This window comes from Actinospica robiniae DSM 44927, assembly GCF_000504285.1.
Lineage (GTDB): Bacteria > Actinomycetota > Actinomycetes > Streptomycetales > Catenulisporaceae > Actinospica > Actinospica robiniae.
The window spans coordinates 6,150,865-6,206,346 of record NZ_KI632511.1 but is presented as its reverse complement, the minus strand read 5'-3'; the positions used below and the strand labels follow the sequence as shown (position 1 = coordinate 6,206,346).

General features: G+C 72.1%; 57 protein-coding genes and 1 tRNA gene (1 of these 58 only partly in view). 25 read left to right on the top strand and 33 right to left on the bottom strand.

What is annotated here, in order from left to right; all coding sequences use genetic code 11:
- Window positions 1-1,582, top strand: partial view of a hypothetical protein gene (locus tag ACTRO_RS26505; RefSeq protein ID WP_051451431.1) — the 3' portion only. Its footprint begins 182 nt before the window's first position; only the last 1,582 of its 1,764 coding nucleotides appear in the window; its start codon lies beyond the left edge, outside the window; the stop codon is at window positions 1,580-1,582.
- Here ACTRO_RS26505 and ACTRO_RS26500 read toward each other — a convergent pair.
- On the bottom strand, window positions 1,564-4,041 hold the full coding sequence (locus tag ACTRO_RS26500; protein WP_157436459.1) for a BACON domain-containing protein: 2,478 nt from the start codon (window positions 4,039-4,041) through the stop codon (window positions 1,564-1,566). The two genes, ACTRO_RS26505 and ACTRO_RS26500, sit on opposite strands and share 19 nt — an antisense overlap.
- A gap of 158 nt (window positions 4,042-4,199) precedes the next feature.
- Entirely contained in the window at window positions 4,200-5,471 is a 1,272-nt protein-coding gene (locus ACTRO_RS26495; RefSeq protein WP_034267310.1) for an RNA polymerase sigma factor, read from the bottom strand.
- Window positions 5,472-5,636: 165 nt separating this feature from the next.
- On the opposite strand from ACTRO_RS26495, the gene radA reads away from it, so the two are divergent.
- Window positions 5,637-7,100, top strand: coding sequence for a DNA repair protein RadA (gene radA, locus ACTRO_RS26490; protein ID WP_051452504.1), 1,464 nt, complete (start codon window positions 5,637-5,639; stop codon window positions 7,098-7,100).
- Between the two features lie 71 nt (window positions 7,101-7,171).
- A complete protein-coding gene (disA, locus tag ACTRO_RS26485) occupies window positions 7,172-8,263 on the top strand; it encodes a DNA integrity scanning diadenylate cyclase DisA (protein ID WP_051451430.1) in 1,092 nt (363 codons plus the stop codon).
- 89 nt (window positions 8,264-8,352) lie between these two features.
- On the opposite strand, the gene ACTRO_RS43945 is transcribed toward disA, so the two are convergent.
- Window positions 8,353-9,138, bottom strand: a complete 786-nt coding sequence (locus tag ACTRO_RS43945) for a hypothetical protein (RefSeq protein ID WP_157436458.1) — start codon at window positions 9,136-9,138, stop codon at window positions 8,353-8,355.
- A gap of 79 nt (window positions 9,139-9,217) precedes the next feature.
- Between ACTRO_RS43945 and ACTRO_RS26475 the strand changes: the two genes are divergently transcribed.
- Genes ACTRO_RS26475 through rlmB form a run of 3 tightly spaced genes read left to right on the top strand, consistent with a single transcriptional unit; the run spans window position 9,218 to window position 12,582 of the window.
- A complete protein-coding gene (locus ACTRO_RS26475; RefSeq protein WP_051451428.1) occupies window positions 9,218-10,081 on the top strand; it encodes an HhH-GPD family protein in 864 nt (287 codons plus the stop codon).
- A gap of 46 nt (window positions 10,082-10,127) precedes the next feature.
- A complete protein-coding gene (gene cysS / locus ACTRO_RS26470) occupies window positions 10,128-11,528 on the top strand; it encodes a cysteine--tRNA ligase (RefSeq protein ID WP_034267304.1) in 1,401 nt (466 codons plus the stop codon).
- Window positions 11,529-11,574: 46 nt separating this feature from the next.
- On the top strand, window positions 11,575-12,582 hold the full coding sequence (rlmB, locus tag ACTRO_RS26465; RefSeq protein WP_034267301.1) for a 23S rRNA (guanosine(2251)-2'-O)-methyltransferase RlmB: 1,008 nt from the start codon (window positions 11,575-11,577) through the stop codon (window positions 12,580-12,582).
- Between the two features lie 104 nt (window positions 12,583-12,686).
- On the opposite strand, the gene ACTRO_RS26460 is transcribed toward rlmB, so the two are convergent.
- Window positions 12,687-13,772 carry an ABC transporter ATP-binding protein gene (locus tag ACTRO_RS26460; protein ID WP_034267298.1) on the bottom strand — a complete coding sequence of 362 codons (1,086 nt, stop codon included), beginning with the start codon at window positions 13,770-13,772 and terminating at the stop codon, window positions 12,687-12,689.
- Window positions 13,773-14,013: 241 nt separating this feature from the next.
- Between ACTRO_RS26460 and ACTRO_RS26455 the strand changes: the two genes are divergently transcribed.
- Window positions 14,014-14,086: transfer RNA gene (locus tag ACTRO_RS26455), tRNA-Thr, on the top strand.
- 106 nt (window positions 14,087-14,192) lie between these two features.
- Window positions 14,193-14,396, top strand: coding sequence for a hypothetical protein (locus ACTRO_RS26450; RefSeq protein WP_034267295.1), 204 nt, complete (start codon window positions 14,193-14,195; stop codon window positions 14,394-14,396).
- Between the two features lie 417 nt (window positions 14,397-14,813).
- On the opposite strand, the gene ACTRO_RS26440 is transcribed toward ACTRO_RS26450, so the two are convergent.
- Together ACTRO_RS26440 and ACTRO_RS26435 are read right to left on the bottom strand one after the other, a co-directional pair.
- Complete coding sequence (locus ACTRO_RS26440; protein WP_034267289.1) at window positions 14,814-15,245, bottom strand: VOC family protein; 432 nt, start codon at window positions 15,243-15,245, stop codon at window positions 14,814-14,816.
- Complete coding sequence (locus tag ACTRO_RS26435; RefSeq protein ID WP_034267286.1) at window positions 15,229-15,414, bottom strand: hypothetical protein; 186 nt, start codon at window positions 15,412-15,414, stop codon at window positions 15,229-15,231. The genes ACTRO_RS26440 and ACTRO_RS26435 overlap by 17 nt, the downstream gene beginning before the upstream one ends.
- A gap of 191 nt (window positions 15,415-15,605) precedes the next feature.
- On the opposite strand from ACTRO_RS26435, the gene ACTRO_RS26430 reads away from it, so the two are divergent.
- Window positions 15,606-17,222, top strand: a complete 1,617-nt coding sequence (locus tag ACTRO_RS26430; RefSeq protein ID WP_051451427.1) for a phytoene desaturase family protein — start codon at window positions 15,606-15,608, stop codon at window positions 17,220-17,222.
- A gap of 30 nt (window positions 17,223-17,252) precedes the next feature.
- Here the strand turns inward: ACTRO_RS26430 and ACTRO_RS49875 are convergent, their stop codons facing one another.
- Window positions 17,253-18,518, bottom strand: coding sequence for a bifunctional 2-C-methyl-D-erythritol 4-phosphate cytidylyltransferase/2-C-methyl-D-erythritol 2,4-cyclodiphosphate synthase (locus ACTRO_RS49875; RefSeq protein WP_034267283.1), 1,266 nt, complete (start codon window positions 18,516-18,518; stop codon window positions 17,253-17,255).
- A gap of 40 nt (window positions 18,519-18,558) precedes the next feature.
- Window positions 18,559-19,065 (bottom strand): CarD family transcriptional regulator, encoded by a 507-nt coding sequence (locus ACTRO_RS26420; protein ID WP_034267279.1) that lies wholly within the window; start codon window positions 19,063-19,065, stop codon window positions 18,559-18,561.
- Window positions 19,066-19,377: 312 nt separating this feature from the next.
- Here ACTRO_RS26420 and ACTRO_RS26415 point away from each other — a divergent pair, with 312 nt between their 5' ends.
- Window positions 19,378-19,683, top strand: coding sequence for a hypothetical protein (locus tag ACTRO_RS26415; protein WP_034267276.1), 306 nt, complete (start codon window positions 19,378-19,380; stop codon window positions 19,681-19,683).
- 293 nt (window positions 19,684-19,976) lie between these two features.
- Window positions 19,977-20,723 carry a hypothetical protein gene (locus ACTRO_RS26410; RefSeq protein WP_034267273.1) on the top strand — a complete coding sequence of 249 codons (747 nt, stop codon included), beginning with the start codon at window positions 19,977-19,979 and terminating at the stop codon, window positions 20,721-20,723.
- Window positions 20,724-20,833: 110 nt separating this feature from the next.
- Here the strand turns inward: ACTRO_RS26410 and ACTRO_RS26405 are convergent, their stop codons facing one another.
- On the bottom strand, window positions 20,834-21,508 hold the full coding sequence (locus ACTRO_RS26405; RefSeq protein WP_483758847.1) for a response regulator: 675 nt from the start codon (window positions 21,506-21,508) through the stop codon (window positions 20,834-20,836).
- A gap of 5 nt (window positions 21,509-21,513) precedes the next feature.
- Window positions 21,514-22,728, bottom strand: a complete 1,215-nt coding sequence (locus ACTRO_RS26400) for a sensor histidine kinase (protein ID WP_245594493.1) — start codon at window positions 22,726-22,728, stop codon at window positions 21,514-21,516.
- Window positions 22,729-22,904: 176 nt separating this feature from the next.
- On the opposite strand from ACTRO_RS26400, the gene phoU reads away from it, so the two are divergent.
- Window positions 22,905-23,543 carry a phosphate signaling complex protein PhoU gene (gene phoU, locus ACTRO_RS26395; RefSeq protein ID WP_034267267.1) on the top strand — a complete coding sequence of 213 codons (639 nt, stop codon included), beginning with the start codon at window positions 22,905-22,907 and terminating at the stop codon, window positions 23,541-23,543.
- 104 nt (window positions 23,544-23,647) lie between these two features.
- Here the strand turns inward: phoU and ACTRO_RS26390 are convergent, their stop codons facing one another.
- The 3 genes from ACTRO_RS26390 to mshA are packed head-to-tail and all read right to left on the bottom strand — an operon-like array spanning window position 23,648 to window position 26,220.
- Entirely contained in the window at window positions 23,648-24,403 is a 756-nt protein-coding gene (locus ACTRO_RS26390) for a phosphoglyceromutase (protein WP_034267263.1), read from the bottom strand.
- Between the two features lie 42 nt (window positions 24,404-24,445).
- Window positions 24,446-24,970, bottom strand: a complete 525-nt coding sequence (locus tag ACTRO_RS26385; RefSeq protein ID WP_034267260.1) for a type III secretion system chaperone family protein — start codon at window positions 24,968-24,970, stop codon at window positions 24,446-24,448.
- Complete coding sequence (gene mshA / locus ACTRO_RS26380; RefSeq protein WP_034267257.1) at window positions 24,967-26,220, bottom strand: D-inositol-3-phosphate glycosyltransferase; 1,254 nt, start codon at window positions 26,218-26,220, stop codon at window positions 24,967-24,969. The genes ACTRO_RS26385 and mshA overlap by 4 nt, the downstream gene beginning before the upstream one ends.
- A gap of 156 nt (window positions 26,221-26,376) precedes the next feature.
- On the opposite strand from mshA, the gene ACTRO_RS26375 reads away from it, so the two are divergent.
- Both ACTRO_RS26375 and ACTRO_RS26370 read left to right on the top strand, forming a co-directional pair.
- Window positions 26,377-27,123, top strand: coding sequence for an SDR family NAD(P)-dependent oxidoreductase (locus tag ACTRO_RS26375; RefSeq protein WP_034267255.1), 747 nt, complete (start codon window positions 26,377-26,379; stop codon window positions 27,121-27,123).
- Between the two features lie 7 nt (window positions 27,124-27,130).
- The gene (locus ACTRO_RS26370; RefSeq protein ID WP_084316532.1) at window positions 27,131-27,922 is read left to right on the top strand and encodes a class I SAM-dependent methyltransferase; all 792 of its coding nucleotides are present in this window, start codon (window positions 27,131-27,133) and stop codon (window positions 27,920-27,922) included.
- A 310-nt stretch (window positions 27,923-28,232) separates the two neighbouring features.
- Here the strand turns inward: ACTRO_RS26370 and ACTRO_RS26365 are convergent, their stop codons facing one another.
- From ACTRO_RS26365 to ACTRO_RS26355, 3 genes are all read right to left on the bottom strand, one after another.
- The gene (locus ACTRO_RS26365) at window positions 28,233-28,586 is read right to left on the bottom strand and encodes a DUF2516 family protein (protein WP_034267250.1); all 354 of its coding nucleotides are present in this window, start codon (window positions 28,584-28,586) and stop codon (window positions 28,233-28,235) included.
- Window positions 28,587-28,752: 166 nt separating this feature from the next.
- Window positions 28,753-29,421, bottom strand: coding sequence for a hypothetical protein (locus tag ACTRO_RS26360; protein ID WP_157436457.1), 669 nt, complete (start codon window positions 29,419-29,421; stop codon window positions 28,753-28,755).
- Window positions 29,408-29,824 carry a helix-turn-helix domain-containing protein gene (locus ACTRO_RS26355; protein ID WP_245594492.1) on the bottom strand — a complete coding sequence of 139 codons (417 nt, stop codon included), beginning with the start codon at window positions 29,822-29,824 and terminating at the stop codon, window positions 29,408-29,410. Before ACTRO_RS26355 ends, ACTRO_RS26360 begins: the two co-directional genes overlap by 14 nt.
- Before the next feature lie 137 nt (window positions 29,825-29,961).
- Between ACTRO_RS26355 and ACTRO_RS26350 the strand changes: the two genes are divergently transcribed.
- Window positions 29,962-30,843, top strand: coding sequence for an amidohydrolase family protein (locus tag ACTRO_RS26350; RefSeq protein ID WP_211244416.1), 882 nt, complete (start codon window positions 29,962-29,964; stop codon window positions 30,841-30,843).
- Window positions 30,844-30,877: 34 nt separating this feature from the next.
- Here ACTRO_RS26350 and ACTRO_RS26345 read toward each other — a convergent pair whose 3' ends face one another.
- From ACTRO_RS26345 to ACTRO_RS26325, 5 genes are all read right to left on the bottom strand, one after another.
- Window positions 30,878-31,858, bottom strand: a complete 981-nt coding sequence (locus ACTRO_RS26345) for an asparaginase (RefSeq protein WP_051451425.1) — start codon at window positions 31,856-31,858, stop codon at window positions 30,878-30,880.
- Between the two features lie 25 nt (window positions 31,859-31,883).
- The gene (locus ACTRO_RS26340) at window positions 31,884-32,411 is read right to left on the bottom strand and encodes an RsiG family protein (RefSeq protein WP_034267247.1); all 528 of its coding nucleotides are present in this window, start codon (window positions 32,409-32,411) and stop codon (window positions 31,884-31,886) included.
- 161 nt (window positions 32,412-32,572) lie between these two features.
- Complete coding sequence (ygfZ, locus tag ACTRO_RS26335) at window positions 32,573-33,571, bottom strand: CAF17-like 4Fe-4S cluster assembly/insertion protein YgfZ (protein ID WP_034267244.1); 999 nt, start codon at window positions 33,569-33,571, stop codon at window positions 32,573-32,575.
- Between the two features lie 6 nt (window positions 33,572-33,577).
- Window positions 33,578-34,072, bottom strand: coding sequence for a Fur family transcriptional regulator (locus ACTRO_RS26330; protein ID WP_245594491.1), 495 nt, complete (start codon window positions 34,070-34,072; stop codon window positions 33,578-33,580).
- Between the two features lie 82 nt (window positions 34,073-34,154).
- Entirely contained in the window at window positions 34,155-34,655 is a 501-nt protein-coding gene (locus tag ACTRO_RS26325) for a heme-binding beta-barrel domain-containing protein (RefSeq protein ID WP_034267238.1), read from the bottom strand.
- A gap of 190 nt (window positions 34,656-34,845) precedes the next feature.
- Here ACTRO_RS26325 and ACTRO_RS26320 point away from each other — a divergent pair, with 190 nt between their 5' ends.
- Window positions 34,846-35,211 carry a DsrE family protein gene (locus tag ACTRO_RS26320; RefSeq protein WP_034267235.1) on the top strand — a complete coding sequence of 122 codons (366 nt, stop codon included), beginning with the start codon at window positions 34,846-34,848 and terminating at the stop codon, window positions 35,209-35,211.
- Window positions 35,212-35,299: 88 nt separating this feature from the next.
- On the opposite strand, the gene ACTRO_RS26315 is transcribed toward ACTRO_RS26320, so the two are convergent.
- The 6 genes from ACTRO_RS26315 to ACTRO_RS26295 all read right to left on the bottom strand — a co-directional run bounded on the left by ACTRO_RS26315 (window position 35,300) and on the right by ACTRO_RS26295 (window position 39,347).
- Window positions 35,300-35,590: a DUF1416 domain-containing protein gene (locus tag ACTRO_RS26315; protein WP_034267232.1), complete on the bottom strand. Its 291-nt coding sequence runs from the start codon at window positions 35,588-35,590 to the stop codon at window positions 35,300-35,302.
- A gap of 37 nt (window positions 35,591-35,627) precedes the next feature.
- On the bottom strand, window positions 35,628-36,461 hold the full coding sequence (locus ACTRO_RS26310; RefSeq protein ID WP_034267230.1) for a sulfurtransferase: 834 nt from the start codon (window positions 36,459-36,461) through the stop codon (window positions 35,628-35,630).
- 151 nt (window positions 36,462-36,612) lie between these two features.
- Window positions 36,613-36,693: an Ms5788A family Cys-rich leader peptide gene (locus tag ACTRO_RS51490; RefSeq protein WP_425394886.1), complete on the bottom strand. Its 81-nt coding sequence runs from the start codon at window positions 36,691-36,693 to the stop codon at window positions 36,613-36,615.
- A gap of 97 nt (window positions 36,694-36,790) precedes the next feature.
- Window positions 36,791-37,615: an LmeA family phospholipid-binding protein gene (locus ACTRO_RS43940; protein WP_157436456.1), complete on the bottom strand. Its 825-nt coding sequence runs from the start codon at window positions 37,613-37,615 to the stop codon at window positions 36,791-36,793.
- A 94-nt stretch (window positions 37,616-37,709) separates the two neighbouring features.
- The gene (locus ACTRO_RS26300) at window positions 37,710-39,074 is read right to left on the bottom strand and encodes a hypothetical protein (protein ID WP_034267228.1); all 1,365 of its coding nucleotides are present in this window, start codon (window positions 39,072-39,074) and stop codon (window positions 37,710-37,712) included.
- A gap of 3 nt (window positions 39,075-39,077) precedes the next feature.
- Window positions 39,078-39,347, bottom strand: coding sequence for a MoaD/ThiS family protein (locus ACTRO_RS26295; protein WP_034276834.1), 270 nt, complete (start codon window positions 39,345-39,347; stop codon window positions 39,078-39,080).
- A gap of 260 nt (window positions 39,348-39,607) precedes the next feature.
- On the opposite strand from ACTRO_RS26295, the gene ACTRO_RS26290 reads away from it, so the two are divergent.
- The 6 genes from ACTRO_RS26290 (at window position 39,608) to ACTRO_RS47520 (ending at window position 45,786) form a co-directional block, all read left to right on the top strand.
- Complete coding sequence (locus tag ACTRO_RS26290) at window positions 39,608-40,318, top strand: response regulator transcription factor (RefSeq protein WP_034267226.1); 711 nt, start codon at window positions 39,608-39,610, stop codon at window positions 40,316-40,318.
- Window positions 40,319-40,359: 41 nt separating this feature from the next.
- Window positions 40,360-41,289, top strand: a complete 930-nt coding sequence (gene mshD / locus ACTRO_RS26285) for a mycothiol synthase (protein WP_051451423.1) — start codon at window positions 40,360-40,362, stop codon at window positions 41,287-41,289.
- Window positions 41,290-41,375: 86 nt separating this feature from the next.
- Window positions 41,376-43,523, top strand: coding sequence for an RNA degradosome polyphosphate kinase (locus ACTRO_RS26280; RefSeq protein WP_051451422.1), 2,148 nt, complete (start codon window positions 41,376-41,378; stop codon window positions 43,521-43,523).
- Between the two features lie 91 nt (window positions 43,524-43,614).
- Complete coding sequence (locus ACTRO_RS26275; protein WP_034267223.1) at window positions 43,615-44,508, top strand: CHAD domain-containing protein; 894 nt, start codon at window positions 43,615-43,617, stop codon at window positions 44,506-44,508.
- 6 nt (window positions 44,509-44,514) lie between these two features.
- Window positions 44,515-45,489: an NUDIX hydrolase gene (locus ACTRO_RS26270; RefSeq protein WP_051451421.1), complete on the top strand. Its 975-nt coding sequence runs from the start codon at window positions 44,515-44,517 to the stop codon at window positions 45,487-45,489.
- Window positions 45,490-45,624: 135 nt separating this feature from the next.
- Window positions 45,625-45,786, top strand: a complete 162-nt coding sequence (locus ACTRO_RS47520) for a hypothetical protein (RefSeq protein ID WP_157436455.1) — start codon at window positions 45,625-45,627, stop codon at window positions 45,784-45,786.
- 55 nt (window positions 45,787-45,841) lie between these two features.
- Here ACTRO_RS47520 and ACTRO_RS26265 read toward each other — a convergent pair whose 3' ends face one another.
- From ACTRO_RS26265 to ACTRO_RS26245, 5 genes are all read right to left on the bottom strand, one after another.
- The gene (locus ACTRO_RS26265) at window positions 45,842-47,581 is read right to left on the bottom strand and encodes an ATP-binding protein (RefSeq protein WP_425394885.1); all 1,740 of its coding nucleotides are present in this window, start codon (window positions 47,579-47,581) and stop codon (window positions 45,842-45,844) included.
- Between the two features lie 31 nt (window positions 47,582-47,612).
- Window positions 47,613-49,133: an SCO6880 family protein gene (locus tag ACTRO_RS26260; protein WP_034267220.1), complete on the bottom strand. Its 1,521-nt coding sequence runs from the start codon at window positions 49,131-49,133 to the stop codon at window positions 47,613-47,615.
- A 12-nt stretch (window positions 49,134-49,145) separates the two neighbouring features.
- Window positions 49,146-50,453 carry a hypothetical protein gene (locus ACTRO_RS26255; protein WP_157436454.1) on the bottom strand — a complete coding sequence of 436 codons (1,308 nt, stop codon included), beginning with the start codon at window positions 50,451-50,453 and terminating at the stop codon, window positions 49,146-49,148.
- A complete protein-coding gene (locus tag ACTRO_RS26250; protein WP_051451419.1) occupies window positions 50,443-51,303 on the bottom strand; it encodes a hypothetical protein in 861 nt (286 codons plus the stop codon). The genes ACTRO_RS26255 and ACTRO_RS26250 overlap by 11 nt, the downstream gene beginning before the upstream one ends.
- Before the next feature lie 148 nt (window positions 51,304-51,451).
- Window positions 51,452-51,769, bottom strand: coding sequence for a hypothetical protein (locus ACTRO_RS26245; RefSeq protein WP_034276817.1), 318 nt, complete (start codon window positions 51,767-51,769; stop codon window positions 51,452-51,454).
- 248 nt (window positions 51,770-52,017) lie between these two features.
- Between ACTRO_RS26245 and ACTRO_RS26240 the strand changes: the two genes are divergently transcribed.
- On the top strand, window positions 52,018-53,082 hold the full coding sequence (locus tag ACTRO_RS26240) for a C40 family peptidase (RefSeq protein ID WP_063628077.1): 1,065 nt from the start codon (window positions 52,018-52,020) through the stop codon (window positions 53,080-53,082).
- Between the two features lie 38 nt (window positions 53,083-53,120).
- Here ACTRO_RS26240 and ACTRO_RS26235 read toward each other — a convergent pair whose 3' ends face one another.
- The gene (locus tag ACTRO_RS26235; RefSeq protein ID WP_034267217.1) at window positions 53,121-54,014 is read right to left on the bottom strand and encodes an NAD-dependent epimerase/dehydratase family protein; all 894 of its coding nucleotides are present in this window, start codon (window positions 54,012-54,014) and stop codon (window positions 53,121-53,123) included.
- 290 nt (window positions 54,015-54,304) lie between these two features.
- On the opposite strand from ACTRO_RS26235, the gene ACTRO_RS26230 reads away from it, so the two are divergent.
- Both ACTRO_RS26230 and ACTRO_RS26225 read left to right on the top strand, forming a co-directional pair.
- Window positions 54,305-55,093, top strand: a complete 789-nt coding sequence (locus ACTRO_RS26230) for an SCO4651 family lipoprotein (RefSeq protein WP_051451418.1) — start codon at window positions 54,305-54,307, stop codon at window positions 55,091-55,093.
- A 167-nt stretch (window positions 55,094-55,260) separates the two neighbouring features.
- A complete protein-coding gene (locus ACTRO_RS26225; RefSeq protein WP_157436453.1) occupies window positions 55,261-55,479 on the top strand; it encodes a hypothetical protein in 219 nt (72 codons plus the stop codon).
- Window positions 55,480-55,482 lie beyond the last annotated feature (3 nt).

The window sequence follows — 55,482 nt, the reverse complement described above, 5'->3', positions numbered from 1 at the left end:
GCTCCAGCCGCCCTCGGCCGAAGCCGCCGGCCGGGGCGGCGGGTCCGACGACGGCGGGGTACCTCGCAGGCCGCGAATAGCAGCTCGGGTCGCCGGTTTCTTCGCGCGGGAGCGGCCGTACGTCGTCGCCTGCGCGGTGCTGGTCGCCCTGCTGCTGGCCGTGATGCGGCCGATGCCGTGGGGCGACGACCTGACGCTGCACATCTCCGTGCTGCGGCGGCTGCTCGCGAACCCGCTGCACCCGGGCAATCCAGTGGTCGACGTGGGCGGCGGCAGTGCGTACTACAGCCCTTACACGGTCACACTGGCGTTGCTGGGCAAGCCTTTCGGCCTCAGCGCGATCTCGCTCTACCGCTTCGCCATGCTCGCCAACGGCCTGCTGCTGCTGTCGGGCCTCTACCGCTTCGTCCGTACCCTGACTCCGGCCGTGTGGGCGCCGCCGCTGGCGCTGATCGGTCTGCTGCTGTGGTGGGGCACGACGGCTTTCTGCTTCAGCGGCTTCCTGTCGCTGGACTCGCTGTGCGACTGCGTGGCGTATCCGTGCACGATCGGCACGGCGCTGGCGCTGCACCTGTGGGCCTGGCTCAACGGTTCCGAGCTGCGCTGGCGGCTGATGGCGGGCCTCGGCGCCCTTCTCGGCGCGCTTCTGTTGGTGCATCAGTTCACCGGACTGAGCGCATGCGTCGGCTGCGTGGCGATCCTTGCCGCGCGCCACCGCGACGTGCGCGACCGACGCGTTATCCGCGCACTGTTACTCGGCCTCGCCGTGTGCACGATCGTGATCCTGATCTGGCCGTACTACCACCTGTGGTCTGTCGGTCAGGGCCAGCTGCACCTGCTCGACCCGATCCATCATGTGCTCTACCAGCACATCGACACGTGGTATCTGCTGGCGTTGCCCGGCCTGCTGGCGCTCGCGCTGCGTTTGCGCCGGTCGCAGACGGACGTGCTGGTGCTGATGTTCGCCGGCATCGGCGCGGTGGTCGTGCTCGGCTGGCTGGGCGGCCACTGGTCCTTCGGCCGCAGCTGGCCGATGCTGATGTTCACCGTACAGGTGGCCCTCGCCGTGCACGTCGCGGAGCTGCCGCGCGGCGGCCGGCTGCGGTTCGCGTGGGGCGTGCCGGTGGCCCTGGCGACCGCTCTGGGCCTGTGGGCGCAGTCCGGGACGCTGCTGCTCGTGCTGCCGGCTCCGCTGAACACGGACGTCGCCGACGTGATAGGCGCGCATCCCGGCGTCGAGGCGATCCCGCACGAGGACTGGCTCGAGCACTACCTCAAGCCGACCGACGTGGCGCTAGCGGACGTGCAGCTGTCGCAGATGGAGATCGCGGCGCACGGCGCGTACAACGTGTCGAGCCCGTGGTACCTGCCGGAGCTCAGCGAGGCCGAGGACGACGTCCGTGCCGACGCCATGAAGACGATGCTCAGCGCGAACACCGCCCCGGCCGAGCGCGCGGCGTTGCTGACCCGCTATCACGTCGGCTGGGTGCTGCTGATCGCCGACGAAACTCTGCCGGCCGGGTTCCCGGCCGAGCAGGTGGCCAAGGGCGGCATCTTCGTGCTCTACCGGGTGGCCGCGTGACGTGAGGCCGTCCGCGACGGCGCCGGCCTGCGGATCCTCGTGGACGAGGCCGATGCGCTCGCCGTCGCACCGCCGCCGGTCTGACTCGGTGTCGCGGAATCGCCGGCTGCCGCCGTGGTGGACGAAGCCGGCGGCGCGCTGGGCGTCGACGGTGTCGTGCTCGCAGTGGAGGACGGCGACGTGGGGGCGGAGGACGGAGAGCTGCTGCTGGGGGCGACCGTCGGCGTGCTCGATGCGGACGCGGATGCGGGCGCGGATGCAGACGCCGCTGCGGACGACGCTGCGGACGACGGCGGGGCCGCGACCCCTCCGTGCACCGTGACGAGGATTCCGCCGGGCTGGAAGGTGATGTGCGCGACCCACTGCCCGCTCGGCGCGGCCGAGGTGGCCGTGGCCGTGACGGCGAGGCTCGCTCCCGGCGCGAGCGTGCCCGAGCGCTGACTGAGCGTCAGCCAGGACACGTCCGGCGAGGCCGACCACTTCAGCGGCGTGGTCCCGGCGTTGCGCAGCAGGATCTGCACGCTATACGGGTCGCCGTCGCGCTGGTTCACCGAGACGAAGAACCCGCCCGAGGCCGCGACGGTCGGCGAGCTCACGGCGGCCGAGGAACCCGTGCCGAGCGGCGAGCCGAGCCCGGTGGCTTGCGCCGCGGCGCCCCCGCCGGCCGTGGTGACGGTCACCGACAGCCGGTCCTGGGTCGGCTGCCGGCCCGCCGGGGTCTGCGCGCCGCCGACGACCTCGTTGGGCTGCGTGTTCTCGAGGGCGATGGTCTTCGCCTGCGGGTCCCCGCCGCTGCCGAGCAGCGCCGCGGCGGTGGCCGCGACGGCGCCGATCGCCCCGAGCGCCATGGCCGAGACGACGGCCTGGCGCATGGGCCTGGCCTTGTGCCGCGCCCGCGCACCGGCGGGCCGGCTGTTGCCGCGCGCGTAGCGCGGCAGCCGGCTCACCTCGGCCGCGGACGCGGCGTCACCGGGCACGGGTTGCGCGGGCCTCGAGGCGGACGAGGCCGGCGCGGACGACGCGGTCTGCGGCCGGGGCGGGCGCGGCGGCAGCGGCGTGCGCGTGGCGAAGCGCCCGGACGGGGTCTGGATGAACTCGGCCGCCGGCTCGGGCCGCCACAGCGAATCCTCCGCGGCCGCCGCTGCCGCGGCGATCTGCGGGGGCAGGACGCGCTCGGCCCAGCTGCCGCGGGCACGAAAGAGGTCTTCCGCCTCGGGCACGCGCGGAGGCACCCGCAGGACCGGGCGCTCGGTGCGCGCCGTCGGCCGGACGGCACTCGTCGGGCTCGGGGAGTTCGCGGCGGCCGGCCCGCTCGACGCGGTCGCGGCGCTGCGCGCGGCTTCCGGCTTGGCCTGCTGCTCGCTCCGGGCCGCCTCCGGCGCGGCGGCGGGACGAGCGGCGCCGGTCGGCACGCCCGCACCGCCCGCACGCGGGGTCCGGTGCAGGCGTGCCGACGCCTGCCGCCGTCGAGGCGGGCGCGCCGACCCGCCGCCCGTCCCCGCGGCGGCCGTCGTGGAGTTCTGCGAAAGGTCTACGCGGGCCGGGAAGCCCTCGGACCCGAACGACCCGCAGCGTCGGCCGAGCGCGATCAGATCCACGCCCGCCGTCTGCGCCGCGTCCGCGTCGGCGAGCTCGCCGAGCAGCAGATCCCGCAGCGCGCGCGGTGCGGCGACGAATGGCAGGATCGTCGGCGCGGACGGCGTGCCGATGACCGTGTGCAGGTAGTGCTGGCAGCGCGAGCAGCGGTCCACGTGCTCGGTCAGCGGGGCACGCAGCGTCGCGTTGAGCTTGCCGCTCCAGCCGAAGGTGAGCTCGGCGAGCTGGGCGCAGTTGTCCCGCCCGGACCCGGCCACGGCTGCCGCGGCCAGCGACCGCTCGAGCTCCCGCCAGGCGTCCGCCAGCAACCCGAACCCGCGGGTGGAGGCCAGGCCGGCCGCCCCCTCGCGCAGGCCGAGGACGAGCGCGAGCCCGCGGCTGTCGAGCCCGTGCCGGATGGTCAGCTCGAGCACCTCGCGGTGCGCCGGCGCCAGCCCTTCGGCTTCGGACCAGGCCAGGGAGTGGAACTCGGCCCGGCGCAGATTGCCCTCGAGCTGCAGCAGCGAAGCGCCCACGCCCGAGTCGCCGAGTCCGTCCGCCTTCGGCCGCAGCCGCCCGGAGACCGGCGTCGGCGCGTCGCCCTCCCCGGCGCGCAGCCGGCACTCCCGGCGCAGCAGCGCGTAGAGCCACGGCTGGATCTGCTCGGGCTGCTGGAGGGTGGTGTGGTTGCGGTCCGCCGCGGCGAAGGCGCAGTAGAGGGCGTCGGCAGCGGCGTCGTGGTCGCGCAGGTACCAGAGCGCGTAGGTGTGCAGTCCGTCGGCGTAGGCGTCGTAGGCGGCGGCGCGCCCCCACCCGTCGCCCGCCGTCCCGCCGAGCACGCCGCCGCGGAGGGCACGCCCCCCACCAGTAGTGTCAGCGTTCACCCGACCGACGCTAGGCGGAGGCGTGTGCATACGGGTACGTATTAACCGGCTATCACCCGCATGAGTGACCGGGGCCGCGGTGACGCCTCATCAGTTCGGGTGAAAGACCCGATGGAGGCGTCACCTCCGGCTTTTCCCCTATGTTCGGCAAATACGACTCACGGAGGTGACGCGGATGCGCTCCCTGAGGTACTCGGCGAAGCACTCGCCGAAGCCGAAGCGCTGCTCGATGACGGCGGCGCAGCAGGCGTACTCGTAGAGTGGGATGGCTTCGGAGTGGTCGGTTTCTGGCTCGGCGAAGTCTGCTTGACCGGCGGAGGCGAGCTCTGCTGCGTGCCCGGGTTCTGGTTCTGGTTCCCGGTCCCCGCCGCCGAGGTGGACGCGCTCGCGGACGGCGAGAGAGACGCGCTGGCACTGGCGCTGGCGCTGTCACTCGCGCCCGCCGACGCCGAGGCATCCGTGCTCTGCACACCCGCCGTCGCGCTGCTGGTCGTCGTGACCGTGTCCGCCGTAGCGGCCGGAGCGCTTCCGTGGGTCATCCACATGAAGACGCCCACACCGCAGACCACCGCTCCCACGATGACCGCGGGCATGATCCACTTGCGGCCGTTCGAGACCTTCGCGCTGCCGCCGGTCGGGAAGCCGGCCTCGTCGAAGCGGCCGGCGCGATCGGCGATCTGCTCGGCGAAGGCCGAGCCGGCCGGGTCGCGCAGCGCCTCGAGCACCCGGGAGCGCACGCCGGGCGGCATGAACGAGTGCGGCAGCTCCTCGAACAGGCGCAGCGGACGGCGGTTGCGCACCGCGTCGCCGCAGATGGCGCACCGCTCGACGTGGCGGCTCGCGGCCTGCAGCCAGTGCGTCACGCCCTTGCCGTCGATCTCGTCGAAGCGGCGGCCGAAGTCCGAGGCGTCGGGGCACTTCGGGTCGCCGGTGCGCGCGGCCAGCACCACCAGCAGCGCGGTCTCGAGATCGCCCTGGGCCTGCGTCACCCGGCTGGAGATCTGCGCCTCGCTCTGGCCGAGCACCAGCGCCAGGTCGGCGTCCACCAGGCGGTGCCGGAAGGCCAGGTCGAGCAGCTCGCGGTTCTCCGGCTCGAGCATCGAGTAGCAGTCCAGCGCGAGCCGGGCCAGCCGGTCGCCGCGGGCCGCGCCGGCGGCGTCGGCCGGGGCGTCGTCGCTCACCCCGACCCGGACGCACTCGTTGCGGGCGAGCGCGTAGAGCCAGGCGCCGAACTCCTCCGGGTCGGCCAGTCCGCGGACCCGGTTGACCGCCACGATGAAAGTGTCCCGAAGCGCGTCCGCGGACAGCTTCGGGTCGGCGAGCAGCTCATGGCAGTACGCGTATAGCCTCGTGCCGTATATGTCGTAGACCTGCCCGGCGGCAAGCCGGTCCCCCGCCCGCAGGGCGGCTACCAAATCCCGGTCGCTCACGGCACAGGACGCTAGGCCATCGGGAGTTTGGAAATCCACTGAGCGGTACGAACTGTTACGACCCTTCGCCGCGAAGATCCGCAAATGCCGGAAAAATTCGGCCTCGCCCCGCCACGTGCCGGGCCGTCCGGCGCCGTGTCGGCGGCTGCCGCTACCGTGTCGGCCATGGCCAACTCGACCAAATCCGCCCGTCCCGGCTACCGCTGCGCGGAATGCGGGGCCACCACGGTCAAATGGCTCGGCCGCTGCCCGGAGTGCCAGGCCTGGGGCACCTTGGAGGAGCTCGGCGTGCCCAAGCCGCGCACCGTCAAGGCCGGCCCGGTCAGCGCCCCCGCGCGTCCGATCGCGCAGGTGGACGCGACCATGGCCAAGGCCCGGCCGACCGGCGTGGACGAGCTCGACCGGGTGCTCGGCGGCGGCCTGGTGCCGGGCGCGGTGGTGCTGCTGGCCGGGGAGCCCGGCGTCGGCAAGTCCACGCTACTGCTCGAGGTGGCCGCCGCGTACGCCGCGCGCGGGCGGCCCGGCTCGGCCCGCCCGGCCCTCGTGATCACCGGCGAGGAGTCGACGGCCCAGGTGCGGGTGCGCGCGGACCGGATCGGCGCGCTGCACGAGGAGCTGTACCTGGCCGCGGAGACGGATCTGGCCGCCGTCCTCGGCCAGATCGAGACGGTCGACCCGGGCCTGCTGATCCTGGACTCGGTCCAGACGGTCGCCTCGGCCGAGGTGGACGGCGTGGCCGGCGGCATCACCCAGGTACGCGAGGTGTGCGCCGCGCTGATCCGGGTGGCCAAGGAGCGGGACCTGGCCACCATCCTGGTCGGGCACGTCACCAAGGACGGCAACATCGCCGGCCCGCGCGTGCTCGAGCACCTGGTGGACGTGGTGCTGCAGTTCGAGGGCGACCGCCACTCCACCCTGCGGATCGTGCGGGCGGTCAAGAACCGCTACGGCCCGACCGACGAGATCGGCTGCTTCGAGATGCGCGAGTCCGGCATCAAGGGCCTGCCCGACCCGTCAGGGCTCTTCCTCTCCCAGCGCAGCGAGGCGGTGCCGGGCACCTGCGTCACCGTCACGCTCGAGGGCCGCCGGCCGCTGGTGTGCGAGGTGCAGGCGCTGGTGGCGCCCTCGCCGCTGCCGCAGCCGCGCCGGGCCAATTCCGGCCTCGACGGCTCGCGGGTCTCGATGGTGATGGCCGTGCTGGAACGCCGCGGCCGGGTGCCGCTGGCCAAGAACGACGTGTTCGCCGCGACCGTGGGCGGGGTGCGGCTGGTGGATCCGGCGGCGGATTTGGCCGTGGCACTGGCCATGACCACGGCCGCGATCGACGCGCCGCTGCCGCCGACGGTGGCCGCGTTCGGCGAGCTGGGCCTGGCCGGCGAGGTGCGGCCGGTCTCCGGTCTCGGCCGCCGACTGTCCGAGGCGGCCCGGCTCGGCTTCCGCATCGGCCTGGTGCCGCGGCCGGCGCCGGGCGGCGAGGCGCCCAAGGCCCCGGAGGGGATGCGGGTGATCGAGGTCTCCGACATCGCCGACGCGCTCGTGGCCCTGCACGACCTGACCGCTCCGGCGGACGGGGCGCCGAGGGGGCGCGCAGCGGACTCCGGCCCGCGGAATCAGATGATCAGCCGGTAGAATCCACACAGGATCACCGATTCTCGCGGCACCTATCCGCACAAAAGCCCGAAAGCGACGGAGCGTCGAGCATGGCAGCCAACGACCCCGCGGGCCAGGACTCGCAGCGCATGACGCTGGCGGCACTGGCCCCCGGCACCGCGCTGCGCGAGGGCCTTGAGCGCATTCTGCGCGGGCGCACCGGAGCGCTGATCGTGCTCGGCTTCGACAAGATGGTGGAGTCGATCTGCACCGGCGGGTTCGTGCTGGACGTGGAGTTCTCGGCCACCCGGGTGCGCGAGCTGTCGAAGATGGACGGCGCGGTCGTGCTCACCAAGGACGGCTCCCGGATCCTGCGCGCCGGGGTGCAGCTGGTGCCGGACCCGGCGATCGCCACGGTGGAGACCGGAACCCGGCACCGTACGGCCGAACGGGTGAATAAGCAGACCGGGTACCCGGTGGTCTCGGTCAGCCAGTCGATGCAGCTGATCGCGCTCTACCACCAGGGCCGGCGCACCGTGCTGGAGGACTCCGGCACCATCCTGTCCAAGGCCAATCAGGCCCTGGCCACGCTCGAGCGCTACAAACTGCGCCTCGACGAGGTGGCCGGCACGCTCTCCGCGCTGGAGATCGAGGACCTGGTCACCGTCCGCGACGTCGCTCAGGTGGCGCAGCGGCTGGAGATGGTGCGGCGGATCGCGGTCGAGATCGAGGGCTACGTGGTCCAGCTCGGCGTGGACGGCCGGCTGCTCGAGCTGCAGCTCGACGAGCTGGTCGCGGGCGTGGACACGGACCGCGAGCTCGTCGCCCGGGACTACCTGATCGAGCGCAGCGGCCGCAAGTCGCGCACCGTGCCGGAGACCCTCGCCGACCTCGACGCGCTCGACCGCACCGAACTGCTGGAGCTCACCGCCGTGGCCCGCGCGCTGGGCTTCTCCGGCAGCGCCGAGTCCCTGGACTCCGCCGCCTCGCCGCGCGGCTTCCGGCTGCTGGCCAAGGTGCCGCGGCTGCCCAACACCGTCATCGACCGGCTGGTCGAGCACTTCGGCGGGCTGCAGAAGCTGCTGGCCGCCTCCGTGGCCGATCTGCAGGCGGTCGAAGGCGTCGGCGAGACCCGCGCCCGCACCGTGCGCGAGGGCCTGTCCCGGCTGGCCGAGTCCTCGATCCTCGAGCGCTACGTCTGATTCCGGTCGGCTGGTTCCGCCTGCTGATTCCGGTCGGCTGATCCAGGCCGGCTGGTTCCGGTCGGCCGATTCCGCTCTGCTCGCCGGGATCAGGCGAGCACGAACGAGACGGGCGTGGCCGAGACGCCGTCCACCGACACGCTCACCGTGTAACTGCCCGGCGGGACCGTCGGCAGCTTCGAGACCGGGCACGTCTGCCCCTGCGACTCCCAGCGCTTCCACTGCACCGGGAACGTCTGCGAGTCGGACGGGCCGAGCACGCGCAGATCGCCGGCGCCGGAACAGGTCGCCGAACTCCACTTCGGCGTACTCGAACCCTGAGCCGCGACCGTGATCACGAGCGAGCGCCCGGAGACGTCGACGGTGCAGTTGGCCGAGCCGGAGTCGGTGCCGGTGATCTTGAAGGTCGGGAACGTACCCGCCGGGTAGGTGACCGGCCCCGAGGCCGAGGTGCGGTCCAGCGCGAGGGTCAGCGTCAGTGCGCAGCCGCTGCCTCCGCCGCCGCCCGTGCCACCCGCGGCGCCGCCGACCGAACCGGCCGCGGCCGAGCCCGTCGCGCCGGCGGTTCCGGTCGCGCCGCCGGCCGCACCGTTGGACCCGCCATTGCCTCCGCCGGGGCCGCCGCCCGGATAAGAACCCTCGGGCGGGCCGGACTGCGTCTCGCCCGGGGCCGGGGTGATCACGGCGCCGCCGCTCGGGGTCGCGCTGGACTGTGCCCCTATGGCGCCGGACGTGCTCTGCGGGTTGCCGGAGGTTCCGCTGCAGGCATAGGCGATCAACAGGATGATGAAGAGCGGGACTCCGAGCACCACGAGACGCCGCCGCCAGTAAACAGAAGAAGGCAGCGGACCCACCGGGTTGCGGAAGGTACCCACGGGACGTCACCTTAAGGCATCGAGGACACACTACGAAGGATTGTTCAGCCAGCGTGTTCGACAATGGGACAATGTGGTCATGTCCGTGATCGAACTCACTGTCGGATGGTACCGGCAGAACCAGCGGGACCTGCCGTGGCGTCGGCCCGAAGCAGGTGCCTGGGGCGTGTTGGTCAGTGAATTCATGCTGCAGCAGACCCCGGTCTCGCGCGTCCTGCCGGTATACGAGGTCTGGCTCACCCGCTGGCCCGAGCCGGGCGACCTGGCCGCGGAGGCGAGCGGTGAGGCCGTGCGCGCCTGGGGGCGGCTCGGCTACCCGCGCCGCGCGCTGAGGCTGCACGGGGCCGCGACCGCGATCGCGCAGCGGCACGGCGGCGTCGTTCCGTCGGACTACGACGAACTACGGGCTCTGCCGGGCATCGGCGACTACACCGCGGCGGCGGTCGCCTCCTTCGCCTACGGCCGCAGGCACGCCGTCCTCGACACGAACGTGCGCCGGGTGCTGGCCCGCGCGTACTCCGGCGCCCAGTACCCGGCCACCGCGGTCAGCGCCGCCGAGCGCGAACTGGCCCGGCGGATACTGCCCGAGCAGGCCTCCGACGCCGCGGCCTGGGCGGCGGCCTCGATGGAGCTCGGCGCGCTGGTCTGCACCGCGAAGACCCCGCGATGCGAGCAGTGCCCGGTCGCCGAGCTGTGCAAATGGCGCGACTCCGGCTACCCCGAGCACGTCGGCCCGGCCCGTCGCGGCCAGACGTACACCGGCACCGACCGCCAGTGCCGCGGCGCGCTGCTCGCCGTACTCCGCGCGGCGCACGCCCCGGTGGAGGCGGACGCGCTGTTCACGGCCTGGCCCGACGAAGCCCAGCGCGGGCGCGCTCTGCAGGGCCTGATCGCCGACGGTCTGGCCGTGCGCACCGCGGACAACCAGTACCGGCTGCCTTAGCCATTTCGAGCGAGAGCAGCCGTGATCTCCCGGTAGCCTTGTCACTGTGACTCTCCGCCTTTATGACACCGCCACGCGCAGCGTTCGCGACTTCGTGCCCCTCACCCCGGGCAAGGTCTCGATCTACGGCTGCGGGCTGACTGTCCAGGGCGCGCCCCACATCGGGCACATCCGTTTCGGTGTCGCATTCGACGTGCTCGCGCGCTGGCTCACCTACCGCGGGTTCGAAGTCACCTACTGCCGCAACGTCACCGACATCGACGACAAGATCCTCAGGAAGGCCGCGGAGCAGGAGGTCGAGTACTGGCGGGTGGCCAGCAGGTACGAGCGGGAGGCCACCAAGGCCTACACCCTGCTCGGCTGCCTCCCGCCGAGCGTCGAGCCGCGCGCCACCGGCCACATCCCCGAGATGATCGCGATGACCGCGGACCTGATCGAACGCGGTCACGCCTACGCCGCCGGCGGCGACGTCTACTACGACGTGCGCTCGTTCCCCGAGTACGGCGCCCTGTCCAACCAGCGCCTCGGCGACATGCTCAGCGCCGACGACGCCGACCCGAAGAACGCCAAGCGGGACCCGCGCGACTTCACCCTGTGGAAGGGCGCGAAGCCGGGCGAGCCGTTCTGGGACAGCCCCTGGGGCCCGGGCCGGCCCGGCTGGCACCTCGAGTGCTCGGCGATGACGCACAAGTACCTCGGCACCGCCTTCGACATCCACGGCGGCGGCCTCGACCTGATCTTCCCGCACCACGAGAACGAGATCGCCCAGTCCAAGGGCGTCGGCGACGCGTTCGCCCAGTACTGGCTGCACAACGCCTGGGTGACGGTCAAGAACCTGAAGATGGGCAAGTCGCTCGGCAACGCGCTGCTCGTCGAAGAGGTGGCCAAGCGGCACCGGCCGGTCGTGCTGCGCTACTACCTGGTCAATCCGCACTACCGCTCCATGATCGAATACTCTGAGGAGGCGATCGAGGAGGCGGGCACGGCGTACGCTCGGATCGAGCAGTTCCTCACCCGCGCGGTGGAGCTGGCCGGCCCGGTCGCGGCGAACGACCAGGTGCTGGACGCGTTCGCCGAGGCCATGGACGACGACCTCGGCGTCCCGCAGGCGATAGCGGTGCTGCACCAGACCGTGCGAGCCGGGAATGTCGCGCTCGCCGACGGGGACAAGGAGACCGTCGCCGCGCGGCTGGCCGAGACGCTGGCGATGCTGCGCGTGCTCGGCCTCGACCCGTTCAGCGAGCCGTGGGCCGGCGAGGCCGACCAGGACGACGCGGCCGAGCTGCGCGAGACGATCGGCAAGCTGGTCGCCGTCGCGCTCGAGCAGCGGCAGGCGGCGCGCGCCCGCAAGGACTTCACGGCGGCCGACGAGATCCGGGCCTCGCTCGGCGCGGCCGGCGTGCAGATCGAGGACACCCCGGCCGGGCCGCGGTGGACCCTCACCTGATCAGACCATCCGAAAACGGAACACGAATAACAGAAAGGCCGCTGACATGGCAGGCGGTAAGGGCGGCGGCCTCGGTGGACGCGGCAACAAGGCAGGATCCTCGCGCAAGGGCGCGATGAAGGGCTCGGGCGGGCAGCGCAAGCAGGGCCTCGAGGGCAAGGGCCCGACGCCGAAGGCGGTGGACCGGGCCAAGCACCCCGCGGCCAAGCGGGCCGCCTCGGCGACCCGCCGCGCCCAGGGCACCGGCAGCGGTGGCCGCGGCCCCGCCCGCCCGAAGGTCCCGTACAAGGCGAACCGGCAGATCAGCGAGCTGATCGCGGGCCGCAACTCGGTGGTCGAGGCGCTGCGCGCGCAGATCCCGGCGACCACGCTGTACGTCGCCGCGATGATCGACATCGACGACCGGGTGCGCGAGTCGATCACCCTGGCCACCCAGCGCGGCCTGCCCGTGCTCGAGGTCTCCCGCCAGGAGGTGGACCGGCTCACCGACGGCGCCATCCACCAGGGCGTCGCGCTGCAGATCCCGCAGTACTCCTACGCGCACCCGGACGACCTGCTGCGGCAGGCCGAGGACGCCGCCGAGACCCCGCTGATCGTCGCCCTCGACGGCGTCACCGACCCGCGCAACCTCGGCGCCGTGATCCGTTCCGCCGCCGCGTTCGGCGCGCAGGGCGTCGTCATCCCGGAGCGTCGCAGCGCCGGAATGACCGCCGGTGCGTGGAAGACCTCCGCCGGTGCCGCCGCGCGCGTCCCGGTGGCCCAGGCCGGAAACCTGACCCGGACGCTCGAGTCGTACCAGAAGCAGGGCCTGGTCGTGGTCGGCCTGGCCGCGAACGGCACGGTGGACCTGGCCGACCTGGAGGCCGGCTCGGACCCGCTGGCGCTCGTGATCGGCTCGGAGGGCAAGGGCCTGTCCCGGCTGGTGCAGCAGACCTGCGACCTGACGGTGCGTATCCCGATCGCCGCGGCGACCGAGTCGCTCAACGCGGGCGTGGCCGCAGCCATCGCGCTCTACGAGGTGGCCCAGCGCCGCCGGCGGGCCGGCCGGCTCTAGCCGCGCGGCCGCGCAGGCCCGCCGGCGATCCGCTGACGAAGCAAAGAGCGGCGCCTCCCGATCGATGACCGATCGGGAGGCGCCGCTCTTACGTCTGGCTGCGCTTAGTCGGAGATGCGCTGCCCGGTCGTGGTCGAGAAGACGTGCGTCTCGCCCGCCTTCGGCACCACGTACAGGTCCTCGCCCTTGGCCGGAGTGTTGCGCGCGTCCACGCGGACGATGACGTCGACGTCCTTGCCGTTGGCCTTGGCGGTGCCGTAGGCGAACGCGTCGGCGCCGAGCTCTTCCACGACGTTGACCTGGACCTTGACGCCGCGGGAACCGTCGGCGACGAGGTCGAAGGACTCCGGCCGCACACCCACGGTGACCGTGCCGCCCTCGGCCCGGCCCAGGACCGCGCGGTCCACCGGGACGATGGCGCCGTCGAAGTCCACGCCGCCGTCGACGATCGGGGCCTCGATCAGGTTCATCGCCGGGGAGCCGATGAATCCGGCCACGAAGACGTTGGCCGGCCGCTCGTACATGTGGCGCGGGGTGTCGCACTGCTGCAGCAGGCCGTCCTTGAGCACCGCGACGCGGTCGCCCATGGTCATGGCCTCGACCTGGTCGTGCGTGACGTAGACGGTGGTGATGCCCAGACGGCGCTGGAGCGAGGCGATCTGCGTACGGGTCTGCACACGCAGCTTCGCGTCGAGGTTCGACAGCGGCTCGTCCATGAGGAAGACCTTGGGCTCACGCACGATGGCGCGGCCCATCGCGACGCGCTGGCGCTGACCGCCGGACAGGGCCTTCGGCTTGCGGCCGAGGTACTCGCTCAGCTCGAGGAGCTTCGCGGCCTCTTCGACCTTGGTGCGGATCTCCGCCTTCGGCACGCCCGCGATCTTGAGCGCGAAGCCCATGTTGTCGGCCACGGTCATGTGCGGGTAGAGCGCGTAGTTCTGGAAGACCATCGCGATGTCGCGGTCCTTCGGCGGCAGGTTCGTCACGTCCCGCTCGCCGATGCGGATCTCGCCGGAGGTGACCTCCTCGAGGCCCGCGAGCATGCGCAGGGAGGTGGACTTGCCGCATCCGGACGGGCCGACGAGCACGAGGAACTCGCCGTCCTGGATGTCGAGGTTGAGCTGATCGACAGCCGGGCGCTCGGCGCCCGGGTAGATGCACGATGCAGCTTCGTAGATAACACCAGCCATGGTGGGATACACCCTTTCAACCGGCAGGAACGTGCCGGACGATCCGAGTTGGAAGGCCATGGCCCCGCCCGAGCAGTCGCACACAGCGGTTGAGCAGACAGGACCTCGTCCGACCGTATAGTCTTACGATCCTTTTGCCAAGAGCCCCAGCCCTCCCAACTCCCCAATCCGCTGTCCCCCACCCGCCCCGCCCGGTACCATGGCAGCGTCCGGCAGCGGCGCCCCACGTCGCCCGGCACCGGCCGGCGTGGCGCAATTGGCAGCGCACCTGTCTTGTAAACAGGTGGTTGGGGGTTCGAGTCCCCCCGTCGGCTCCCAACGAGAATCACCGGAGATCTCAGGTCAGTCGGCGGAGTACACCGCCGAGGACGAGTCGAGCAGCGCATGTATCGGCAGAGGGAAGGCCGAGGTGGCCCGAAGATGACCGCTACCCGGCTCACCGCGGACACCCGCACGGAGTTCTTCGCACGATTCGGCGGGTTCGAGGACGGTGTCATCACCGGAGTCCGGCTGCACCTGCCACGCAGGCCTGCCGCCGACCGGACCGCGACCTTCGAGTACTCCAAGCAGTACGTCATCGGGGACTGGTGCGAATACGAGGTTCTCGACGGCCCCTTCATCTGAACGCCGGTGGGTATGGCCTGTTCTGTTCGATTTTGCGCCGAGCTCGCATCGGAGTGGTTGCGCATACCGCTGGCGTGGCAGTGACAGGGTTGCCATCATGCTGACATGACCAGATGGATGCGGGCGCAGTCGCTGCCGATTTTCTTTGCCGTCAACGTGGTCGTTGTATACGTGGCAGGTCTCGTGGGGATCTTTCTCTCAGTGCTGACGTTTCACGACCACGTGATGAAGTCCCTTCTCCTGCACATGTGCGTATATGTTCCGTTGATGGCGGCAGCGGTCACCCTCGGCGAGAGGTCCCGGCGTCGTCGCGTGACTCACCACGCTGACGCCGTAACGGCAAGGCAGCGCGGGTAGGCGCTGCGGTCGGTGAACCCGGTTGCTCCGGCCGGGATGGTGAACGTGGCCACCCACCCATCAGCCTTCTTCGTCGCGGACGACCACGAGTTCTACCTCGAAGCCGTCCTCGTCCTCTAGATAGCCCGCCTCGTGTTGTTCGCCGCCCGCGTAGGGGTGGCTGTCTTGGAACATCAGCGACCAGCCGTGCTCGGGGGCTATTGCGACGAGGGCGTCGAGGGTGGCGCGGTCGCGGATGTGGAACGCGAGGTGGTTCAGGCCGGGGCGGCGGCGGTCGTGGGTTTCGGCCGTGCGGGCGGGGGATGCTTCGACGACGATGTAGGTCGCGCCTTTGCGCCAGCTTCTTCCATCCGGCCAGTCCTGGTACTGCTCGTAGCCGAGTTCGGCGAGGAGCCAGCCGAAGCCGCGGACGGCTCGGCTCAGGTCGGGGACCCAGAGCTCGACGTGATGGAGGGTGCCGTGGGCTGATGATCGATCAGTTGCTGCTGCCATGCAGCCGAGTGTCGCCCATCGCGCTGCTGCCGCACTGCGTGCTGTCGGCGACCGGGTCGCTGGTGCTGGTCGATCGCATTCCGTCGGAGCCGACGCGGCTGCGGGCGGCGGTGTGGCGGCGGCTGAAGGGGCTGGGGGCGGCGGTGCCGGCGGCGAGCACGATCGTCACCGCTTCGGCGCCTCGCGTTGAGAGACGAAGTGGGCCGATTCGGCGACGCGACGACCGGGTCAAACGCGTTCATCGCGGCGTGCCGGGGCATATAACTTCAGGTAAGGCCTCGATCCACCCCGGAACCGACCGTATGCTGATGTTCCGGCCGGGGTTTTGGCTGGGCCGGGTACCGTTCGACGGGAGAGCACATGGCCGAAACCGCGACCGGGCGGTATCGCGCGCCGGCCCAGACCGACGTCGTAGTGCTCGGCGCAGGCCACAACGGCCTCGTGACCGCGGCCTATCTGGCCAAGTTCGGACTGCGGGTGACCGTGCTCGAGCGGCTCGACCGGGTCGGCGGGGCGGCGGTGAGCGACCAGCTCTTCCCGGGGATCGAGGCGCGCCTCTCCTGCTACTCGTACCTGGTCTCGCTGATGCCGTACGCAGTCGTACGCGACCTGGAGCTCGACCTCGAGCTGCGGTCCCGGCCGGTGGCGTCCTACACCCCGGTGCTGCGCGACGGTCGGGCCGACGGCCTGCTGGTCGAGCGGCGTCCCGGCTCCGCCACGGTCGACTCGTTCCGCCGCATCACCGGCTCCGACCGGGACTGGCAGGCCTGGCAACGCTTCTACGAGCGGATCGGCAAGGCCGGACGGGTGATCGCGCCGACACTGCTCGAGCCGCTGCCGGGACGCGGAGTGCTGATGAAGGCGCTGCGCGAGGCCTGCGGCTCGGCCTTCTGGGGCGACTTCATGGAGCGGCCGCTCGGCGAGATCGTCGAGAGCACCTTCGAGCACGACGAGGTGCGCGGCGTCGTCCTGACCGACGCGCTGATCGGCACGCAGAGCTGGGCGCACGACCCGAGCCTGCGGCAGAACCGGTGCTTCCTCTACCACGTGATGGCGAGTCACTCCGGCGAGTGGCGCGTGCCGATCGGCGGCATGGGCGCGGTGACCGGCTCGCTCGAGCGGGCCGTGCTGAAGGCGGGCGCGCGGATCCGGACCGGCGCGACGGTGACCCGGGTGGAGACGGACGGCCGGATCGCGAGCGTCACCTACCGAACCGCTGAGGGCGAGCAGCAGATCGAGGCACGGTACGTCGCGGCCAACCTGGCGCCGCAGATCCTGGCCGAGCTGCTCGGCCAGCCGGCGCCGGAGTGGCCAGAGGGCAACCAGCTGAAGGTCAATCTGGTCCTCTCCCGGCTGCCCGCGCTCAAGTCCGGCATGGCGCCGGAGCAGGCGTTCGCCGGGACCTTCCACGTGGACGAGTCGGCCGACACGCTGGCGAAGGCCTATCAGGATTCGGAAGCCGGACGTCTGCCGGACCCGCTGCCGTTCGAGGCTTACTGCCACACGCTGACGGATCGCACGATCCTGAGCCCGGACGCCGCGCGCGCCGGACTGCACACGATCACCCTGTTCGGGCTGCACACCCCGGCCCGGCTGTTCCGGCAGGAAGGTGCGAAGGAGCGGGCCGTGCAGCTCGCGCTGGCCGGACTCAACCGGCATCTCGCCGAGCCGATCGAGGAGTGCCTGGCCCTCGACGCCAACGGCGAGCCGTGCATCGAGGCGCTCAGCCCGCTGGACGTGGAGGCGCAGCTGGCGATGCCCGGCGGGCACATCTTCCACGGCGATCTGGACTGGCCGTGGGCGGGCGGGCACCATCCGGCGGGCAGCTGGGGCGTGGAGACGCAGTACCCGAACATCGTGGTCTGCGGCTCGGGAGCGGTGCGCGGCGGTGCGGTGAGCGGCATCCCCGGACGCGCGGCGGCGCTGTGCCTGGCCGGGCGGATCCAGCGCAGCCAGGGCCGGGAGCTCGGGCGCTGAGCCGGCGGCGGCGCCGCGACTGACGCGGCGTCAGTCGGTCGGGAAGACGATCGCGGTGGCGATGGCGGTGAGCCCTTCGCCGCGGCCGGTGAAGCCCAGCCCGTCGGTGGTGGCCGCGCTCACCCGGACCGGCGCGCCGGCCGCCTCGCCGAGCACGGCCTCCGCCTCGGCGCGGCGCGGGCCGAGCTTGGGGCGCTGGCCGATCAGCTGCACCGCGATGTTGCCGATGTGCAGGCCGGACTCGCGCACCCGCCGGGCCGCCTCGGCCAGCAGCACGATGCCGGCGGCGCCCTTCCACTCGGGCTGGTCGGTGCCGAAGTTGGAGCCGAGGTCGCCCAGGCCCGCCGCCGAGAACAGCGCGTTGCAGGCCGCGTGGGCGACCACGTCGGCGTCGGAGTGGCCGAGCAGGCCGGTCTGGCCCGGCCAGTCGAGCCCGGCCAGGCGCAGCGGGCGCGGCTCGGTCTCGAGGTCGGCTTCGGTGGCGAACGCGTGCACATCCACGCCGATACCGACCATGGGCAGGTTGATCGCGGGCATCGGGGGCTCCTTGATCCGCGCGGCCAGCACAGCCTCGGCCAGCACGAGGTCGAACGGGGTGGTGACCTTGAACGCCTCGACGTGCCCGGGGATCATCGCCACCGGCAGGCCCAGTGCCTCGACGAGGCCCGCGTCGTCGGTCGCGTCGTGGCCGGCCGCGGCGTGGGCGCGTTCGAGCAGATCGCGGCGGAAGCCCTGCGGGGTCTGGACGGCACGCAGGGAACTGCGGTCGACCGTCTGACCGACCGTGTCGTACGCCGCCGCGGCCTCGGGTGTCTCAGAGCGCGGACGTACGGATTTGATCGTGTCGGCGACGGGCAGGACCGGGATGACCGCGTCGGCTCCGGCCCGCACGGCGTCCACTACGCCGGCGATGGTGGCCGGCGGGGTGAGCGCACGTGCGGCGTCGTGCACGAGTACGACGTCGAAGTCCGCGGGTACGGCCGCGAGCGCGAGGGCGACCGACTGCTGCCGGGTGGCTCCCCCCGGCACGATCAGCACCTCGCCGACGGAGACGCCCGCCTCGGAGCGGAGGGTGGAGAGGATGCGGGCCACTTCGGCCAGGCCCTCACCGGAGGGCGGGGCCGCGACCACGACCAGGTCGATCCGGTCGGAGGCCAGCAGCCCGCGTACGGCGTGTCGCAGGAGCGGCTCGCCGCCGATCGAGCGCAGAGCCTTCGGGGCGCCCGGACCGAGCCGTTCACCGCGGCCGGCCGCGGGAACGAGCGCGGCCGTGCGCGGCGTCGGGAGTGGGGTCACGGTGCCAACGGATGGTCTCGTGGTGCGGGAGGTCCGGGGGTCAGGCGGTGGCGGCGGGGCCGACCTGGGAGGCGAGCACCTCGTCCAGGATGGACTCGGCCTTGTCCTCGTTGGTGCACTCGGCCAGGGCCAGTTCGCTCACCAGGATCTGCCGGGCCTTGCCCAGCATCCGCTTCTCGCCGGCCGACAGGCCGCGCTCGCGGTCGCGCCGCCACAGGTCGCGCACGACCTCGGCGACCCGGATCACGTTGCCGGACGCCAGCTTCTCCAGGTTGGCCTTGTAGCGCCGGGACCAGTTCGTGGGCTCCTCGGTGTACTCCGCACGGAGCACCTCGAAGACCTGGTCGAGCCCGTTCTGGTCGACGACGTCGCGGACGCCGACATCCTCGAGTTTGTCGGTGGGTACCATGAGGGTCAGATCACCCTGGGCGACGCGGAGCCTGAGGTAGGCCTTCTCCTCACCCTTGATCATCCGGGTCTCGATCGCTTCGATGAGGGCGGCCCCATGGTGGGGATAGACGACGGTCTCGCCAACCTTGAACGTCATGTGATGCGTACCCCTTCCGTGGGTAACCAGGATAACACGCTCACAGCGGTTTCTGAAGGGCGTTTGCCCAGGTCAGATAGGTGATGCCCACTTGACAACCGTGCGGATGGCGTACTCGCCCCTGGTCAGCGCGGCGTGGCGGGCCCGCCACGCTGCCCAAGAATCTTCGTTTCACACCTTCCGAACGGGGCGTGCGGAGGGGTTTCGCCGCATCTGGAGCGGCAACACTCTGGGCAGGCGCGACGTACGGGCGCACAATGCTCGTACAGCGCGTGCTTGGACTTGTGCCCTCGTTAGGTGGGGTGATTGTTCGTGGATTCGAGCAGCGAGTATTCCTCGTCGTGGGACGGCGCCCGCGACGAGCCCGACGCGGCGGTCGTGGCGCACTGGCCGGATGGAACGGCCATCACCGAGGGGCAGTGGCGCGCCCCGTTAGACCCCCGAGAGCTGATGCCGGACCAGCGGCGCTACTTCCGCGAGCTGCGATGGGTACGACGGCGCTGCCGGCTGGCCAGGACGTTCCGGGTCCTGGGCACCCCGCGCGGCGTGGTGGCCATCCTGCTGGCGGCGGCGTTGCTCTCCGCGTCCGTGGTCACGGCGCTCGGGGCGATCAGGTAAGGCGAGACAGGTAAGGCGATCACAGTGAGATCAGATCGGTGGCGCGCCCGCGGTCGCCGCGGGACCGGCCCGGCCGGTTCGGCGACGTCCGCGGGCGCTCGACCCTTCGGTCGAGCCCAATCGGACGAATCAGTACCATACGTCCACGCACGCACCCGATCCGGGGCGCGAAACGCCGCACCGGCTATGTAAACGTGCATCCCGGTGAGTCGCCGTCAAACGCGGTCAGTACGCTGTGGCTAAATACGTTCTTAAAGCGACCACAGCAGCCACCGCGAGGAGCCTGACCCACCGTGAGCAGCAACCCCCACTCCAGCGCGCCTAGCCCGCGAGCCTCGCACTCGAACATCCTGCGCAGCCGCCGCAACCGCACCGCCTTGGGCGGAGCGCTGCTGGTGGTCGCCCTGCCCGTGCTGGCGGCCTGCTCCGCGGGAACCGACCCCCAGGTCTACCAGATCAAGCCGGACTCCGGCATGGCGACCGCCGGCTACATGTGGATCAGCAACGTGTGGGTCGTGACCGATTCGAACACCGGCAACGCCGAGGTGATCGGGCAGCTCGCCAACACCAACCCGGACCAGGGCAGCTCGCTCCAGCTGACCTCGGTCACGGTCAACGGCAACCCGATGAACGTGCAGGCCGCGGCCGCCTCGAACGTGGCCCCGGGCGTCCAGGTGGCCGGCGACGACGTGACCATCCCCGGCATGCGCTCGGTGCAGTTCGGCCAGCAGGGCCAGCCGATGCTGCTGGCCACCGGCCCCGGCGTGGTGGCCGGGCAGAACGCCCAGGTCGTCTACTCCTTCTCGGACGGCAGCAAGGCCACCGTGACCGCGCAGGTGCAGCCGAACGCCGGCCTGTGGGCCGCCTACAACCCGAACGGCCCGGCCACCGCCACCGCGCTGCCCACGATCGAGCCGGGCAGCGCCACGCCGCTGGTCTCCCCGGGCATCCCGACCGCGAGCACCCCGGCCACGGCCACCGGCAGCGCCTCGGCCAACGTGACCGTCTCCGGCACGCCGAACCCCAGCTCGAGCCTCTGAGCCCGGGCCGGCCCCGGCCGGCTCACGGCACGAGACGAAACGACGACGGCCTCCCCGCGGGGAGGCCGTCCGGCTTTCTCAGGTGCGGCGCGCCGCGGCGCCGCGCGGGCTCACGGCTCGAACTTGTAGCCCAGGCCGCGGACCGTGACCAGGTAGCGCGGCAGCGCCGGGTCCGGCTCGATCTTCGCGCGCAGCCGCTTGACGTGCACGTCGAGGGTCTTGGTGTCGCCCACGTAGTCGGCGCCCCAGACCCGGTCGATCAGCTGCATCCGGGTGAGCACCCGGCCGGCGTTGCGCAGCAGCATCTCCAGCAGTTCGAACTCCTTGAGCGGCAGCTGCACGCCGTTGCCGGCCACGCTCACGGTGTGCCGCTCCACATCCATCCGGACCGGCCCGGCCTCGAGCGCCGAGTCCTCCAGCTCCTCGGGCTGGCCGCCGTGGCGGCGCAGCACCGCGCGGATCCGGGCGACCAGCTCGCGCGAGGAGAACGGCTTGGTCACATAGTCGTCGGCGCCGAGCTCGAGGCCGACGACCTTGTCTATCTCGGAGTCCTTGGCGGTCAGCATGATCACCGGGACACTGGAGCGGGTCCTCAGTTGCCGGCAGACCTCGGTGCCGGGCAGGCCGGGCAGCATCAGGTCGAGCAGCACCAGGTCCGCCCCGTGCCGGTCGAACTCGTCGAGTGCCTCGGGTCCGGTGGCCGCCACGGCCACCTCGAAGCCCTCATTGCGCAGCATGTAGGAAAGCGGGTCGCTGAACGACTCCTCATCCTCGACTACCAGCACCCTGGTCACGTCGTTCGACTCCCTGTCGTGATTCTGATCGGTTGGCTGTGGGTTGGTTCGAGCTCGGACACCGGGGCGCCTTGGGCCACCGGCAGCCGCAGGGTGAAGGTGGAGCCGGCGCCCTCCACGCTCCAGACCGACACGTCGCCGCCGTGCGTGGCGGCGATGTGCTTGACGATCGCGAGCCCGAGGCCGGTGCCGCCGGTCACGCGCGAGCGCGCCGGGTCCACCCGGTAGAAGCGCTCGAAGATGCGGTTGAGGTCCTGGTCCGGGATGCCCACGCCCTGGTCGGTGACGGACACCTCGGCCAGGTCGCCCTCGATCCGGACCGAGACCACCACTTTGGTCCGATCAGGTGAGTAGTTCACGGCGTTCTCCACCAGATTGCCGATCGCCGTGGTCAGCTGGCCCAGGTCGCCCAGGACGCGCACGTCCTCGGCGCCGCTGGCCACCAGCTCTATCTGCCGGGCCTCGGCCACCTCGGCCACCCGTTCCCGGGCCGCCGCGACCACCTCGGCCAGATCCACCGCGACCGCCTTGGCCAACGGGTCGTCTCCCTGCACCCGGGACAGGTCGATCAGGTCCTGCACCAGGTTGGTCAGCCGGTGCGCCTCCTTCTGCATCCGTCCGGCGAAGCGGCGCACCGCGTCCGGGTCGTCGCTGGCGCTGAGCACCGCCTCGGCCAGCAGCGAGAGCGCGCCGACCGGGGTCTTGAGCTCGTGGCTGACGTTGGCCACGAAGTCGCGGCGCACCGCGTCCACCCGGCGGGCCTCGGTGCGGTCCTCGACCAGCACCAGGACCAGCTGGGCACCGAGCGGGGCGACCCGCACGGACACCGCGAGCGTGTCCTGGCCCAGCGGGCCGCGCTGCAGCTCCAGTTCGACCTGGCGTATCTCGCCGTCCCGGCGGACCTGCCGGGCGATCCCGGTCAGCTCCTCGGGCACCAGCCGCTGGCCGCGCACCAGGCCCATCGCGTGCGCGGCCGGCGAGGCCTTGACCACGGCGTCGCTCGGGTCGAGCAGCACCGCCGAGGAGCGCAGCACCTGGAGCACCGCCGCGACGCCGGGCGGCACGAGCGGCTCCGGCTGCGACTCGAGCCGCGACCGGTCACGCTCGCTCCAGCGGAACGCCAGGCCCGCCGCGAGCCCCACCACCAGCGCTATCAGCGCGGAGGCCGAGGCCGCCGCGACGTGAAAGGCGGAGGCGACGAATATGTGCACACGATCAGAGTAAGCGGCCAAACCAGGCGTTTCGAAGGCTCGAGGGCCACCAACGCCTTCCGTCGCCGAGAATTCACGTGTGGGTTGCGTTTGATTCATCCATCGGCGTGGCCTGGCGAACAACTGACCCCGTACCGTATCGGCTAGTCCCCGTTCCATCCCTTCAGGAGTGATCCATGCGCGACGTCTACCACGAAGAGCTCGACTCGATCGGCGCCACGCTGATCGAGATGACCGGCCTGGTGGCCCTCGCGCTGAACGAGGCCACCGAGGCTCTGATGAACGCCGACCTGCAGTTGGCCGAGAAGGTCATCGCTGCCGACGACGCGGTGGACGGCCTACAGAAGGCGCTCGACGCACGCGCCCTTGACCTGCTGGCCCGGCAGCAGCCCGTGGCCGGCGACCTGCGCACCATCATCACCTCGCTGCGGATGAGCGCCGACCTCGAGCGCATGGGCGACCTGGCCCGGCACGTGGCCAAGGTGGCCCGGCTGCGCTACCCGGAGATCGCCATCCCGGAGGAGCTGCGCGAGACCGTGGCCGAGATGGGCCGGATCGGCGAGGAGCTGGCCCGCAAGACCGGCGACATCATCGACGGCCGCGACGTCGAGGCGGCCCGCCTGCTCGAGAGCGAGGACGACGCGATGGACCGGCTGCACCGGGCCCTGTTCAGCGCGCTCCTGCACGAGGGCACCCCGTACCCGGTGGAGACCGCGATCGACGTGACCCTGGTCGGGCGCTACTACGAGCGCTTCGCCGACCACGCCGTCTCCGTCGCGCGCCGCATGGTCTTCCTGGTCACCGGCGAATACTAGGCCGTCCGGGGCGGCCCGGACGGTGGCAGCACAGCACAGGGAGAACGGGAGACGCCCCGCCGGATTCGTCCGGCGGGGCGTCGCGCGTGGTGCGGGTCTGCGAGCTACTTCTTGCCCTGGTTCTTGACCGCCTCGATGGCCTCGGCCGCGGCGGCCGGGTCGAGGTACTCGCCGCCGGGGACGACCGGGCGCAGGTCGGCGTCGAGCTCGTAGTAGAGCGGGATGCCGGTGGGGATGTTCAGGCCGGCAATGTCCGCGTCGGAGATGCCGTCGAGGTGCTTGACCAGGGCGCGCAGCGAGTTGCCGTGGGCGGCGACCAGGACGGTGCGGTGGGCCCGCAGGTCGGGCACCAGCGCGTCGTACCAGTAGGGCAGCATCCGGTCGACCACGTCGGCGAGGCACTCGGTGCGCGGGCGCACCTCGCCCGGGAGCACGGCGTAGCGCGGGTCGTGGAACTGCGAGTACTCGTCGTCCTCGGGCAGCGGGGGCGGGGGCACGTCGTAGGAACGGCGCCAGAGCATGAACTGCTCCTCGCCGAACTCCGCCAGGGTCTGCGCCTTGTCCTTGCCCTGCAGCGCGCCGTAGTGGCGCTCGTTGAGCCGCCAGCTGCGCGAGGTGGGGATCCAGTGGCGGTCGATCTCGTTCAGCGCCAGCTGGGAGGTGCGGATGGCCCGGCGCAGCACCGAGGTGTGCAGCACGTCGGGCAGCAGGCCGCGCTCCGCGAGCAGCCGGCCGCCGCGGATCGCCTCCTCCTCGCCCTGGGCGGTGAGGTCCACGTCCACCCAGCCGGTGAACAGGTTCTTCGCGTTCCACGCGCTCTCGCCGTGGCGCAGCAGCACGAGGCGGTAGTTGTCAGCCATGGTCAGAGACTATCCGAGCGGCTCACGGCGTCCGCGGGCGCGTCAGTCCTTGGACGGCGGCTGCTCGGGGCGCAGCCGCTCGAACGCGGCGAGGTTGAAGGTGGGCTCGCCGCGCTTGAGCCGCCAAGCCCACTCGCGCCGGATGGAGGTGGCGAAGCCCAGCTCGAGCAGGGTGTTGAAGCTGCCGTCGGCGGCTTCGAGCACGGTGCCGAGCAGCCGGTCGACCTCGGCCGCGGTCACCGAGGCCAGCGGCACCCGGCCGACCAGGTAGACGTCGCCGAGCCGGTCGAGCGCGAAGGCGACCCCGGCCAGGCGGGCGTTGTGCTCCAGCAGCCAGCGGTAGACGGCCTCTTGGTTCTCGTCGGCGCTGCGCACCACGAACGCGTTCACCGAGAGGGTGTGGTCGCCGAGCAGCAGCGAGCAGGCCGTGGAGAGCTTGCGGGTGCCCGGCAGCGTGACGACGTAGTGGCCCTCGGCGGGCTGCTCGTACTCGGCCTCGGCCTCCCGCAGCGCCCGCTCGATCTCGTCGGCCGCTTGCCGCCGTGCGGATCCCGCGTCCTTGGTCACGCCAAAGAGCTTACGCGGCGGTGCGTCAGCCAGCGCTCGGAGATGGCCTCGGAGTAGACCTCGAGGGTGCGCCGGGCGGTGTGCGCCCAGCCGAAGTCGGCCGCGTGCTCGCGGGCCCGTTCGCCCATGCCGGCCAGCCGGGCCGGGTTCTCCAGCAGGGCGGCGCAGGCCGCGGCGTAGTCCACCGGGTCGTGCCCGGTCACGAGCACGCCGGAGCTGCCGTCGAGCACCGCTGTGCTCAGGCCGCCCACCGCGGCCGCGACCACGGGGGTGCCGCAGGCCTGGGCCTCGATGGCGACCAGGCCGAAGGACTCGTTGTAGGAGGGCACCACGACCAGGTCGGCGGCGCGGAAGTACTCGGCCAGCCGGTCCTGGTCCACCGGCGGGATGAAGCGCACGTGCTTGGCGATGCCGAGGCGCCGGGCGAGCCGGGTCAGGTGGTGCGGGGTGGACTTGCCGCTGCCGCTGGGTCCGCCGACGACCGCCACGATCAGGTCGCGGTAGCGCTCGGGATCGCGCCGCAGCAGTTCGGCCGCGGTGTGCAGCAGCACGTCGGGGGCCTTGAGCGGCTGGATCCGGCCGGCGAACATCAGCAGCGGCGCGTCCGGCGGCAGGCCGAGGTTGGCCCGGGCGGCGAGCTGGTCGCCCGGCGCGAAGCGGTCCAGGCTGACGCCGGGGTGGACCACCGGCACGCGGTCGACCGGGGCGCCGTAGAGCCCGACGAGCTGCTCGGCCTCCTGCGCGGTGTTGGCGATCAGCCGGTCCGCCGCGGCCACGACCTGGTCCTCGCCGATCAGCCGGGCCGCGGGCTCGGGCGAGTCGCCGCCGGCCAGCGCGCCGTTCTTGACCTTCCCCAGGGTGTGCATGGAGTGCACGAGCGGCACGCCCCAGCGCTCCTTGGCCAGCCAGCCGACCTGGCCGGAGAGCCAGTAGTGCGAGTGGATCAGCTCGTAGTGCCCGGGGTCGTGGAAGGCCTCGGTGCGCAGCACGCCGGAGGTGAACGCGCACAACTGGCCGGGCAGGTCCTCCTTGGAAAGGCCCTCGTACGGCCCGGCCGTGACGTGCCGCACCAGTACGCCGGGGGCGAGCTCCACGGTCGGCGGCAGATCCCCGCTGGTAGCCCGGGTGAAGATCTCCACCTCGGTGCCCTGAGCGGCGAGCTGCTTGGACAGCTCGACGATGTAGACGTTCATGCCGCCGGCGTCCCCCGTCCCCGGCCGCGCGAGTGGGGACGTGTGCACGGAGAGCATGGCTATCCGGCGGGGCTTCACGATCACTCACTCCTCTTGACTGGGCACTTTCCAAGCAAAGCGTGGAACCTCCCGTTCCCGCGGTCCTATTCCCTCCCGGAGTGCGACGGAGCGAGCCCGGCGCTCGGGGCGCGCGCGGTTTGGGACAATGGCGCCATGACGCAACCTGTAGCGGTGGTGACCGGGGCGAGCAGCGGGATCGGGGAGGCGACGGCCCGCCGGCTGGCGGCCGAGGGCTTCGCGGTGGTGGCCGCGGCCCGGCGGCTGGACCGGCTGGAGAAGCTGGCCGCGGAGACCGGCGTGCGCGCGGTGGAACTCGACGTGACCGACGAGGCCTCGGTCGCGGCACTCGCCGAGAGCGTGCCCGAATGCGCCGTGCTGGTCAACAACGCGGGCGGGGCGCGCGGACTCGCGCCGGCGGCGCAGACCGCGATCGAGGACTGGCGCTGGATGTACGAGGTGAACGTGCTCGGCTCGGTGCGCATGGTCCAGGCGTTGCTGCCGGCGATGCTGCGGCACGGACGGGGTCACGTGGTGAACATCACCTCGGTGGCCGGTCTCGGCGTGTACGAGGGCGGCTCCGGCTACACCGCGGCCAAGCACGCCCAGCACGCGCTGAACGACACGCTGCGGCTCGAGCTCAACGGTCAGCCCGTCCGGGTGACCGAGATCGCCCCCGGCATGGTCAAGACCGAGGAGTTCTCGCTCAACCGCTTCTCCGGAGACCAGGGTCGGGCCGATTCGGTGTACGCCGGGGTGGCCGAGCCGCTGCAGGCCGAGGACATCGCGGACTGCGTGGCCTTCGCCGTGACCCGGCCCGCGCACGTGGACGTGGACCTGCTGGTCGTGCGGCCGATCGCGCAGGCGGCCTCGTACAAGGTGCACCGGGTCCAGGGGAACTGACCGCTTCGTGACCGCCAGGACCCGACCGGTGGGCGCCATCACCCGCGGCACGACGGCGCCGAACCGGTTGCGCAGGGTCGACCGCTGGCTGCTCGGCACGCATGAGCAGCTGCTGTGGCGGGCTCCGACCGGCGCCCTGGCCGTGGACCTGGGTTACGGCGCGTACCCGGTGACGACGGTGGAATGGGCCGAGCGGCTGTGGACGCGCCGACCGGACCTGGCCGTGCTGGGGCTGGAGATCGACCCGGCCCGGGTGGCCGCGGGCGAGGCCTACCGGCGGCCGGGGCTGGAGTTCCGGCTGGGCGGCTTCGAGCTGCCGGTGCCGCGCGACCCGATCCTGCTGCGCGCGTTCAATGTGCTGCGCCAGTACGGCGAAGACGCGGTGGCCGAGGTGTGGGCCGGGCTGTGCGGACGGCTGGCGCCGGGCGGGCTGCTGTTGGAGGGCACGTGCTCGGAGAACGGGCGGATCGCGGTCTGGGCAGGGCTGGATCGGGAGGGCCCGCGGACGCTGAGCTTCGCGGCGCGGCTCGGATCACTGGAGAGTCCGGCGATCTTCGCGCAGCGGCTGCCTAAAGCGCTGATCCACCGCAACGTGCCGGGCGAGCCGGTGCACGCGTTCCTGCGGGACTGGGAGCGGGTCTGGGCCGCTTGCGCGCCGCTCGGCGCCTTCGGAGCCCGGCAGCGCTGGATCGGCGCGGCCCGGATGCTCGCGGCCGACTGGCCGGTACTGGACCGGGAGAACCGTTGGCGGCTGGGCGAGCTGACGGTGCGTTGGGAGGCGCTGCGGCCCGGCGGCTGACCGTGGCCGAGAGCGGCCGGCCGCGGCAAGAAGGCGCGACGGCGGGGAAATGGTCTGCGGCCTCGGCCGGAGCTCGCGGGGGGTAGCTCGGCCGAGACCGCAGAAATGGTGCGTGAGCACCTCCGAGGGTCGGGCACCCTCGGATCACGGGGCTCTCCGGCGAACCGGTTCGCCCCGACCTTGGGGGGTGATGCCCACGATGCCAGCTGAGGCTTAGCCGGTTGTGAAGAGCCGTTGAGAATCATGTGAAAACCCGAACTGCGCAGAGCCTTGATTCGGCCTTGCTCCCGCCGCGGCTCTTCGGGCCGGCTTACCAGGGCCCGTACGGCCCGTCGCTGCTGCTCCGGTCCTTCTGGCGGTTCTTGCCCCGCGATGATCCGGCGTACTGCCGCACCGCCGGGCGCACGTCGACCGTGTAGATGATCGCGGCCGCGGCGCCGACGATGGTCAGGATCGAGGTGACGCTGCCCCACTTGACGTCGTAGACCACGGCGATGCCCAGGATCAGCAGCCAGGCCACCTTGGTCAGCTTGTTCGCCGCCAGGTAGGCGCTGGAGGGGCGGATCGCGGCGTCCACGAACGCGAAGAGCTGGAAGCAGGTCAGCGCGAGCAGCAGCAGCTTGAGCACGCTGAAGAAGGTCGAGGTGATCAGTCCGCTGCCCATGGGCTTCCTTTGCCGTCGCGGTCGGGGCGGCGGCACGGCCCGCGCCGTGCCCCGCCGTCCAAGCTACCTTCCCGGCGCGCGACGGTGAAGCTCATGGCACGCGGCGTGACCGCGCACCCGCTCCACCGTGCCCGCACGGCCCCCGTCCGCCGTCTTCGCGCCGGGGCTACTCGTCGCTCTGCGAGCGCGGCTTCTTCGGGGCGGACGCGCGCTTGCGGGCCGCCTTCTTCGGCGCGGCCGGCTCCTCGGCGGCGGGGTCCTCCTCCTCGAGGAAGACCTCGGCCGCCTCGGCCGCGCTCTCCGGCCGATCGAACGGCTCGTCCTCGGGCAGGGTCGCCCAGCCTTCGTCGTCCGCGCCGAGGAGCTCTTCCTCGTCGCTCAGCTGCTCGACCACGACCGTCACGGCCGGCTCGACCGTGTCGCCCGGGACGGTCTCGGCGGCGCCGGTGTAGCGCCCGACCACGATCCGGCCGCGCTCGGCGAGCTCGTCATAGGTCTCCACGGCCCGGCCGGCCGCCTCGAGCAGCCGCCCGACCTGCTGCAGCGCCACCGTCTGTGCCTTGTCGCGCAGCGCGGCGGTGTCCGGACGAGCCGCCTTGCCGACGGTGTCCTGGACCGTGGAGCCGACCTTGGCCAGGTGCTCCGGGGCGTCCGCGGCGATCCGGTTGGCGAAGCTGCTCAGCGCCGCCCCCGCCTCGGCCAGCCTGGACGGGGCGTCCTTGAGCCGGTCCGGCGCGTCCTTGAGCTTCTCCGCCGCCAGGTCGCCCGCGCCGGCCAGGGCGTAGAGCGGCTTGGGGTCGGTCAGCGTCTTGCGGATGTCGTCACTCATGTTCATCGGTGGTGCCGCCTTCCTGCCCGCGGAAGGAGAGATAGATCTCCCGCAGGGCGCTTTTCTGACGAGTGGTCAGGTGCGGGTCGGCCGTGATCGCCGCGAGCACCCCGCCCGCCGCGGCCCGGTCGGCCTCCTCGCCCCGCTCCGCCCGCGTGTCCTGCTCCCCGTCGAGCAGCCCGGCCCGTATGTACATCGTCTCCGCGGAGATCTGCAGGGCCCTGGCGAGCTGTTGGAGCACGTCGGCGCTGGGCTTGCGCAGCCCGCGCTCGATCTGGCTGAGGTAGGGGTTCGACACCCCGGCCGCCGAGGCCAGCTGGCGCAGCGAGTACTGGGCGCTCTCCCGCTGTTCGCGGATGTAGGCGCCCAGCTGCGCGAGCCGGACCGGGCCGAGGTGCAGGTCTGTCACGTCCCTCAGTGTGCCCCGGAGTGCTTGCAAAAGCAAGCAGGCGCTAGCTGGGGGTGCGCACGGCGCGGCGCGGGCTTCTATGATCGACCGATACGTTCGACGCCGAGACGACCACCACGACTGCACGGGGAGACGATGTGGCCCTGGTCACCGGGATCCGGGACCTGCGGCGGCTGCCGAAGGCGGAGCTGCACCTGCACCTGGCCGGCGCCATGCGCGCGCGGACGCCGGGGGATCTGGACCGGCTGGTGCGCGGGGCGGTCGCGGACGCCGCGGCCGACGGCGTGGTCTGGTTCCAGCCGCATTTCTCGCCGCACGTCCAAGGCGGGCCGGAGACCTGGGACGCAGTGCTCGAACTCGTACTCGCGGCCGGGCTGGACGAGGCGGGGCGCCGGGGCATCGGCTTCGGGCTGACCATGGCGCTGCCTCGGCATGAGGGCCCTGAGCTGGCGGGCGAGCTGACCCGACTGGCCGTCAGGCATGTGGCGCAGGGCGTGTTCGCGCTCGGCCTCGAGGGCGACGAAGCGGCGTTCCCGAACGGGCCATTCGCCCCCGCATTCACCGCCGCGCGGGAGGCCGGACTGACCCTCGCACCGCATGCCGGGGAGCTGAGCGGCCCGGAGAGCGTGCGTGACGCGATCGACCTTCTCGGCGCGACCCGGCTGGCTCACGGGGTACGAGCGGTCGAGGACCCGACGGTGGTGGGACTGCTGGTGTCGCGCGGGGTGTCTCTGGATATCGCGATCAGCTCGAACCTGAGCCGGGGCGTCTACCGCGAGCTCGCAGAGCACCCGCTGCCCGCCCTGCTCGATGCCGGCGTGCGCTGCTCGCTCGGCGCGGACGACGCGACGCTGTTCGGCCCGCTGCTCGGCGAGTACGAGCTGGCCCGCAGCGGCCTGGGCTTCACCGACGAGCGGCTGGCCGGCCTGGCCCGCACCTCGCTGGAGACGAGCGACGCACCGGCCGAGCTGGTGGCCGACGCGGTGGCCGGGATCGAGTCCTGGCTCACCGCGCCGTAGCCGCCGTAGCGGCCGTAGCGCCGAAACAGCAGACTCAGCCGAAGACGGTCCGCAGCATCCCTACCGGGCGCCCGCCGCCGAGCAGCGGCGCGGCGCCGAAGCCGGCCACGTCGGCGTCCGGGACGTCGAGCCGGCGCAGCGCCTCGGCCAGCACCGGGGCGATAGCGCGCTGGCTGCCGTCGTCGATCTTGAAGGCCAGGGCCCGGCCGTTGGCCAGCGCGGCGACGTAGACGGCCTCGGCTCCGGTCTTGGCCAGCAGTCCGGGCACCGCCCGCATGGCGTGGGTGTCGAGCTTGTGCTCGCCGGCGACGTACTCGGGGTGCGCCCGCATGGCGTCGGCCACCCGACGCTCGTGTGTATCCGGCTCGGCGAGCACGCACGCCCGCACGGCCCGGGCGAGGCCTAGCAGTGAGACGCCGAGCAGCGGCGCGCCGCAGCCGTCCACGGCCTCGGCCCCGATCCGGTCGCCGGTCAGCCGCTCGATCGCGGCCCGGCAGGCCAGCTGCAGCGGGTGCGCCGGGTCCAGGTACGTGTCGGTCGGCCAGCCGTTGACCACGCAGGTGGCCAGCATCGCGGCGTGCTTGCCGGAGCAGTTGAAGTAGATCGGCGCCGGTTCCTCGCCGCGCTGGTGGAACTCGGCCAGCGCCTCCTCGTCGCCGGGCGCGGCCGCCGGGGTCTGCAGGTCCTGCTCGCCGAGCCCGGCGCCGGCCAGGATCTTGCGCACGGCCTCGATGTGGATCGGCGCGCCGGCGTGGCTGCCCGCGGCGATGGCGAGCAGTTCGCCGTGCAAGTCCAGCCCGGCCTCGAGCATTCCGGTGGCCTGCATCAGCTTGCTGCACGAGCGCGGCAGCAGCACGGCGTGCGGATCGCCGATGCTCAGCGCGACCGTGCCGTCCGACTCCAGCAGGACCAGGCGGCCGCGGTGGACGCCCTCGACGAAGCCCGACCTGACGATCTCCACCAGGACCGGCTGGGCCTCATCCGGAACGACGCTGTCCCCGGGTATCACTGCCATCTTGCGGATGCTCCTTGCTCGCGGTTCACTCGGCGAGCAGTTCGTCGACCGTCGCCTCACCTTCACGGTACCGGCGGGCGAGCTCTGCGGCATAAGCGTCGACGACCTGCTGCACCGTGCGGCGCAGCGCGGAGATCTCCCGCTCGTGCCGGCTGAGCCGGTCGGCCACCTCGTGCAGCCGGGCGGCGGGGCAGGAGGCCAGATCGGGCAGGTCGAGGTCGCCCAGCGAGGCCTCCATGGCCTGGCGGTACTCGCCCGCCCGGGCCCGGTCGATCGGCTGGTAGCGGGCGGAGACCTGGCGGGGGGTGCTGTGGTCGGCCAGGATCTCGATCAGCCGCCCGATCAGCGGGCTCGAGTCGCCGTCCGCCCGAGCCGTCAGCTCCGCCGCGATTATGTCGATCCGGCCGTGCAACAGGCGGCGCAGGTAGGACAGGTCCGCCTCCTCGGCGATCGCCTCGGCCCGGCAGGCGCGCAGCCTGGCCGTGGTCAGACGCCGCAGGTCGAGATCCGCGGACAGCACGCGGTCCAGCCTGCGCTCGGTGTGAGCCGTCATCGCGGCCGGCCGCCTTCCCGCTGGATTTCCCAGACTCCTGACATGGCTGCATCGTGCCACGTCGCGCGGGCAGGCGGCCCCATGACAGACGACTGTCACCCGATAAGACGAGCGCACTGTGCAATTTGCACGCCTCTCGTCCTACCTGCCACCCGTGCAGGTCAGCCGTGGCGTCGCAGCCGGTCCCGGGCGCTGCCGCCGGCGTCCGGCGGGACCACGACCTCCTGGCCGGCGGGCACGCCGTCGGCCTCGAGCACGGCGTCTACCGGCACGTTCCGCTTGACGACGGCCAGCGCGATCGGGCCGAGCTCGTAGTGGCGGGCCGCGCTCGTCACCGCGCCCACCTCACGGCCGTCGTGCAGGACGGCCGCTCCATGCGCCGGCAGACGCTCCTCGGTGCCGTCGAGGTGCAACATCACCAGGCGGCGCGGCGGGTGGCCCAGGTTCTCCACGCGCGCGACCGTCTCCTGCCCCCGGTAGCAGCCCTTGTTCAGGTGCACCGCGGTGTCCAGCCAGCCGAGCTCGTGCGGAATCGTGCGCTGGTCGACCTCGAGCCCGAGCCGCGGCCGGTGTGCGGCGATCCGCAGCGCCTCGTCGGCCCAGACGCCCGCCGGATGCCCATGGGTACGGCCGTACTCGGCGAGTTCGGCTCGCGGCAGGAACAGCTCGCGTCCGGTGCCGTCGGGCAGCTCGCGCACGAGCACCCGCGCGGCCTCGGCCGACGCCGTCGGCCCGGCCTCGAACACCACCGCGTACTCGTCGGTGACGTCGACCGGGTCGACGTCGAGCATGAACCGCATCTTGGTCAGGAAGGCCGCGGCCTGCTCGGCGGTGCCCGGCTCGACGTGCGCCCAGAGCGCTTCGCCGTCGTCGACGAGGTAGAGCGCGTGCTCGATCCGCCCGTTGGGGTCGAGCACCAGCGTCTCGGTGGCCGTATGCGGCGCCAGCGCGCTCAGGTGCTGCGTGGTCAGCGAGTGCAGCAGATTGAGCCGATCGGCTCCGCCGATGCGCAGCACGCCGCGGTGCGACAGGTCGACGAAGCCGCGCCCGGCGACCAGCTCGCGTTGCTCCACATGGGGGTTGCCGTAGTGCGCGGCCACGCCTTCGTCAGGGGCCTCGGCCGCCACGGCGCCGGGCAGATCAAGCAGGGGGGAACGCATGTCCGGTTAACCCTCCATGCCGAGGTCGTTGTTCCCGGCCCGGTGCGCCGCGTCGGCCGACGCGCGGCACTCGGAGCAGCGGCCGTAGAGCGCGAAGTGCGCGATGTCGGTCTCGAAGCCGAAATCCGCGCGCAGCTGGGCGATCATGGTCGAGGCGCACTCCGACGGGGACTCGATCACCCGGCCGCAGGACCCGCAGACCAGGTGCAGGTGCTCGCGCTCGTGCGCGGCGTGGTAGATCGGGGCGCCGTGGCCGAGGTGGGTGTGCGAGACCAGCTCGAGCTCCTCGAGCAGCTCGAGCGTGCGGTACACGGTGGAGAGGTTGACCGAGCTGGCGGTGCGCTGCACCTCGGCGCAGATCGCGTCCGGAGTGGCGTGTTCGAGCGCGACGACCGCCCCGAGGACGAGCTGGCGCGCGGGCGTGAGCCGATAACCCTTGGCCCGCAGCTGGTCACTCAGGTCGGGGGGCACAGGAGCGGCCGAGCCGCCAGTGGTCGCCACAGAGCAACTGTACGCCGTGCCCCGGACCGCTCCGGTCGGCTTCCGCCGCCCGCCGCCGGCCCCGGCGAGCCGGGCCGGGGACCTACGCGACCCGCTTGAGCTGCGCGGCGAGGTGGTTCTGCATGCCGTGACCCATCGCGGCCATGTCGAACGTCCAGTACAGATCACCCTTGACCAGCCCGTAGAGCCGGTTGCCGGCCGAGTACTCCTTGGCCGAGGCGGTGCGCGCGACGGCGTCGGTGTTCAGCTCGATCTTGCCGCTGTCCACCTGGCCGACCCAGATCTCGACGACGCCGGTCGGGTGCGCGAGCACGACCTCGAGCTGCTTGTCCTCCTGCGGCCGCCAGTAGCCGTGCTCGCGGGCGAGCGGGCGGATCTTCTCGCCGTCCTCGTCGATGAGCCAGGACTTCGACTCGTAGTCGAGGAAGGCCTTGCCCGGGATGTAGCTGAAACTGACTTCCTGTCCGAACCGGAAGTCCTCGATGGTCGGGTACTGCCCGAGGCCCACTCCGGCCCATTCGCCGATCAGGAACGAGAGCGGGTAGAGCGCCGGGTCGAGGTCCTGCGGGATCTCGAACGGCATGTCAGCTCTGGCCCTTGAAGAGCTTCACCACGACGTAGCCCGCGAACCACAGGACCGCTAGGAACATCACCACGAGCAGGGCGGTGAAGAAGTTGTCCATCGTTGCTGCGCTCCTCGGCGTCTCGGCCATCCGGGCGGGCGGGTCGGCCCGGTCTGTTTCGGCGGGTCAAGTCTAATACCGTGGACGCTCATGACGACCAAGAATCTCGTTATCAAGGTCACGTCGGGAGCCGATGCGCCGGAGCGCTGCGCTCAGGCGTTCACCGTGGCGGCGGTTGGCGCGGCATCCGGGGCGCGGGTTTCGCTGTGGCTCACCGGCGAGTCCTCGTGGTTCGCGCTGCCCGGCAAGGCCGAGGAGTTCGACCTGCCGCACTCCGCCCCGCTGCCGGACCTGATGGAGGCCATCGCTGCCAACGGCACGATCACCCTGTGCACGCAGTGCGCGGCGCGGCGGGAGATCACCGAGGAGATGCTGCGCCCGGGCGTGCGCATCGCCGGCGCGCAGGCCTTCGTGGCCGAGGTGCTCGAGGACGGGACGCAGGCGCTGGTCTACTGACCCGCCGGCAAAGCCGATCTTCTTCGAAGCGGCACGCCGAAGGCCCCCGGCGGGCGATCGCCGGGGGCCTTCGAAGGATCGGGTCGGATCAGACCGCGATCGCGACCTCGTGCACCTGGCCCTGGCTGGCCACCACGGCGCGGTCGGCGCTGCCGCCGGGCACCAGCGCGCGCAGCGTCCAGCTGCCGGGCGCCGCGAAGAAGCGGAACGCGCCGGTGGCGGAGGTGGGCACCTCGGCGGTGAACTCGCCGTCGGCGTTGAGCAGGCGGACGTAGCCGGTCACGGGCACGCCGTCCTTGCTCACCGTCCCCTCGATCACGGTTTCCTTGGACACGTCGATACCCTCTCGGGACAGGCCGCCGGTGGTGGCTCCGCACATATCAGTACTCTCCTTCTGCTGATCGACCGGGCGGGGCTCAGGCGCCGAGCTCGATCGGGACGCCGACCAGGGAGCCGTACTCGGTCCACGAGCCGTCGTAGTTCTTCACGTTCGCCTGGCCGAGCAGCTCGTGCAGCACGAACCAGGTGTGCGCGGAGCGCTCACCGATGCGGCAGTAGGCGATGGTGTCCTTGGCCAGGTCCACGCCCTCGGCCTCGTAGAGCGCCTTGAGGTCGTCGTCCGACTTGAAGGTGCCGTCGTCGTTCGCGGCCTTGGACCACGGGATGTTCTTGGCGCTCGGCACGTGGCCGGGACGCTGCGACTGCTCCTGCGGCAGGTGCGCCGGGGCGAGCAGCTTGCCGGAGAACTCGTCGGGGCTGCGCACGTCGACCAGGTTCTTGGCGTTGATCGCCTCGACCACCTCGTCGCGGAACGCGCGGATGGTGGCGTCCTGCTCCTGGGCGACGTAGCTGGTGGCGGCGCGGCTCGGCACCTCGGCGACGAGGTCGCGCGAGTCGAGCTCCCACTTCTTGCGGCCGCCGTCGAGCAGCTTCACGTCCTGGTGGCCGTAGAGCTTGAAGTACCAGTAGGCGTAGGACGCGAACCAGTTGTTGTTGCCGCCGTAGAGCACGACGGTGGTGTCGTTGCCGATGCCGCGCTCGGACAGGAGCGCCTCGAACTGCTCCTTGTTGACGAAGTCGCGGCGGACCGCGTCCTGCAGGTCGCGCTTCCAGTCGATCCGGATGGCGTTGCGGATGTGGTTCTTCTCGTACGCGCTGGTGTCCTCGTCCACCTCCACGACGGCCACCTTCGGGTCGTCGAGGTGCGCCTCGACCCAATCGGCGTCGACCAGGACGTCGTTGCGGCTCATATGAGTCTCCTGTTGATCACGAAGAGTGAATGGTGCGGGCACGGCCACAGGCCGCGGCTTTGCTTGCGCTTGCCGGATACTCGGAGTGTGGGGCCCGATCTGCCTCGAGCGGCCGTCTGCCCGATATCCGGGCGCGGCGAAGCGGCCTAGATCAGGCCGTGGGACACAGGCAGGTGGCGACGCGGCACAGGTCGACTGCGCGCCGCTTGGTGAGCTCTGCCTGAGGCCTCATGGCCTCGATACTAGGGACGGATCAGCCGGGCTGTCACGAACATCTCGTTCTATGAGACGGTAGTCTCACATCTGAAACATAACGCGGCCGTTCCGGCTCAGCCACCCGAGCTGGTGGACAGGCCGGCCTGGCTGAGGTTGACGTTCTTGCCCTCGGCCTGCACCTGCACGGCGGTCGAGGTGTAGGTCAGCGAGGTCAGCTTCACCCCGAACGGCAGCGTGGACAGGTCGAACTTGACGTCCAGCGGCTGGAACCCGAGATCGGCGAGCAGCCCGGGGAACTGGCCGGAGCGCAGCTCGAGGATGTTCGGGCTCTCCAGCGAGACGTGCACGGTCAGCTTGATCAGGTCGTTTCCGCCGATCAGCGAGGTGATCCCGGCGGGCGGCGAGAAGGCGAAGGTGAGCTCGTCGCCGCTGGCCGGGGTGATGGTCGCGGTGCCGAGTTGCACGCCGTCGAGGGTCATGTACTTGGACAGCGCCTGGCCGATGGCGCTGTAGCCGATCACGGCGTTCGCCTTGAGCGAGTCCACCTCGGCCCCGTTGAAGGCGCCGTTCACGTGCACGCCGTAGAGGTCGGTGTGCAGGTCGGAGATGGTCAGCCCGTTCGCGTCCAGGTCGTGGATGTCCACCGTGGCGTGGTCGAAGTGGCGCTGGGCCACCTGGGTCAGGAAGGGGAAGCCGGCGATGCTCACGCTCGGCTTCTGGCTCAGATGCTGAGACGTCTGGATCCGGCCGGCGAGCTCGTTCTCCGCCACGGCCAGCCCGATCCGGTCCACCCCGACCAGCACCGCGAGCAGCACGACGAGCGCGATCAGCCAGCGTCGCCAGCGTCTGCGCCGGCGTACCGGCAGCACGGCGGTTCGCTCGTTCGGGCCGGGCCGCTCCCCGCCCGGATAACCCATGGGCACCGTAGGCTCAGTCACCCGATCAGCGTAAACCGTACCTGCGCTCGAGGGGACAAATCGCGTGGGACTGAGCCGGAACCGTGCTCATCGGGCCGCGCTCCCGGGACCGTGCTCAGCGGAACACGGCGGTGGCGAAGACCGCCCCCACCGCGGCGAGGCCGAGCGGCAGCGTCTGGGCCACGATCCGGGTCGAGCCGCGCAGCTCGCCCTCCGCCGTCATCCGGTCGAGCGCGCCGGAACCGGCCCCGGCCGCCAGCGCGGCCACCGCACCGCCGAAGGCGCCCGCCTTCAGGCCGCCGGTCGCCGAGAACGAGGTGGCCGCCAGGGCGCCGACCGCCGCTCCCGGGACGACCGCCGCCAAGATGCCGCGCAACGGGTCGCGGCCGAGCAGCGCGCAACAGAGCACGCCGACCGCGGCCGCCGACGCGCACGCCGCCGTCAGACCCTTGTCCGTGCGGTCGGCCAGCACGAAGGCGGCCGGAAGCGCGGCGAATACGGCCCCGGCGACCGAGACCGCGAGCGCCGTGATCCGCTCGCCGTCGCCGATCGCGGTACGCTGACGCAGCGTCTGATCGGCTGCCAGCAGCAGGAATCCGACGCCGAGCGCGACCGGCACACTGATGTCTCGCTGACTGCCGGTCAGCTTGAAGGCCGCGGCGCTCGCGGCCCAGCCGATCAGCGCGGTCAGCACGATCGAGCGGCGGTCCCCCCGGCCGTTACGGCCGAGACCGGCCGCGAGCTGCCAGCCGTAGGCCACACCCAGCTGCACCAACGCGATCACCACCAGCGCCGCGGACGCCGAGGCGAGCGCGGCAAGCGCCAATATCGCGCCTAGCCCGGCTGCACCGAACGCGCCACGACCTGGTGCGGGGACTGCTCCCGGAGCGGACGCGGCGGCGGGCGACGGAGCCTGACGCACCGTCGGCTGGCCGAACTCGGCCGGCTCGGTCAGACCTGAACGCGGTTGCGGGACCTCGGACGCGCCCGGCTCCTCGGCGTACCCGCCGTATTCGTTGTAACCGCCGTGCTCGTCGTAATTGCCGTACTCGTCGTACCCGTCGTACTCGCGCTCGTGCTCGGGCGCGGCAGCCCGTCGGCGCGAGCCCCGGCCGGGAGCGTTCGACTCGTAGTCCGTCTGGCGCCCGCCCTGATCCTGGCCGTATTCCTGCAGCGGAGAGACACCCAGCCGCGCCTCGTCCCAGGCGCGCTGCTCCCAGCCCATGCCGGACATCGCCCACTGCGGGTCCGCCGCGACGGCCGGGTCGGCGGGATACGCCTCCTGATACGCGGGATCCTGGTACGGCTGCTCGGCGTACGGCTGCTCCTGATACGCCTGCTCCGGGTACGGCTGGTACTCGGGCTGGGGGTAGCCGGGCTGCGGGTACTCCGGATAGCCCTCGCCGCCTCCCTCGTACGGGTTGGGCTGGTACTGGCCGTACTCGTACGGCTCGTATGGCTCCTGCGGTCCGTAGCCCACGGCTCAGCCTCCGGCGAAAGGCGGCAGGATCTCCACCACCGAGTCCTCGTGCAGCGCGACCGTGCCCGGGTCCGCCCGCCCCACCTGTATTCCGTCCACCAGCAGCGAGCAGCGCGCCAGCACGCGCAGCAGCGGCGCTCCGCCGCCGTCGGCACCGCCCCGGCGCTCGACCGCCTCGGCCAGCGCCGCGCCGAGCGTGGCCGCGTCGGCCGGCTCCTCGGCCGTGCCCGCGGCCTCGCGCGCGGCGGCCCAGAAGCGCAGTGTCGCGCTCATCGACGGCACCGCCTCTCTCGCTCGCGTGGATCGGCCGGGCCCCAAGGATGGTCCGGCGTCCCTCAAGTATCGGCCACGCATGAGGCCGGACGTACGCACTCCCGCCGTTATCGTGTGCTCTTCGTTACAGACACCCGGCGGACATGTCGGCTATCCTGCCCGGTAAAGGACTCGGGCAGTGAAGCCCCCGGGTCCTTGTTTGCTTTTTACGCGCAGGTTACGAAACCCGCATGCCGCCCGGCGGAAGGAGCCCCACCCTCATGGCCACGCTGCTCCTGTTGACCAACGCCCTCGCGCCCTCCACCGAAGTGCTGCCCTCGCTCGGCCTGCTCCTGCACACCGTCCGCGTCGCCCCCGCCGAGGCGTCCGCGCTGATGGACGCCCCGCCGGCGGACGTCCTGCTGGTCGACGGGCGCCGGGAGCTGCCGGCCACCCGCTCGCTGTGCCGGCTGCTGCGCACCACCGGCCTGGACTGCCCGATGCTGCTGATCACCACTGAGGGTGGCCTGGCCGCGGTCACCGCGGAGTGGGGTGTGGACGACGTCCTGCTCGACACCGCCGGGCCGGCCGAGCTCGAGGCCCGGATCCGGCTCTCGCTGGGCCGGCTGGCCGCCGCCTCGGGCGCCGAGGACCTGCCGCTGGAGATCCGCAACGGCGACCTGGTGATCGACGAGGCCACCTACACCGCCCGCCTGCGCAACCGGGTGCTCGACCTGACCTTCAAGGAGTTCGAACTGCTCAAGTACCTCGCCCAGCACCCCGGCCGGGTCTTCACCCGGGCGCAGCTGCTGCAGGAGGTCTGGGGCTACGACTACTTCGGCGGCACCCGCACCGTGGACGTGCACGTGCGGCGGCTGCGGGCCAAGCTCGGCACCGACAACGAGCAGCTGATCGGCACCGTGCGCAACGTCGGCTACCGCTTCGTCAACCCGGACAAGCGCAGCGAGCGCGAGGCCGTCGCCGCGGTCTGAAGATCCGCTCGTCCGCCGGTAGGACATCTAGTCTAAGTGTCATGCGCGAACAGACTGCGGGATCCCTGACCCAGGCCGATCGGGAGCGGGTGGCCGCGCTGGTCGCCGCCGCGGCGAGTGCGGACGGACACGTGCCGCTGTCCGAGGAGGCCCGGCTGGCCGTGGCGCACGGACGCGCGGGCACCATGCACCTGATCGAGCACGGGGCGAAGGGCGCGGTGCTCGGCTACGCCTACCTGGGCGCGCCGGACGAGGCCGGGGACGACGGCTCCACCGCCGGGCGCGGCTGCGAGCTCGTCATCGCCCCGCAGGCGCGCGGAGCCGGCCTCGGCACGCTGCTGGCCCGGGACGCGCTGACCGCCGGAGCGGTGCGGTTCTGGGCGCACGGCGCGCACCCCGCCGCCCGCCGGGTGGCCGCCAAGCTGGGCCTGCGCGAGTCGCGCGAGCTGCGGCTGCTGGAACTGACCGGCTGGGCCCCGACCACCCTCTCGCCCAAGGCGCCGGACGGCATCTCGCTGCGCTCCTTCCGCCCCGGCGAGGACGACGAGGCCTGGCTGGCCCTGAACGCCGCGGCCTTCGCGCACCACCCGGAGCAGGGCCAGTGGACCGCCGAGGACCTGGCCGAACGCAAGGCCGAGCCGTGGTTCGACCCGGCCGGGTTCTTCCTCGCCGAGCGGATCGGGGCGAACGGCCGGGGCGAGCTGGTCGGCTTCCACTGGACCAAGACCCACCCGGCCGGCGCCTACGGCCCGGACGCGGTCGGCGAGGTCTACGTGCTCGGCGTCTCCCCGGCCGCCCAGGGCCTCGGCCTCGGCAGGGTTCTGCTGCACTCCGGGATGGCCTACCTGACCGCCCGCGGCTACCGCACGGTCGTGCTCTACGTGGACGGCGACAACACCGGCGCGGTCCGGCTCTACGAACAGGCCGGGTTCCGCACCCGCTCGGTCGATCTCGAATACCGGGTGCGCTGAGGCCGGTCGGCGGGTAGGCGGGGATCAGCACCAAGAATCCGTGCGGAGGCAACCTTCCGTTCACCCGGCTATGCGAGAGTTGGATCATGGATCAGCCTGTGGACCCGTCACCTGCGTCCGCGTCCCGATTCCTCGACCGGGAGGCGTCCTGGCTGCAGTTCAACAGCCGGGTGCTCGACCTCGCCGAGGACCGCGGCGTGCCGCTGCTGGAACGGGCCAAGTACAGCGCGATCTTCGCCAACAACCTGGACGAGTTCTTCATGGTCCGGGTGGCCAGCCTCAAACGGCGGATAGCCACCGGGGCGGCCGGCGTCACCGCGTCCGGCCTGAGCCACCGTGAGGTGATGCAGCGGATCTGGGCCTCGACCCAGGAGCTGATGCACCGGCACGCCGCCGGCTTCCAGGAGCACCTGCGCCCGGAGCTGGCCGAGCACGGGATAGAGATCGTCGACTGGACCAGGCTGACCAAGGCCGAGCAGGACGAGCTCTACGTGCTCTTCAGGGAGCGGATCTTCCCGGTGCTCACCCCGCTCGCGGTGGACCCGGCGCACCCGTTCCCCTACATCTCCGGGCTCTCGCTCAACCTGGCCGTGCAGGTGCGCAACCCGGTCAGCCAGCACGAGCACTTCGCCCGGGTGAAGGTGCCGCCGCTGCTGCCGCGCTTCATCGAGGTGGCCGAACAGCGCTACGTCCCGCTCGAGCAGGTCATCGCGGCGCACCTGCCGCACCTGTTCAACGGGATGGAGGTGCTCGGCTGCCACGCCTTCCGGGTGACCCGGAACGAGGACGTGGAGATAGACGGGGAGGACTCGCAGAACCTGCTCGAGACGCTCGAGCGGGAGCTGATGCGTCGCCGGTTCGGCCCGGCCGTGCGGCTCGAGGTCGAGGAGAGCATCGACCCGGGCGTGCTGGAGCTGCTGGTGCGCGAGCTCGCGGTCGGCGAGGCCGAGATCCTGCGGCTGCCCGCCCCGCTCGATCTGACCGGGCTGTTCGCGGTGGCCGGCGAGGACCGGCCGGAGCTGAAGTACCCGCCGTTCGCCGCCGCGGTGCACCAGGACCTGGCCGAGTTCGAGTCCGGCGCCGGGATCGACGTGTTCGCCGCGATGCGCCAGCACGACATCCTGCTGCACCACCCGTACGACTCCTTCTCCACGTCGGTGCAGGCCTTCCTGGAGCAGGCCGCGGCCGATCCGGACGTGCGCGCGATCAAGCAGACGCTCTACCGCACCAGCGGCGACTCCCCGATCGTGGACGCCCTGGTGGACGCGGCCGAGGCGGGCAAGGAGGTGCTCGTCCTGGTCGAGATCAAGGCCAGGTTCGACGAGCACGCCAACATCGCCTGGGCGCGCACCCTGGAGCAGGCCGGCTGCCACGTCGTCTACGGCCTGATGGGCCTCAAGACGCACTGCAAGCTCTCCCTGGTGGTGCGTCAGGAGGGCAACCGGCTGCGCCGGTACGCGCACATCGGCACCGGCAACTACAACCCGAAGACCGCGCGGCAGTACGAGGACCTCGGCCTGCTCACCTGCGACCCGCAGGTCGGCGAGGACCTGACCCACCTGTTCAACCGGCTCTCCGGCTACTCGCGCACCACCAGCTACCGGCGGCTGATGACCGCCCCGCACGGGATGCGCGAGTCGCTGATCGAGAAGATCGAGAACGAGCACAAGAAGGCGCTGAGCGGACGGCGGGCGCTGGCCCGCACCGCCCGGATCCGGATGAAGATGAACTCCCTGGTGGACGAGACCGTCATCGACGCGCTCTACGCCGCCTCGCAGGCCGGGGTGAAGATCGACCTGGTGGTGCGCGGGATGTGCGCGCTGCGTCCGGGCGTGCCGGGCCTGTCCGAGAACATCAGGGTGCGCAGTGTGCTCGGCCGGTTCCTGGAGCACTCCCGGGTGTACGTGTTCGGCGACGACGTCTCGGTCCCGGCCGGGGCGCGCAGCACGCCGGAGCCGGCCCAGGTCTGGATCGGCTCGGCCGACATGATGCACCGCAACCTGGACCGCCGGGTGGAGGCGCTGGTGCGCATCGGCGACCCCGCCCACCGCAGTACCCTGATTGAACTGATCGACTCCGTGTTCGCCGAGGACGCGGTGTGCTGGGCCCTGGGCCCGGACGGCGAGTGGACCCGGCGCACGCCGCCGGAGGGCGTGGCGGCCCGGGACGTGCAGAAGGCGCTGATCGAGGCGCGCAACCAACAGTCCGCCGCACGGCGGGCCCGGATGGGATGAGTGCCCCGCGCGCGCGAGCGTCTGCGGCGGGCACCGGACACGTGAGGACTGCCATGTGGACGCGGTGGGGTGGAGGCCGGTGAGAACGGGCATGGATCCGACTGCCGGCGAGGTTCTGCGCGCCTATCTGGCCGAGCAGAGCAACGCCTTCCTGGCCCAGCTTCCCCGGCTGCGCCAGGACAAGCCGGAGGCCGCGCACAAGGTGCGGGTGGCCTGCCGGCGCACCCGCTCGGTGCTGCGCACCTTCCGGCCGGTGCTGGACAAGGCCTGGGCGGACGGGCTGAGCGCGCAGATCGCCGCGCTCACCGACGTGATCGCGCCGGAGCGGGACATCGAGGTGGTGCGCGAGCGGCTGCTCGGCGCGCTCGAACGCTTCGGCACCCAGGACCCCGGCGTGCTGCGCGCGCACACCCTGCTGGACCGGATGCTCGGCCGCGACTACGCGACAGCGCACGACGCGACCCTGGCGACGCTGGCCGGGCCCGGCTTCCACGCCCTGGCCGACCGGATCGCGCTGGCTCCGCAGACGGTGCTCTCGGCCGAGGGCGCGCTGGGCCGGCCGGCCGAGCAGGTGCTGCCGCCGCTGGTGCGGGCCGAGTTCGCGCACGTGGTGCGGCGGGCCGCGGCCGTCGACCCGGCGGGCGAGGACGAGCCCTGGCACCGGCTGCGGATCTCGGCCAAGCGGGCCAGGTACGCCGCGGAGGTGTGCGTCCCGGTGATCGGCATCCCGGCCGAGGCCTTCGCCGCGCAGCTGACCAGGCTGACCGAGGAGCTCGGCATGCAGCAGGACGCCGCGGTGGCCGGCGAGGTGGTGCTGCGGGCCGCGCAGTCCCCGCGGATCGCGACCAGCACCGGCTTCGTGCTCGGCCGGCTGCTCGGCGAGTGCCGGGCCGAGATCGCCCGGTCCCGGCGCACCTTCCCGGAACTGTGGTCCGGAGCCACGGCACCGTCGTACCGCGCCTGGTTCGCCGAGGAAGTACGCTGATCCACCGTGGCGGTGAACATGATCGACTCCGGGCGGATCAAGGCGGCGGGGGCCCTGCTGTGGCGGGACGGCCCGGACGGGCCCGAGATCGCCGTGATCCACCGTGAGCGCTACGACGACTGGTCGCTGCCCAAGGGCAAGTTCGAGCCGGGCGAGCACGCGCTGGTCACCGCGCTGCGCGAGGTGCAGGAGGAGACCGGGCACCGGGTCGTGCTGGGCCGGCGGCTGCCGAACATCGAGTATCCGGTGCTCGGCCGGCCCAAGCGGGTGCGCTTCTGGGCCGGGCACAGCGCGGACGCGGTCGAGTTCACGGCGAACGACGAGGTGGACGCGCTGGACTGGCTCGCCCCGGCGGCGGCGCTGGACCGGCTGACCAGGCCGCTGGACCGCGGCGTGCTCGAGGCGTTCCTGCGCGGTCCGGCGCACACCTTCCCGGTGATCCTGCAGCGGCACGGGAAGGCCGAGCACCGCGGCCCCGACTATCCCGACGACCTGCTCCGGCCGCTCGCCTCGCATGGGCAGGAGCAGGCCGTGACGCTCGCGGAGCTGCTCTCGGCCTACGGCCGGCTGCGGGTGATCAGCTCCCCGGCCGTGCGCTGTGTGGCGACGATCCGGCCGTACGCCGAGTTCCGGGCGTTGGAGATCGAGATCGACGCCGCGCTCACCGAGCAGGCGTACGTACACGCGCCGCGCGCCGTGGTCAGCTGGCTGCGGGATCTGACGGCGCATCAGGAGGGCGTGGTCGTGTGCACCCACGGCCCGGTGCTCGACGAGCTGATCGCGGCCGTGCTGCACGGCCCGGGCTTCGGCGGCAGCACCCGTCTCGAGGACGGCCCGACGCTCAACGGCAAGCCCTGGGACCCGGCCACGGCGGATCAGTGGGCGAACGAGTCCATCCCGACCGGCGGGGCCTGGGTGCTGCACTTCGCGCTGGACCCCGAGGCTCCCGGCCTGGTGGCCGTGGACAAGCTCAAGCCCTGACAGGTCCCTGAGGTATCGGAGGCGCCCCGGCCTCCGATCCGCTTTTCCGATGATCAGCACATATCACCGTGACTGGAACAGTGGACTCTCGTTGCACTGAGTGAGAACGGTCGGCCTCGCAGTGAGGAGATCACGGTGAACAGCACCATCGCGCGGAGCACCAGGAAGCTCGCGCCGGCCCAGACGGCGCACCCCGTCCACGGCCTCGTCGCCATCGCCAACGGCCCGGACTACTGCCTGTGCGGCAATGTGTGGCCCTGCCGCCCGATCGAGAGCCCGCTGGCCATGACGCGGTGAACGACTCGCGCCCCGGCCCGGGGAACGGGCCGGGGCGATGCGCGGAGTCCGGCGGTCAGCTCTCCGGCCGCCGCGGCGTCCTGGGGTGGCTGGGCGTGTGCGCGCGCGGCCCGAACACCGCGGCGGCCAAGGCGGTCAGGTCCGGGTCCTCCGTGGGCGGCTTCGGCGCCGCGACGGCCTGACGGAGCGTCGGCGGCAGCGGAGCGGGCTCGGGCCGGGCCGGCGCGGGCACCGGGGGCAGGCCTACCGGGCCCAGCGGGCCGGTGGGCTGCACGGGTGTCACGGGCGGCCGTGGCGGGACCGCAGCCGGCCCCGAGCCTCCGCCTGGCACGGCCCGCGTCGGCGGCAGGGCTCTGGCCGAGGGCACCAGCGGCTCGATCGCGGGCGCCGGCGCGGCGGCGGCCAGCGGCGGCGCGTACTGCGGACCGAGCGGGCTCGACGCGTCCGCGCCGGCCTCCTCGTGCTCGAACCGCCCCAGCCCCTCATTGTGCTCGGCCGAGCTCTCCGTCATCGCGCGGTCGGTGAACACCAGCGGCTTCTCGAGCTCGGTGATGATGTGCTTGACCACCTGCACGTCGCCGTTCACGTCCCAGACCGCGATGCCGGGCGAGAGCGTCGGGATGATCTCCACCGCCCACCGCGGCAGGCCGAGCACCTTCCCGGTGGCCCTGGCCTCGTCCGACTTCTGCATGTAGATCGTGCGGGTGGAGGCCATCTTGAGGATCGCCGAGGCCTCCTTCGCCGCCGCGCCGTCCACCACGTCGGACAGGTGGTGGACCACCGCGACGAAGGACAGGCCGAGCCGCCGGCCGAACTTCAGCAGCCGCTGGAACAGCTGCGCCACCGACGGCTCGTTGATGATGTGCCAGGCCTCTTCCACCAGGAAGATCCGCTTGCGCCGGTCCGGCCGCAGCCAGGAGTGCTCGAGCCAGACCCCGACGATGGCCATCAGGATCGGCATGGCGATCGAGTTGCGGTCGATCGTGGACAGGTCGAAGACGATCAGCGGCGAGTCCAGGTCGATGCCGTCGGTGGTCGGCCCGTCGAACATCCCGGCCAGGTCGCCGTCGACCAGCCGGTCGAGCACCAGGGCCACGTCCAGGCCCCACTCGCGCAGGTCGTCGAGCTCGATGTTCATCTCCTCAGCAGCCGAGACCACCGGCTCGCGCAGCGCGTCGACCACGTCGTGCAGGATCGGCTGGACCGCCGCCCGCAGCGCGTCCGCGCGGATCGTGGCGTGCGCGGCCTTGAGCGCGTAGCCGGAGCGCTCGTCCAGCGGACGGGCGAGGGCGACCTCGACGATGGTGCGCAGCAGCGCGAGCTGGCCGGTGCTGGTGATCGCCGGGTCCAGCGGGTTGAGCCGCACGCCCTGGCCGCCGCGCGCGTGCGGGTCGAGGCGCACCGGCCGGACGCCGAGCGCCTGGGCGATCAGGTTCCACTCGCCCACGCCGTCCTCGCCCTGCGCGTCGAGCACCACCACCTGGCGGTCCCGGAAGCGCAGCTGCCGCAGCACGTAGGTCTTCTCCAGCGCCGACTTGCCGTTGCCGGACTCGCCGAGCACCAGCCAGTGCGGGGCCGGCAGCTGCTGGCCGTAGAGCTGGAAGGGGTCGTAGACGTAGCCCTTGCCGCTGTAGACCTCGCGCCCGATGATCACCCCGGAGTCGCCCAGGCCCGGCGCCGCGGTCGGCAGGTAGATGGCCTCGGCCTGGTTGGTCGAGGTGCGCACCGGGATGCGCTGCGTCTCGCGCCGGCCGAACAGCGCCGTCGCGAAGGTGTCGGTGATCAGATCGCCGATGTTCCCGCGGGTGGCCACAGCTAGCTCCTTCTCAGCGCCTGACTCCGGTCGCGAACGGCAGGGTGTTGACGAACGCGCGGTGCTGCTCGCGGTCGCACCACTCCAGCTTGAGGAAGCTCTTGCCGGCCGAGGCGCGGATGGTGCGCTTGTCCCGCGACAGCGCCTCCGGCGAGCGCGCGGAGACGGTCAGGTAGCCGACCAGGTTCACCCCGGCCGCGCCGCCGGCGAGGTCCTCGCCGCGCAGGTCCACCCGGCTGGAGTGGGCCCGCTCCCGCGGGTCGTCCACCCGGCCCAGCTTGGCCTGCCGGTGCGCCTCGGCGTCCACGTTGACCCGCTCGGTCAGCATCCGCTCGATGGCCACCTCGGTCGGCTCCAGGTCCATCGTCACCGCGACCGTGCGGATCACGTCCGGGGTGTGCACCAGCAGCGGCGCCAGGAAGTTGACCGCGACCGGGGTCAGCGGCCACTCCCGGATCCAGGCGGTGGCGTGGCACCAGGGCTCGAGGCTGATCGACTCGCGGGTCTTGGCGCGCAGGAACAGCGGGGCCGAGGCGTCGAACTCGGCCGGCCAGGCGTCCCGCTCGGCCATGCCCTCGGTGTGGTCGATCGGGTGCTCCGGATCGAACATGGAGTGGATCAGCGAGGAGAGCGCGGGCACGTCGAGCGGACGGCGCACCTTTATGTCGGCGTCGGCGAGCCGGGCGCAGATGTCGGTCAGCTCACGCACCATCACCACGCAGATGCCGTGGTCGAGGTCGTGGCCGCCGGACATCACCCGGGCCTCGGCGGCCAGCTCCCGGGTGTAGGACATGCAGGCGGTCAGGTAGGTGCGGTGCTGCTCGCTGGAGGTGGAGACCATCGAGAGCAGCTGCGCGTAGGACTCGCGGATCCACGGCAGGGCCTCCGGATCGCCGCGCCGGGCCACGTCCTTGGCGTGCGCGTCCGGGTCGGCGGGCAGGGTGCGCGCGAGCATCTGAACCCGCGTCACGAAGCCGTCGCCGTTGGCCACGTGGCGCAGCAGCGTGCCGTACCGGTCGACCAGCGCCTCCTGGTCCTCGGCGTCGCGCGAGCCCACGCCCGGGCCCTCGATCTCGATGGTGCAGGTGATCGTGCCCCGGTCCAGGTGCATCAGCACGGCCAGCGGGTCCGGGCCGAAGCGCGCGGTGAGCCAGCGCACCTGGCCCACCCCGGGCGGAGTGGGCACCGGCAGCTCGAGCCCGGCCAGCGTGGTGCCGGCGACGTCCGCGGGCGAGGCGTAGGAGCCGCCGCCGCGCAGCAGCCGGCGATAGGAGCGTTCGATCTCGAACCAGCGGTAGAAGGTGCGCTTGCGGTACGGCGCGAACACGGCCGCGCCGGCCAGCACCGGGCAGCCGAGGATGGCCAGTATCTTCAGCGGCAGCGTCGGCACCGCGAAGCCGCTGACCATGGCCAGCACCAGGCCGGTCGCCAGCACGGCGAGCTCGCCGGTCTCCCGGTTGCGCCCGACGATGGCGTTCGGCTTGGCCTTCCCGATCAGGAAGGAGCGCCGACGCTCATAGCCCTCGGTACTCACGCGTTCGACTCCTTACGCACCCGCGCCGCCCGCGTCCGCGCCGGCGCCGGGGGCGGTGCGGGCCGGGTCGGCCACGCCGCGGCCGCCGCCGGCCGGGGGCAGGTTCGGGCCCTGCGGCGGCAGGGCGCCGGGACCGCCGGCTCCGCCGATCAGGCCGGCCGGGTTCTGCGGTTCCGGGCGCTGCAGGGCGAGCCGGGCCGAGGCGCGCAGGCCCTGGGCGGCCAGGCCCGCACCGGCGCCGAGCGCGGCCATCGCGGGGGCGGCCACCGGGTTGCCGGAGCGGGCGCCGTGCGCGGCGATGCCCTGCTGCATCCGCGTGGCCGGGCCGTCGAGGGCGCCCTGGGCCACCTGGGCCGGGGCGTCGCCGCCGCGGGAGCCGGCCAGCTTGAGCATGTCGTCGCCGAAGTTGGGCACGAAGCGGTAGATCAGGCCGGAGGCGAAGATCGACAGGGCCATGATGGCGAGGCCGGACAGGACGGAGGCGAACGCCGAGCCCGGCGCGGCGCCCGAGGAGATCGCCGCGGCGAGTCCGAGCACGATCACGATGACCGGTTTGACCAGGTCCACCGCGATCATCATGCCCGCCCAGCGGCGCACGTGCGGCCACAGGTCCTTGTCCACCAGCCCCGCGTAGACCGCGCCGGCCAGGGCCGCGCCGACGTAGAGCATCGCGGCCCGGATGAGCAGCTCCAGCCACAGCACGGCGGCCGCGATCATCGAGAGCAGCGAGATGAACACCAGCAGGATCGGGCCGCCGCCGATGTTCGAGGCGGAGCCGTTGCTCGGGCTCAGGGTGTTGGCGAAGGAACTCAGGAAGCTGTTCGTACCGCTGCTGGTGGTCGAGCCGATGGCGTCGGTGACCGAGTCGGTCAGCCGGACCATGCCGTAGAGCACCACCGGGGTGAACGCCGAGGCGCCCACGGCCAGCCAGAGGAAGCCGGTGGCCTCGGTCACCGCGGTCACGATGGAGTCCCCGCGCACGGCGCGCTTGATCACGGCGAGGATCCAGAGCACCACGGTCAGGATCGTGGAGGCGGCGAAGACGATCGCGTACTGCTTGAGGAACCCGGAGTTGGTGAAGTCCACTCCGCTGGTCCCGCTCACCGCGCCGGAGACCTGGTTGATCACCCAGGCCGCCGCCTGGGCGCAGGACTTCCCGATCGACCCGAGCGGGTCGGTGAGCATCGAGCCGGTGCTCGTGCCCCCGCCGGCGCCGCCGCCGTTCGGGTCCACCAGTTTGCTGGTGTTCTCGCACGCCTGTTTCATGCTGCCGAACAACGCGGCGCACGGGTCGCCACTCGCCATGAAGCTAACGCCCATACCGCAGCTCCCCATACTTGGTGACAGCTGCTTGCAGCGTCGTGCCGGGAGCGGGCGTCTGCAAGCCCCCGAGCGGAGCCGGCCCCTCGGCCGACTGGAAGGAGAACCACTTCCAGTCGCCGTGGGTCCAGTTGAGCGTGACGGTCACGGTGACCCAGTCCTCGGAGACGGCGTGCTGCGAGTTCGTGCCGGCGAGCCCGGCCAGGGTCACCGTCCAGACCGAGACGGTGGCGGTGTTGCCGCTGGTGCTGACCACGCTCACGCCCACCGGCGCGGCCCGCTCCACGAAGGTCTGCCCGGCCGGGGCGGCACCCGTGCCGGTCAGCCCGTAGGTGGTGTCGATCTGCGCGTAGGCGGCGTCGAACTGGCCCTGCAGGCTGGAGGCTATGGCCGGATCGGCGATCGCGTTGACGAGCCGGTCCCGGGCCGAGGGGGAGACCATGGCGGCCGAGTTGAAGGCGACCACGTAGTTCGCCGCGGCGGCTTCGGCGCCGGCGGTGCTGTGCGGGTAGCCGACCGGCACGCCGCTCGCGGTGGAGGTGGCCAGGCCGGCCGAGTACGGGGAGGTGACCGAGGCCGAGGGGGCGCCGGTGGCCCCGGCGGTGGGACTCGCGGCGGCGGCCGGCTTGGCGCCGGAGCCGTGGCCGCGGTTGACGATCGCGATCACCGCGAGCAGGACGAGCACGAAGCCGACCGCGATGAACGGGGCGCGCCGGCGCGGACGGCGCGGGGTGGCCTCGGCGTAGGGGTCGGTCGGCAGCTTGATCCGGGTTCGCACGGCGGGTCCGGTGCCGGCGCCGGGCTCGGCCGCCTCGGGCCGCCGTCCCGGAGTCCTCGGCTCGCCTGACACCTGTGAACCCCGATCGATGCGGCGCGGTCGGCTCACCGGGGGCCGCCGCGGGGAATGAATATGTGCTGCGTGGATGGAGTAACCAGTGTCACTCCGGCGAACGGCGGTCTACCCGCCGTACACGCCAGCGAATCAGGGCCCACAATGATCAGATCGCCATACCATAGACGATGGTGAAAAGCGTACTGAGGCTGCCGATGATGAACACGCCGGTGAGACCCGCGATGATCAGGCCTTTTCCCTGCTCGGCGCTGAAGGAGTCGCGCAGCGCGGTGGCGCCGATGCGCTGTTTGGCCGCCCCCCAGATGGCGATGCCCAGGCAGATCAGGATGGCCGCGGCCATGATCACCTCGATCAGCACCTTGGCCTGCTGACCCACCGATCCGAACGGCCCCCAGTTGGGCGCGATGCCGTTGATGATGTTGTTGATGTCACCGCTGCCCGCGGCCAGGACCGTCATGACCATCATCTGGCCCCCAATCTGCATTCGCCGAACCTGGACGTCCCGCCGCCGGCCCCTCGGGCGGGGACCTCGCACGACGGGCCCCGCCGGCCTGGCGCCGGAGCGGATTTCCGCAGTGCAGGCGGCAGCTGACGCCGCGTCATCCTGCCCTTATCATAGGGCGCAGAGCCACTCGGGTGCTGTGCCCGCGCCGACTTGTTTTCCCGGTCGAGGCCGCGCCCAACCACGCGCCAGGCAGGAGGGGGGAGCGGATGCTGCGCCCAGCGCCGCCGCGGGCCCTGCGCCTGGGCAACAAGTGGATCTGGCTGGGCGCCGGAGCCCTGCTCACGCCCTTCGTGATCGTGGCCGGCGTCACCGCCGTGGCCCTCGGCATGAGCAGCTCGGTGACCGCGCAAGTCCAGCAGTCGCTGCAGCCCGGCACCGTGCCCACCGCGTACGTCGGCCTGATCGAGCAGGCCGCCACCACCTGCTCCACCCTGAGCGCGCCGCTGCTGGCCGCGCAGTTCTACCAGGAGAGCGGGTTCAACCCGAAGGCCGTCTCCTCCACCGGAGCCATGGGCATCACCCAGTTCGAGCCGGGCACCTGGACCACCTGGGCCTCGCCGAACGACGGCGACGGCAAGGAGAACCCGTACAACCCCGCCGACGAGATCCCCGCGGCCGGCCGCTACGACTGCGCGCTGGCCCGGCAGCTGACGAAGATCCCCGGGGATCCGGTCTCGAACATGCTCGCGGCCTACAACGCCGGCCCCGGCGCGGTGATCGACGCCGACGGGATCCCGCACATCGAGCAGACCGAGAACTACGTCAAGAACATCAAAGCTCTGGAGAAGGCCTTCGCCGCACCCACCGGCACGGTCGCGGTCAGCGCGGTCGCGGTGGAGGCGATCAAGTTCGCCTACGACCGGCTCGGCACGCCGTACCTCTACGGCGGCACCGGCACGGCCGCGGAGAACGGCGAGTTCGACTGCTCCGGGCTGACCCAGGCCGCGTACGCGAGCGCCGGGGTGACCCTGCCGCGCGTCGCCGCCGAGCAGTGGTACGCCGGCCCGCACGTGCCCAGGGACCAGCTGCAGCCGGGCGACCTGGTCTTCTTCGCCACGAACACCAGCGATCCGAGCACCATCGAGCACGTCGGGATCTACGTGGGCGGCGGCGCGATGATCGACTCGCCGCACACCGGCTCGGTGATCCGGTTCGACCCGATCGAGGGGTTCAACCCCAGCTACATCGGCGCCGTCCGGCCCTACGCGACCGTGCCGCAGTGGCCGGTGGCCACCGGCCTGGCCACGCCCTCGGCGTCGGCCGGCGGCTGAGGACCGACGGCTGAGCCGCCGTCAGTCCCCTTGCCGGCTCAGCCCGAGACGGCCGCGAGCCCGTCGGCCACCGAGGTCTTCGCCCGCCAGCCGGTGGCGTTGTAGAACGCGTCCGAGCAGATGCGCTGGGACCGGGTGAACGGCTCCACCCGGCGGCCGAGCAGCTTCATGGCGAGCGGGGAGTAGAAGCGGGCGTCGCCGGCGCCGGCGGCCCGGCCCAGTTCCGCGGCCCACTCGGCCCTGGTGAGCGGAGCCCCGGAGACGTTGTAGACCCCTGACGGCGCGGCCAACGCGGCCACCACGGCCGCTCCGGCGTCCGGCACCGCGATCGGGGAGATGTACCCGTCCGGCGAGCCGAGCAGCACCGGCTTGCCCTTGCGCACGCGCTCGAGGGTCCAGCGGGTGACCGGATCCTCGCCGTAGAACAGGCCGAAGCGCAGCGCCACGGCGAACCGGTAGGCGTCGGCGAAGCCCATGGCGTTGTCCGTGGCCGTGATCGAGGAGGCGGAGAAGGCGTTGGGCCGCACCGCCCGCCCCTCGGTGATCCACTCCGCGCCGCCGTCCTCGTAGACGAACGACACCGCCTCCTGGACCAGGCGCAGCACGCCCTCCGCGGCCGCGGCCTCGGCCAGGTTCCGGCTGGCGAGCTCGCGCACCCGGTCGTTCTCCCGCCACGCGCCGGCCCGGGCCGCCTTGGTCGGCGGCGGGATCCGGGTCGCCAGGTTGACCACGACGTCGTGCCCGGCGACGGCCTGGCGCAGCGAGGCCGGGTCGAACAGGTCCGCCTGCACCGGACCGGCCCCGGCCGCCGCGAGGGCCTCGCTCTTCGGACCGCCGCGGGCGATCCCGCTGACCTTGTGACCGCTCGCGACCAGAGCCCGCACGGCCGAGGTGCCGAGCACGCCGGTTGCGCCGGCGACGAAGACCCGCATCGAAGACCTCACTCCTTCCAGCGAACGCCCGTGCCGAGCGCCCCGTCCGGATCCGTACCCGCGTAACCCTCACCCATTCGGCTCGTTGGGGTCACCGGGCGCGATCCGCTGAGGCCATTGTGCCGGGTTCGCGATCCCGTTGCTCCCGGTTTCGGCAGATTCCTCCGCCCGGCCGGGCGGCATCGATCGACGACCGGACAGAACGGCGCCGTAGCGGCGCCAATGGAGGTGTCAGGGTGAAGCGGGGAGTGCAGGGCGCTCGCGCGGGCCGGACTCGCACACGGACGACGATGCGCGCCCGGTGCGCCACCCTGGCCGCCGGGTGCGCGCTCGCCGCGTCCGCCTGCTCGGGCCCGGGCTCCGCCGTCACCGTCGCGGCCGACCCGGCCGCCGCGGTGCGCCAGGCCGGCACCGCCTCGATGCGGATCGGCACCTCCGCCGTGGCCACCTCGGTCACCATGACCTCGAACGGCAAGAGCGAGCAGTTCTCCGGCACCGGCTCGTTCGACTTCGTCCAGCAGATCGGCTCGATCACCCTGGTGGTGCCGCCGGAGGTCAACGCGCACGGCACCCTGGACGAGATCGTCACCCCGACCACGCTCTACATGCGGCCGACCGGTTCCACCGCCAAATGGGTGCGGGTGGACGCGAGCAAGCTCGCCGACGGCGACCTGATCAGCGCCGGCTACACCAGCCCGGTGCTGGCCTTCGCCATGCTCTCCGGCGCGGGCGCGGCCGGCGGCTCGGTCAAGTACGTCGGCCAGGACAAGGTCTACGACACCCCGGTCGCGCACTACACCGGCACGCTCGACCTCGCCGCCGCCGCGGCGGCGTCCTCGGCGCCGCTCAACTCGGCGCTGGCCGCCGCCAGCCGCTCGTTCACCAAGCAGTCGGTGCCCTTCGACGTCTACCTCGACGCCGAGGGCCGGGTGCTGCGGTTCATCGCCCACTTCGCCTTCCCCGCGCCCGCCCCGCAGAAGGGCGAGGTCAGCATCGTCTCGAGCACCGACATCTACGACCTCGGCAAGCCGGTGAAGGTCTCCGCCCCGCCCGCCGCCGACGTGCTGCAGGCCGGCTGACGGGCCGTCGGCGCTCGGACCGAGACCGGCTGACGCCCCGGCGGATCGGGGCCAGGTGCCGGATGGCCCAACCGGGCCATAGCGGGTCGCTTAAGGCGCGCCTAACCTGGAGCAGTGGGCAGGCGGGTTTTCAGCCGAGGGGTTACAGGCGCGAGGAGGTGGTCCGGGTGCGTTCCGACACGACCGCGACGGGCGCGGATCGCGCACCCCGCGGCGCGCGCCAGGCATCCGCTCCCGCGGGCCCGCGCTACCGTGCGGTCCACGACCGGGTGGCGCTGGACGAGATCGGGCTGTTCGCCGAACTGATCATCGCGGCCGAGCGCAGCGACGAGCCGCTCTCCCGCGAGGACATCGACCGCATCCTCGGCTTGACAGTCCAGGCTTGAGAA

Coding starts and splice junctions, on each gene's coding strand:
- radA (WP_051452504.1), top strand. CDS start 5,637: ATGGCCAACTCGACCAAATCCGCCCGTCCCGGCTACCGCTGCGCGGAA.
- disA (WP_051451430.1), top strand. CDS start 7,172: ATGGCAGCCAACGACCCCGCGGGCCAGGACTCGCAGCGCATGACGCTG.
- ACTRO_RS26475 (WP_051451428.1), top strand. CDS start 9,218: ATGTCCGTGATCGAACTCACTGTCGGATGGTACCGGCAGAACCAGCGG.
- rlmB (WP_034267301.1), top strand. CDS start 11,575: ATGGCAGGCGGTAAGGGCGGCGGCCTCGGTGGACGCGGCAACAAGGCA.
- ACTRO_RS26460 (WP_034267298.1), bottom strand. CDS start 13,772: ATGGCTGGTGTTATCTACGAAGCTGCATCGTGCATCTACCCGGGCGCC.
- ACTRO_RS26450 (WP_034267295.1), top strand. CDS start 14,193: ATGACCGCTACCCGGCTCACCGCGGACACCCGCACGGAGTTCTTCGCA.
- ACTRO_RS26440 (WP_034267289.1), bottom strand. CDS start 15,245: ATGGCAGCAGCAACTGATCGATCATCAGCCCACGGCACCCTCCATCAC.
- ACTRO_RS26430 (WP_051451427.1), top strand. CDS start 15,606: ATGGCCGAAACCGCGACCGGGCGGTATCGCGCGCCGGCCCAGACCGAC.
- ACTRO_RS26420 (WP_034267279.1), bottom strand. CDS start 19,065: ATGACGTTCAAGGTTGGCGAGACCGTCGTCTATCCCCACCATGGGGCC.
- phoU (WP_034267267.1), top strand. CDS start 22,905: ATGCGCGACGTCTACCACGAAGAGCTCGACTCGATCGGCGCCACGCTG.
- ACTRO_RS26390 (WP_034267263.1), bottom strand. CDS start 24,403: ATGGCTGACAACTACCGCCTCGTGCTGCTGCGCCACGGCGAGAGCGCG.
- mshA (WP_034267257.1), bottom strand. CDS start 26,220: ATGCTCTCCGTGCACACGTCCCCACTCGCGCGGCCGGGGACGGGGGAC.
- ACTRO_RS26375 (WP_034267255.1), top strand. CDS start 26,377: ATGACGCAACCTGTAGCGGTGGTGACCGGGGCGAGCAGCGGGATCGGG.
- ACTRO_RS26365 (WP_034267250.1), bottom strand. CDS start 28,586: ATGGGCAGCGGACTGATCACCTCGACCTTCTTCAGCGTGCTCAAGCTG.
- ACTRO_RS26360 (WP_157436457.1), bottom strand. CDS start 29,421: ATGAACATGAGTGACGACATCCGCAAGACGCTGACCGACCCCAAGCCG.
- ACTRO_RS26345 (WP_051451425.1), bottom strand. CDS start 31,858: ATGGCAGTGATACCCGGGGACAGCGTCGTTCCGGATGAGGCCCAGCCG.
- ACTRO_RS26340 (WP_034267247.1), bottom strand. CDS start 32,411: ATGACGGCTCACACCGAGCGCAGGCTGGACCGCGTGCTGTCCGCGGAT.
- ygfZ (WP_034267244.1), bottom strand. CDS start 33,571: ATGCGTTCCCCCCTGCTTGATCTGCCCGGCGCCGTGGCGGCCGAGGCC.
- ACTRO_RS26325 (WP_034267238.1), bottom strand. CDS start 34,655: ATGCCGTTCGAGATCCCGCAGGACCTCGACCCGGCGCTCTACCCGCTC.
- ACTRO_RS26320 (WP_034267235.1), top strand. CDS start 34,846: ATGACGACCAAGAATCTCGTTATCAAGGTCACGTCGGGAGCCGATGCG.
- ACTRO_RS26315 (WP_034267232.1), bottom strand. CDS start 35,590: ATGTGCGGAGCCACCACCGGCGGCCTGTCCCGAGAGGGTATCGACGTG.
- ACTRO_RS26310 (WP_034267230.1), bottom strand. CDS start 36,461: ATGAGCCGCAACGACGTCCTGGTCGACGCCGATTGGGTCGAGGCGCAC.
- ACTRO_RS51490 (WP_425394886.1), bottom strand. CDS start 36,693: ATGAGGCCTCAGGCAGAGCTCACCAAGCGGCGCGCAGTCGACCTGTGC.
- ACTRO_RS26295 (WP_034276834.1), bottom strand. CDS start 39,347: ATGAGCGCGACACTGCGCTTCTGGGCCGCCGCGCGCGAGGCCGCGGGC.
- ACTRO_RS26290 (WP_034267226.1), top strand. CDS start 39,608: ATGGCCACGCTGCTCCTGTTGACCAACGCCCTCGCGCCCTCCACCGAA.
- mshD (WP_051451423.1), top strand. CDS start 40,360: ATGCGCGAACAGACTGCGGGATCCCTGACCCAGGCCGATCGGGAGCGG.
- ACTRO_RS26280 (WP_051451422.1), top strand. CDS start 41,376: ATGGATCAGCCTGTGGACCCGTCACCTGCGTCCGCGTCCCGATTCCTC.
- ACTRO_RS26275 (WP_034267223.1), top strand. CDS start 43,615: ATGGATCCGACTGCCGGCGAGGTTCTGCGCGCCTATCTGGCCGAGCAG.
- ACTRO_RS26255 (WP_157436454.1), bottom strand. CDS start 50,453: ATGGGCGTTAGCTTCATGGCGAGTGGCGACCCGTGCGCCGCGTTGTTC.
- ACTRO_RS26245 (WP_034276817.1), bottom strand. CDS start 51,769: ATGGTCATGACGGTCCTGGCCGCGGGCAGCGGTGACATCAACAACATC.
- ACTRO_RS26240 (WP_063628077.1), top strand. CDS start 52,018: ATGCTGCGCCCAGCGCCGCCGCGGGCCCTGCGCCTGGGCAACAAGTGG.
- ACTRO_RS26235 (WP_034267217.1), bottom strand. CDS start 54,014: ATGCGGGTCTTCGTCGCCGGCGCAACCGGCGTGCTCGGCACCTCGGCC.
- ACTRO_RS26230 (WP_051451418.1), top strand. CDS start 54,305: ATGCGCGCCCGGTGCGCCACCCTGGCCGCCGGGTGCGCGCTCGCCGCG.